Here is a 48,599-nt window from a genome sequence, read left to right as displayed (position 1 = left end):
GATGTGCTAATCGTCTTCATGGTGTTGCTTCCTTTCAGGTTCAATGCCCTGAGCTTAATGCTCAGGGGAAGCAACGCCACCCAATCCTCAGTTCTTTTTCAACAGAGAACGGGACATCCCCATCGACGGCAGGCCGAGCGCATCGCGCTGGGCGCACATGGCAACGGTTTTCAGTTCCGGCCGGTTTTCGGCGAGCCAGTCAACGCCGGTCACATTGTAAATCGGATGCACTTCGCACGGCGCGATCAGATAGGGCGTATCCGGCGAAAGGTCGCTGGGCAGCAGGGTCGAGGTCAGGATCCGTCTGCTGGTGACAAAATCCTGGATCGGCAGGAAGGTATCGCCGCCAAGCATCATCAGCAGCTTGACATTATCCTCCAGAACGAGCTTGCGGGCGCCGGCGACCGCCCTTTCCCCGTCATAACCGCAGTCATACGGAATAATTTCAAGCTTGTGCCTCCGGCCGTTGATGAGGATGCCGCCGGCCTCGTTGATCCAGGAAGCCCAGATCTGGCAGCCATTGTAGCCGGGAAGGCCCCAGGAGCTGACGTCACCGGTCAGGGGTGCCAGGAAGCCGACCTTGACCGACTGTTCCGCATCCGTCCCTAGATTCGGCATGGAGACGGAGACGGCCATGCGTGAAGCAAAACTCGCTGAAGACATGACCGCAATTTATCGCATCAATCGAAGGAATGTACATACACCGCCGCTTCCGGCATGACGGCCTGGGCCTTGGAATGCGGATGGTCGCGATGGAAGGGGGCGCCTGTTCCGCATCCTGCAGCGGCACTACCCACAGTTCATGGACATGCTGAAGTTTCAGGTCACATCGCGCCGGGAATTCGAACGGCTGAAGGCGAGCAACCCGGAAATTCTGACCGACCTGGAGCGCGCAGCGCGTTTTATCTACCTGCAAAAGACAGCCTTCGACGGCAAGGTGTCCGGCCGGAATTTCGGCGTCAACAAACACGGCGGCGCGCGTTTCAACCTAACGCGCCTGGCACCCCTCCTGGAGGACATTCACGAACGGCTTTCCGGTGTCGTGATTGAGTGCCTGGACTGGAAGGAATTCATACGTCGCTGGGACCGGCCGGGCATGCTCGTCTATCTCGATCCGCCCTATTGGGGGAATGAAAGCGACTATGGTTGTGGCGTGTTCGGTCGGGAGGATTTTGCGCAGATGGCCGAGATCCTTGCACGTATCAAGGTCACTGTATTTTGTCGATCAACGACCGGCCGGAGGTGCGGGAGATGTTTTCAGACTTCCAGATGGTGTCGGTTGACTGCAGCTACTCGGTCAAAGGGGGAAAGGGGAAGGCGGTGCGCGAGCTGATTATTTGGTGTTGAGGCCGCTGATCCCACAATCATTTCAGTGTTTCCGGCAACTTAAGGAAGGGGCTAAAAACTATCTTGAATGAATTTGCTTCCAGCTGTTCAAAAAACCATTGCTGGATTGTGGTTTGATTATCAATACACTCGCGCAGCCGATTTTGTTCGTCCTCATTGAGATCAGCCCTATTTCGCAGTGGCTCACTCAGGTTTTCATAATAGTTGTATTCGTTGCTTTTTTTGAACAGTTCCTCGGCATATTCCAGCACACGATCTGGAAAAAGAAATGCGGCGTTGCGTACTTCAAATCGCATTTCGGATGCTTCATCTATTGAGGGCCGTCCGTTTCGCGAGACCAAGTTCAGGTACTTTTCAACGGCAAAATACACTGCCATTCTCTTCTCAAATATCGCCAGTCGATAGTTGGCTTGACTGGCTCGTTTTTGAAATCGGTGCGCGCGCCCCTGCATCCAGGCCATTATCGCTGTGAATGTTGCTATTGTGACTGTCGCTGTTGTCATCACCGGATCTTCGCGGAAATGCATCCAAACTGATTTATCAGATGGTGCGATTAAGTCGGCAACACTCTGAAAGAGCCAAATTACGTTTATCGGAAATATGTTGGTGTCAAATAGCATGTTGAAATGGCCTGTTATCTAAGGATTTGGTCAATTGAAAATCGTGATTCGGTTTGCCTCGACCGCAAGCCGAACGCGGATCATTAATAGCGAAACGTGTTGACTAACAAAACTTCGAGGATGATGGACGTGGTCGACTGTCCCCACTGTAGGGTGGCGTATACCGAATTGAGCCGCATTTGTTTCGGCACTTCCGGCACCGCAGCCGGCTCGTAATAGCCATCTCATTGATAAAAACGAACTTCGCGCCAAACCTGCGTATTAGCTTATCGAGATCGAGCTCGGCCGAGGCGCCACAGCGGTGCCAAGTGCAATGCGCCTGGACCCGCCAGCCCTCGCGCTTCAGATCGCCGAGAGTTCTAATTGTGGAGCTGGACACGGTGCGACCTTTGTTTCTGTCGCACATGTCGGCAAGTCTCTTACGCTCGATTATTGTCACTGAAATGGGATCACTGAATGTATCGAACCATCCTGGATAACCTGGTCGTCATCGAGCGGTAGCCGAACCGTTCCTCTGGTCGACTTCCGCCGGCAGGATGCTCAAATATTTGTGGTACTCGGCCCACGTTCCGGTGGGGATGAAGCGGTTTCGAAGGGGCTATGACGCGCTTTGGGTAACACTAGGATGAATTCACCCAGGCGACGGTCCAGGCATACTGGTGACCCAATCGGCAAATTGGGCTATTAAAACCTCCACGCGAGATACGTAGGGGACTTGATCCATGGTTGCCGAAGGTGATGTTGCAGCGTCTGCTCCAGCTAAGGCCAAGACGCAGGACACCTGCTTTGTTATGATGCCATTTGGTGGCTACTATGACATGCGGTTCGAGGACATCTACAAACCGGCGGTCGAAGCAGCGAACCTGACACCCCTTCGGGCTGACGATATTTTCATGTCATCCCAAATCATGAGTGACATTTGGAGCGGCATCCAGAAATCGGGGCCGCTCCTCGCGGATCTGACAGAACAAAATCCAAACGTATTTTACGAACTCGGATTAGCGCACGCCTTGGGAAAACCGGTCGTGTTGGTCGCCAACAACATTAAGGACGTGCCTTTCGATTTGAGGCCTTATCGCGTCTTCACTTTTGACAACAACAAACCGGGTTGGGACGTAAAGCTGCGTGAGGACATCACCGCCTGCTTGAAGGAAACAGCCGCGAACCCGATTGACGCGGTGCCGGACATGTTTAGGGAAATTGTTCCTAGTCAAGCCCCGGAACAAGGTGAGCTAGCCGCAAAGATTGACCATATCGAAACAACGCTCAGGACACTGCAATCCTCCGTTGCAACAATGGAATCGGCGTTTGTTAGACCAGTCTCCTCATTCAGATACATTGATACGTCTCCAGTTCTTACCGGCCTTCCCGGCCTTTTTGATGAACCAGGCGACAATGACGCAGACTTCTCCAAAGCCCCACTATCCTCGTTGAGGGGTAGCACATCCGAAAAGGACACGTGAAAAAGCGGCGCTGCTCTAAAACCCGGTGTCAAAAATCCAAAACCACGCGGCGCGCTACATTCGCAAGACTACAGGTAAATGGTGGGCCCGGAGGGACTCGAACCCCCAACCAAGCGGTTATGAGCCGCCGGCTCTAACCAATTGAGCTACAGGCCCCACCCGGCGCAAACCGTTGCCCGGCTTGCGCGAACCGGACCCGCTTAAACCATATTGAAAGCCGCGACAAGACATTGCCGCAATGGCTTCATATGACTGGGCCGCCCGATCACACATATTTTGAGGTTTCCCATGATTTCGCGCCGCAATCTTGCCTTCGCCCCTGCCCTCGTCCTTGCCCTTGCCGTCCTGCCGCTGCCGGCGCTGGCGGCGGAATCCGACGCGCCAAAACCCGGCATCGTCTCGGTCACCGGCGAGGGAACGGCCCGCCTCGCCCCCGACATGGCGGTGCTGACGCTCACCGTCATGCGCCAGGAAAAGACGGCGCGCGAAGCGCTCGACGCCAACAATTCGGCAATGGCCGCGGTGCTTGCGTCCATGCGCTCCGACGGTGTCGAGGAACGCGACCTGCAGACCTCCGGCTTTACCATCGACCCGCAATATTTCTATCCGGACCGCAAGGACAACGAGCCAGCGCAGCCGGTGATCACCGGCTACCGGGTGATGAACACGCTCACCGTGCGCATCCGCGATCTCGACAATCTCGGAACGATCCTCGACAAGTCGGTCGACCTCGGCGTCAACCAGGGCGGTCAAATCCTCTTTACCAATGACGACCCGTCTGCGGCGATTACCGAGGCGCGGACGCAAGCGATGAAGGATGCGGTTTCCAAGGCGACGACGCTGGTCGAGGCCGCCGGCGCCACCCTCGGCCGCATCACCGATATCAGCGAGCAGCAGTTCCGGCCGCAGCCTTTGCCCGTGGCGCGCGCCGAAAGGGCACTGCAGGCGACCGCCGACGCGGCGGTGCCTGTGGCCACGGGCGAGAATGCTTACAAGGTCAATGTGAACGTCAGTTTCGAGATCGACCAGTAGACAGAAAAATCCCCGGCGGTGGCCTGTTCTTGCAGGCCGGTGCCGGGGAAGACCGCTGGCTTATGGGTGGGCGACTGCCAGCGGAATGCGCTTAGCGGTAGGCGATGACCGGGCAGTGGCGGCGGTTGGCGAAGACCACCTTGGTCTTGTAGCCGTAGCGCCAGCCGCGGACGACGACGCGGTTCGGGTTGCGGCGCACGATGCGCGGATTCTTGACACCCATGCGCCAGGCTTTGTTGACGGCGCGGCGCGGCTTGCAGACACCGCGGTGCGGGCGCGGCGGCGGGCCCCAGTAAGGTCCGGGTCCGTAACCGGGCGTTCCGAAATAGATGCCGAAATCGATATTGCCGGCTTCGGCGTGGCTCGGGGTGGCGGTGTTGGCTCCGACAGCGATCAGCGCTGTCAGCGCGGCGGCTTTGGCGATATTTGCGAACATTGTGCTCTCCATTCCATCGGTTTGTCGATCGCTGTGTTTGGCGATGATTAAACTTTAGTAATGTGAGCCTGAACGCTGCCGTAACCGGTCGTTCATCTAGCGTTCATGGAAGCGATTGTTTTTGAATATGTATATTTTTCAGACAGTTATAGCCGAATTTTTTTGCACTATAGATTTTTGGCTCCTTATCGTTTCACCCTTCAGCGACTAGTGGACTAGAAGAACTCGGCACCTCCGCAGCCCAAGTCGTTTTGTCAGCGTTGCCGCCTTCAGCGCTTCGACCAAACGGTCACTTAGAAAAATTGCATTTCGAACTCTGGGATCAATCCAGAGATCAACACCAAGAAGAGCATTGTGTGTTAAAGCCAGGTCGTCGTCCTTGGGAGCAAGACTCATCTTCCAAAGATCTTTGTCCGGATAAATTTTGCGCGCGCGCGGTGAAGCATCCGGCTCGAAACACGCTTTCTGCTCACCGAAGGCCAGGCAAAAATATGTTCCCTCAATGGGCGTTACCCGGTCGTGCTGAAAGAGTTCGGTTGGATAAAGCCTGGTGCTTCCGAGGCCGAATTGCTGCAGAACGTCCGCAAGCTCTTGGGAAACCGTCCAAAATCCACCAGCAGTAAAAATGTACGGTAAATTTTCTTCCCACCTGTCGGGATAACTCACCCACATTTTCAAGGGATAGCGATCTCGCTCTACAGCAACTCCCTTTTCGGCCAAGCGGATCGTTTCGACCGCCTTTTCCTTGTCGGCTTCCAAAACATCCATGATGAATGGCTTGATCAGCGTCGAATCCATCATGGCCCGGCTGACCCAAACGGTTGGTTCTGTCACAGTAAATCCTCACAGGATGACGATGATGTCAACAAAACTGGAGGTTGCAGCGAATACGCAAACATTGCGTTAAGGGAAGATTGTCAGCCGCCCGCCAGCGTGCGGGTCCAGAACTGCATCGGCTTGCGGGTCTCTTCCGCGTCGCCGATGTCGCGCCAGGGAAAGTCGCAGACGAGGCCGTCCATCTTTTCGTAGCCGCGATTCTTCCAGAACCGGTCGAGCGGCACGTAGTCCGCCGGGCGCATCGGATGATTCTCCGGCCGGATCACGCCGCAGAAAACGACACGGCTGAAACCTTCCGCGCGCGCCGCCTTTTCGCGCTCCTCGAAGAAGCGCACGCCGACGCCGCGCCCCCGGTATTCGGGAAGCAGCACGGATTCGCCGAAATAGAAGAAGTCCTCGGCCCTCAGTCCCTTCTTTTCGAACGGCTCGGCGAAATCGTCGAAATGATCTTCGAGCGGCGCCGCCGTCGCCGCCCCGACGAGCCGGTCACCGTCATAGGCGCCGATGATGACGGCGCCTTTCGAGGCTGCGAATTTGGAAAGGTATTTGCGCTCGTAGTCGCGGTCGCCCTCGTAAAGATAAGGCCACTCGTGAAAGACCGTAATGCGCAGGCCCGCCAGATCGTCAAGCGCCGCCTCCAGCGCCGCGCCCGTCAGCGTGCGGAAGGCGATCTCAGCCATCTTTTTCCACCTGCGCGATCCAGTCGTTGAGATTGTAACAGGTCGTCACCCGCGAAATCCGCCCGTCCTCGACCTCGAAAAAGATGCCGGCCGGCAGGCTGTAGGACTGGCCGCTCGCCGGCGGCAGGCCCTCGGCGGTTTTGAGGTACGTGCCGCGCACGGTGAACTCCGCCGCCGCGCGGGTCCCGTCGGCCGAGACCATGATGGCGATGTCGCCCAGCGTTTCCGAATAGTGTTCGGCCATCATCGCATTGAACCAGCGGAACTTCTCGCGCCCGATCTCGCGGCCGCCCTGGTTGATGTCGTGGATGACGTCTTCCGAAAGCAGCGCCAGCATGGCCTCGCTGTCGCTGGCGTTGAAGGCGTCGAGATAGCTCCGGATCAGGTTTTCAGTGGCTGTTTGCGGCACGCTTCTTCCTCACGTAATTGTTTAACCGGCTAGGCTCTGACTGTCAGAATTCCGCCGCAACGCGTTGTTGCGGCGGAAGAAATCAGGCTGGCGATTGCGTGGCGAATTCATCGCCGAACACCGTCACGGGATCGCCCGCTGCCCATTGCGGATATTTGTCCATGATTGCCTGGAACCGGTCGGATTGCTCGAATGCTTCCAGCCAGGCCTTGAGCGTCGGCCAGTCCTCGCCGTCGAACCAGGCGCGATCGGTATTGGCGAACTGGCGCACGAAGGGCAGGATCGCCATGTCGGCGAGGCTCGGCCGGCCACCGAAGAGCCAGCCGCTCTCAGCAAGGCGGTCTTCCAATGCAACGAGTTCCGCCGCCGCCTTGCCGCGCTCTTCGAGCCGGTCGCGGTCCGGGTGACGGGTGTCGTACTTGTAGCGGTCGAGGCTCTGCTTGAACGGCCCGTCGATATGTTCGATCAGCGCCAGCATGTCATCGAGCGCGCCGGCCTCCGGCGCAAGCCAGCCCTCCGGGTCGTTCATGCAAAGCGCCCACAACATGATGTCGAGGCTCTCGTCGATCACGCCCCCATCGGCCGCGACCAGCGTCGGCACCGTCGCCGACGGCGAGGCGGCGAGGAATTCCGGCGCCTTGTCGCGCAGCACCACCTCGCGCAACTCGACCGGAGTGCCGCTTGCGCGCAGCGCCATCCGCGCCCGCATCGCGTAGGGGCAGCGGCGAAAACTGTAGAGGATCGGCAGCGGCGTCATCGGGTCCTGTCTTTTTCCGTCACTCCGGCAGATATTTATCGCACCATTTTTCGGCAACAACACCCTCTTCGATCATCGCATCGATTTCGCCGGCGCTGTAGCCGAGACCCGAGAGGATGGCGCGCCCGTCGGCGCCCGGTTTCGGCATTGGCTCTGGAACCGTGATCGCCGCCCTTTCCGGGCGGATCGCGTTCGGCGCGACAAGGTCGACCACGCGACCGCTTGGGTGCTTGTCATGACGGATGAAGTCGAAAGTGCCGGCGTTCAATTCCAAGAGCCCGCTGCTCTCTTCGACCAGATGCGCGTCGCGCACCTCGTGCATCTGGTCGAGCGTGTGGCAGCCGATATCGCCGGCGCGGAGCGCCGCAATCCAGTGCGCGACGGGCCGGGCGGAAAACACGCCCTCCAGATAGGCTTCGCGCGCATCCGGCGCAACGGATTCGATGGCGCCGAGCCCTTCCACCGTCGCCAGCGCCTCGAGATCGTCCTCGAACGCAGCGAGGAAGAACCAGCCGTCGGATGCCGTGTAGGCGCGATAGAGCGGCCCCGCGCCTTTCACGGAACGCCCGCTCGGCTCATCAAAGGGTGCGCGCCCCTCGAAATCGAACATGAACGGCGCCTGGATGAGCTGGCCGGCGGCGCAGAGCGAGGCGCGGGCCACGTCGCCCCTGCCCGTCCGCTCGCGCCGGTAGAGCGCGGCCGCCGCGGCGAGCGCGCCGCAGAAACCGCCGAGCACGTCGATCGTGCCGAAATGCGCGTGTTCCTCCGGCGTGTCGAGGGAACCGCCGAAGCGCGCCATGACGCCGGTCACCGCCTGGGCAAGATCGTCATAGCCGGGAAAATCGCTGTGCGGCCCGCGCTGCGGCCCGCCGTAGCAGTCGAGCTGGCAGAAAATCACGTCCGGGTGCCGCGCCCGCAGGTTTTCTGGATCGAGACCGAGCCCGGCAAGCTGCCTGTCGGTGGCGTTGACGGTAACGATGTCGGCCCAATCGACGAGGCGGCCCAGCGCCCGCCGGCCCTTGTTCGTTTTGAGGTCCATCAGGAGGCTTTGCTTGCCGCGCCCGGCATGCATGCCGAAGATGATGGCGTTCCACGGGTCCATGGTCGGCCGGACCGGGTCGATCGAGATCACCTTCGCGCCGAACCGCGCGAGCGTCGACGCGATGGTCGGCCCTGCAATGACATTGGTGAGGTCGAGGATCTTGATGCCGTCCAGCCAGCCGCCGCTGCCGGAAGCCGCCGGGGCACCGGCTTTCGGCTCGGCTGCGATCTCTCCCGGCTCGGCAACACGGCGCGGGGGCTTTTCCGACGCGGCGTCTGCGTCGCTCGCCAGCCAGGCGAGGTTGCCGAGCTGGCGCATGCGGCCGTAATCCGGATCGTCGACATCGATCAACAGGCGTGCGCGCACCGGATGTTCGGCATGCAGCCATTCCCGCGTCGTGCGCTGGACAGCGGCAGGCGCGCCGTTTTCGCCGAAGATCTTCTCCCACTCGAAAGAGGGCCGGGAAAGGAACGCTTCCTTCATCAGTGACGACACGCGATCCGCCCAGGCCTGCGACAGCGGGTAGCTCGACAGCGAGCATCCGTCCTCGCCCGGCCAGTCCGCCACATCGTCATAGGCATAGTGGCGCGGCAGGCCCTCTTCGATCAGCCGGTCCCACAGGCCAAGGATCTTCAGCACCCGCTCGGGATGGGCGGTATGCGAGGCACTGACCACGTAGATCTGCCGACCGTCGGCGCAGGCATAGTTGCGGTAGAACGGGTCGAGCAGTTCCTGTAGCTCGGCATAGGTGGCATTCATGGCAAGGCCGTTCGCCCGCCGCCGGTCGATCTCCTTTTCCCGGTTCGACTTGTAGCGTTCAGGATAGGCCTCGACCTGTTGCGAATTATAGGCAAGCCCCTCCATCAGAGCCGATGCCAGCGGCACCTCGATGACGTCGCCGCCGCCGCCCTTTTCGCGGTTGTAGAGCGCCAGCACGACGGATGCGGCGCCCAGCACCGAGGCGTAGGCGGAGGCGAGCGGCAGGGGCGAGAAACTGGGCTCGATCGCCATCAGCACCCGGTTGAGGCCCATGTCTGAATATTGCCCGCAGGCCGCCGCGACGACCGCTTCCCAGGCCCTGATCCCGGCCCGCTCCGCGTCGCTTGACGCAAAGCCCGGCAGCGACAGGTAAACCAGGTCGGATCGGTCGGACCGGACCGTGCCGGCGCCCAGCCCCAGCTGCGCCATGACACCCGGCCGGAAATTCTCGATCACCACGTCGGCCGAGGCGATCAGCCGCCGGGCCTCGGAAAGACCCGCTCCGGTTTTCAGGTCCAGCGTGATGCAGGTCTTGCCGCGATTGAGCATGGCGGCCGCCGGCGATTTCCAGCGCGGCCCGCCGGGCGGGTCGATATGGATGACCTCCGCACCGAGATCGGCGAGCATCATGGCCGCGGCGGGACCGGCCACATACTGGCCGAAATCGATGACCCTGACGCCTGAAAGCGGCCGGCCGTCCCTGTCGCGCTGTTCCGCCATCGTCGCTCACTCCCCGCATGTTGCGGGCAACGTTAGCGTCAAATGACAGGCCGCGACGTTCCCATCGCGACATCCGTGCAGCGTTGGCGCCGGTTCTATTCGGAAATGTGGAAGACCACCTTGCGGCTGTGCGGCCGGCGCCGGTGCTCGAAGAGGTAGATCCCCTGCCAGGTGCCGAGCAGCATCGCCGACCCGGCGACCGGGATCGACAAGCTGACCTGCGTGAGGGCCGCCTTGATATGCGCCGGCATGTCGTCCGGCCCCTCTTTGGTGTGCCTCAGCCAGTCCATGTTCTCCGGCACGAGACGGGCGAAGAATTCATGAAGGTCGCGCTGCACGTCGGGATCGGCATTTTCCTGGATCAGCATGGAGCAGGACGTGTGGCGCACGAAGACCGTCAGCACCCCGGTGTCGATGCCGGCACCGGATACAAAGCGAGCGGCCTCTTGGGTGAACTCGTAGAGCCCCTGGCCGTTGGTCTCAATGACGATTTCGCTCTGCATGGCTTTGCAAAAAAGGCGGCCAACCGGCCGCCTTGTCTTTAGCTGTCGAGGAAGCTGCGCAGCTTGCGCGAGCGGCTCGGATGCTTGAGCTTGCGCAGCGCCTTCGCCTCGATCTGGCGGATACGCTCTCGGGTGACCGAGAATTGCTGGCCGACTTCCTCCAGCGTGTGGTCGGTGTTCATGCCGATGCCGAAGCGCATGCGCAGGACGCGCTCCTCGCGCGGCGTCAGCGAGGCGAGAACCCGCGTCGTCGTCTCACGCAGGTTGGCCTGGATCGCCGCGTCGATCGGCAGGATGGCGTTCTTGTCCTCGATGAAATCGCCGAGATGCGAATCCTCCTCGTCGCCGACCGGCGTTTCGAGGCTGATCGGCTCCTTGGCGATCTTCAGAACCTTGCGCACCTTCTCCAGCGGCATGGCGAGCTTTTCGGAAAGCTCTTCCGGCGTCGGCTCGCGGCCGATCTCGTGCAGCATCTGTCGCGAGGTGCGCACGATCTTGTTGATCGTTTCGATCATGTGCACCGGGATGCGGATGGTGCGGGCCTGGTCGGCGATCGAGCGGGTGATCGCCTGCCGGATCCACCAGGTGGCGTAGGTGGAGAACTTGTAGCCGCGGCGGTATTCGAACTTGTCCACCGCCTTCATCAGGCCGATATTGCCTTCCTGGATGAGATCCAGGAACTGCAGGCCGCGATTGGTGTATTTCTTGGCGATCGAGATCACCAGGCGCAGGTTCGCCTCGACCATTTCCTTCTTGGCGACGCGCGCCTCGCGTTCGCCCTTCTGGACCATGTGGACGATGCGGCGGAACTCGGAGATCGAAATGCCCGTCTCGGTGGCGAGGTTCTGGATCTCGCCGCGGATCGCCTTGATCGTCTCTTTCTCGACTTTCGAGAACTCCTTCCAGCCCTTGGCTGTCAGATTCGAGATCGACTTCATCCAGTTGGGATCGAGCTCGGCGCCCTGGTACTGCTGCAGGAAGTCCTCGCGCTTGACGCCGTGGGATTCGGCGAGCCGCAGAAGCCGGCCCTCGTTCTGCACCAGGCGCTTGTTGATGTCGTAGAGCTGCTCGACCAGCGCGTCGATGCGGTTCTGGTTGAGCGCCAGCGACTTCACCGCAGCGATCAGGTCTTCCTTGAGCTGCTTGTAGCGGCGCTCCTGCGCCGGCGACAGCGTGCCGGTCGCCGCAAGGCGCGCCTCGACCTGCTGGTCCTGCAGCTTGCGCAGTTTCTTGTAGGTGTCGGCAATGACGTCGAAGGTCTCCATCACCTGCGGGCGGAGTTCGGCCTCCATCGCCGCCAGCGACAGGTTGGACTCGTCATCATCCTCGTCGTCGTCTTCCTCGGTGCTGACGCCCTCGCCGCCGACATCCGTAATGTCATCGGAGGCCTTGGCCTTCTTGGCCTTTTCCTTTTCTTCCGCCGCCTTGCGGTCGGCCTCGATCTTCTCGGGCGACTGGAACTGCGGCGCCGCCTTGGCTTCCGGTCCCGAATAGGTGGTCTCCAGGTCGATGATCTCGCGCAGGAGCGTCTCGCCTTCGTTCAGCTCGTCACGCCAGATGATGATCGCCTGGAAGGTCAGCGGACTCTCGCACAGACCGGCGATCATCGTCTCCCGGCCGGCCTCGATGCGCTTGGCGATGGCGATCTCGCCCTCGCGCGACAAGAGCTCGACGGAACCCATCTCGCGCAGATACATGCGCACCGGATCGTCGGTCCGGTCCGTGGGCTCCTTCTTGCGCGTCGTCGTGACGGCCGTGCCGCCCGTTGTCGCGACTTCCGTTCCGGTGGATTCGCTTTCGTTGGATGCGGCCGCTTCCTCGGCCTCTTCTTCTTCCTCGACAACGTTGATGCCCATGTCGGAGAGCATGGCCATCGTGTCTTCAATCTGTTCGGACGTTACTTCTTCGGAAGGCAGGACGGCGTTGAGCGCGTCCATCGTTACATAGCCGCGCTTCTTGGCGGCCTTGATCATTTTCTTGACAGCGTTGTCTGAAAGGTCGAGGAGCGGTCCGTCGCCGGTTGTTTCGCGTTCTGCCTCGGCGTCTTCGTTTTCCTTGACTTTGGTTGCCATATATCCCGTCACTTTCCTAAGCACATCACCAAAAACCGGTAGAGCCAGCCGATCGGGGCTCAACCGTCATATCCGAATCAGCTATGAACCGAGTATAGGAGTGATGTTTAATTCCCGATTAACCATGGATGGTGACTTCACCCTGCACATGAGCCACGCCTGTCTCACCCGACCCGCTTTATCTGCGCCAGTGGACAACATCCCAATTTGCTTGACCAAAGAAACTTCTCGCCACAAGAGGTGATTCCGTTAATTTTTCCATCCGTCAAGCTCAACGGGCCAAAAAACCGGATTTTTAAGGCAAATTCACCAAAAAATACGGTATTTAACCGAACATGACGCCTTACGGGCGGAAACAAAAGCACCAGCCCGAAGCGCTGTGCGCTCTCTCGACTGGGTTCATCGTGGCAGTTCCATCTGATTTCAGGAGCAGGCCCGAAGCACCTGTCCGCAATCTGCCTGGCCGAATATTTAGGGGCCAAAGCAATCATTACAAGGGCGTCGCGGAATCGGCCGCTCTATTTGCCCGCAGTTCCCCGGACCCGTCCGGAGAGCACGCCGAATCCCTCGACGATCGCCTCCTGCCGTTCCAGCCGGTTGTACTCCGACTGCACGGACTGCAGCGACTGCATCAGTCGCGGCACGGCCTCGCCGTCGCCGCTTTCCGTGGCCTCGGCAATGTCACGCTCCAGTTCGCTTTTCTGCTGCCTGAGGGCACGCGTGCGCTTGTAGAGCGCAAGCGCCTGAATAAAGCCCTCCCGCGCATCCTCCAGCGCCGCCTCCTCCGAGGCGGTCCAGTCCCTGGTATAGCGTATCTGCTGTTTCAGCCGCGCGATGAAGTCCTCGTGGCCGCCGCCGACAAGATGCGCGCCTGCCGCCTCGCGGTCCGGGTTGGCGCCGCCGGCGCACAGGTCCAGGAGTTGCTCGAGTATGTTGGCCAGTTGCCGGTTCTCGAACTCGATGGCACTGACCTCGTCGAACTCGGCGATCAGCAGTTCGGGATGGTTGATCAGCGTCAGTGCCAGCACGCTTTCCCTTGGTGTCGGCAGCTCCGACTGGCCGCGCACCATCGTCGAGCGCGCCAGCAGATTGGTCATGGCGACGCGGCGATCCGCCTTCGGCCCGCGGCCGCCGGCCTGTCCCTGCCGCCGGCCGTCGCGCTGGAACCCGCGTCCCGCGCCGGCGCCAGCGCCGCCCGCCGGCCGGTTGCTTTCCAGAAACGCGGCAAGCCGGTCGCGCATATCCTGGACGTAGTGACGGCGCACGGTCTCGTCGCCGATCGCCGCGGTGACCTTGCCGAAGGCCGATTCCAGCGCCGCCCGCTTTTCGGGCGTGTCGAAAATGCCCGACGCGGTCTCGCGCATCCACACCATGTCGGCCAGCGGGCGCGCCGCCTTGAGCACCGCGTCGAACGGCGTCCGGCCCTCCTCGCGCACCAGGTCGTCGGGATCCTTGCCCTGCGGGAGCATGGCGAACCGTACGGACCGGCCGGGGCGCAGTCCCGCGAGCGCCAGGTCGACGGCGCGGTAGGCGGCGCGCGTGCCCGCCTCGTCGCCGTCGAAACACAGCACCGGCTCCGGGGTCGCCCGCCATAACAGTTCGAGCTGATCTTCGGTCAGCGCCGTTCCGAGCGGCGCCACGGCGTTTTCGATGCCGGCCTGGTGCAACGCGATCACGTCCATATAGCCCTCGACGGCGATGACCGTGCCGGCCCCATCAGCGCCCTGAACGGCGCGCCGGGCCCGCGCCAGGTTGTAGAGCACCCGGCCCTTGTGAAAGAGCTCCGTCTCATTCGAATTGATGTATTTGGCCGGAATATCGGAGGACATGGCCCGCCCGCCAAAGGCGATCACCTTCTCGCGCGCGCTCAGGATCGGAAACATGATGCGGTCGCGGAACCGGTCGTACGAAACGGCGATGTCCGGGCCGTGCACGACCAGGCCGCAGGCTTCGATCTGCTGTTTCTCGGCACCTCTGGAGGCCAGGTATTCCTTCAGGACATTGCGACCGTCGGGGGCGTAACCGAGGCGGAACGTCGCGATCGTGCGCCCAGAGAGGCCGCGGTCGCGCAGGTAGGCGCGCGCCTTGGCGCCGTCCGCCGCCTGCAGCCGGTCCTGGTAGAAACCGGCCGCCATCTCCACGACGTCTATGAGGCTCGCCCGCTCCTTTTCCCGCTGGGCGGCCCGCGGATCGGGAGCCGGCATGGCGATCCCCGCCACGTCCGCGACGTAGCGCACCGCCTCCGGAAAGGAGAGCCCGTCGAGCTCGGTCAGAAACCGGAAATGGTCGCCCGACACGCCGCAGCCGAAACAGTGGTAGCGGCCCTTGCGGTCCTCGCAATGAAAGCTCGGCGTCTTTTCGCCGTGGAACGGGCAGCAGGCCCACCAGTCGCCGCGCGAAATGTTGGTCTTGCGCTTGTCCCACGAGACGCGCTTGCCGATGATGTCCGAAATCGGCACACGATCGCGCAGCTCGTCAAGGAAGGAACTTTCAAACCGCATCAGTGTGTGCTCCCGCACCGGCGGACGACGGGACCGCGGTGCGCAATGTCCAAACCATGCCTGGCGGCCCGTGCATCCTGCTCCGACCGACTCGGCTCATCCGTTGTACAACGCCAGCGGTCCGGCCGCACCATCCGTTGAACTTCGTGCCCGCTATTCACAGTCCGCCGGACCCGCCGCTAGATCCATCCCTTGCGAATGGATTTGGCCACGGCCTGCGTGCGGTTGACCGCATCGAGCTTCTTCGTCGCGCTGATGAGATAGTGATTGACCGTATGTTCCGACAGCGAAAGGATGGTCGATATCTCGCTGCTGGTCTTTCCCGCAGCAGTCCACCGCAAGCATTCCAGCTCCCGGTCGGAAAGGGGCGGCGCATCGGCTTCGCGATGCTGGGTCAACTGGCTGAGCCGGTCATAGATATGGATGCTGATCATGCTCAGCTCGAGCAGTTCCCGGTTTTCGAAGGGCTCGCGGTCGCCGGCAAAACCGACCGATCCCCGCATGCTCCTGGAATCGTGGACGGGAAAATTCACGCCCCGCACGAAACCCTTCTTGTAAAAGGCATCCCGTGCCGAGGCCAGTACATCGGATATCTTGGTCGTCAGCACATCGTCGACATGCCAGGTAACCGGCGTCACCTGACGTTTGAGCGCCGATATGACCGGACTCAGATTGATCAGGTCGAGCCGGTCATAGGCCTTGATCATGTCCGGCGGCCAGTTGTTTATGATGCTGTGGTTGGTGAAGCTTCCGGTCGTGTCGCCGGGCAGAACCAGCACGGAAAAATAGTGCAGCCCGAAACGCTCCGTCGTTTTGCGGAGATACTTGAAGACATCGAAGGATGTATTCAGTTCGCTGACATCCGAGTGGATATCATCGGTGAACAGTTCAGAGGACATGATGTTCTAGACGACAGTCTACCGTTCTTCTTGCTTTTCGACCGCGACCTCCGTCGCACGCTGGCTCAAATTATCAACCGCCCAAGCCAACACTCCCAAATTCAAACCGATTGCCTCACATGGCAGTCCGCCCATTTCCGTACGCTGCACGATCCCCCACGGATCACATAACGCATCATGGAGCAAGCTCTGCTTCCCGGCAATTGCCTAAAAAATGCGCAGGAACCGATTATTTTCAATCACGCGTGGTAATTAGCCGGAGAACACACTGACAATTAACGTGTTTTGCAAATTCAACTGGCTTGAGAGGTCCGAACCGGCGGCGAATCAGCGACCGCACCGGCGCCCGGCGGCAACGGTGCGGTCACCTGCAGATCCGACTGGTATTTGTCCGGTTGCGCACGCGGGAACCGATGGCTCCTGCCGGCCCTAATCGTGATGCAGCAGATCCTTCACGACGCCGGAGGCTTTCGAGAAGTCCATCTGTCCTGAAAACTTGCTCTTCAGCGCATTCATGCATTTGCCCATGTCGCGCAGGCCACTCGCACCGGTCTCTTCGACCACCGCCTTGCAGGCCTTTCGCACATCGTCGTCGGACAATTGCTGCGGCAGAAACGAGCGAATGACATCGACTTCCTCGCGTTCCTGCTGCGCCAGTTCAAGCCTCGCGGCCTCCTCGTAGATCCGCGCGGATTCCTCGCGCTGCTTAATCATCTTGCCGAGGATCTGCATGATATCGTCGTCGCTGACGGGGTCCTTGCCGGCTCCCCGGTTGGCGATATCACGATCTTTCACGGCCGCTTGAATAAGCCGGATGGTCGATACTCGGCGTGTGTCTTTTGCTTTAAGCGCTTCCCGAAGAGAGGAAGCAAACTTCTCACGCATTACAGTTGCTCCTGCATTTTGCGGCGAAACATATTCGGTTCGCATCGCCATTGCAAACAAAACTCAACGGTATAACTGTTTGATTTTGCTATACTTTAAAATTCGAAACCCCCGAGGCCCATCGCATTGACGCGTTAACGGGCCTCGTTTATGTTCCCACATCTGCATGGACATTCAAATACAGATTGAGCATCCGGGTCCAAATTTCTGGGTGTTGTTGATCGCTAACGTGGTGTGGGCGAGTGCTTTCGTCAAGTACAGTCCCGATGAACGGCCCTAGCCGGCCGAAGAAGAAGTAGATGATGAGCAATTCACCGGCCTGGACAAAGCCCGTTCCCACCGCCCTCCTGGTTCTTTCGGACGGCACTGTAATCGAAGGTCACGGCCTTGGCGCGACCGGCGCGGTCGAGGCGGAGGTGTGTTTCAATACGGCGCTGACGGGCTACCAGGAGATCCTGACCGATCCGTCCTATGCCGGGCAGATCGTGACCTTCACCTTTCCCCATATCGGCAATATCGGCGCCAATGGCGAAGACATCGAGGACCTTGACCCGGCGGCGCGCAACGGCGCCGTCGGCGCCATCTTCAAGGCGGACATTACCGACCCGTCGAACTTTCGCGCGAGCGAGCATCTCGACGCCTGGCTCAAGGCGCGCGGGATCATCGCCATGTGCGGCATCGACACCCGCGCGCTGACGGTCTGGATCCGCGAAAACGGCATGCCCAATGCGGTGATCGCCCACGATCCGGACGGAAACTTCGATACCGATGCGCTGAAGGCGCGCGCCAAGGCCTGGCATGGGCTTGTCGGCCTCGATCTGGCGATCGAATCGACCAGCGGCCAGTCCTCCCGGTGGGATGAAAAGCCCTGGGTGTGGAATGAAGGTTTCGGCCGCAGCCAGGCCGGCGACAACGATATCCACATCGTCGCCGTCGATTTTGGCGTCAAGCGGAACATCCTCAGGCTGTTTTCCGGCCTCGATTGCCGGGTCACCGTGGTTCCGGCGACCGCGTCTGCCGAGGACATCCTGGCACTCGATCCCGACGGCATCTTTCTGTCGAACGGTCCAGGCGATCCGGCCGCCACCGGCGCCTACGCGGTCGCGACCATCCGGTCGTTGATAGACAGCGGAATTCCTGTCTTCGGGATCTGCCTCGGCCACCAGATTCTGGCGCTGGCGCTCGGCGCGCGCACCGTCAAGATGCATCAGGGCCATCACGGCGCGAACCACCCGGTCAAGGACCACACGACCGGCAAGGTCGAAATCGTCTCGATGAACCACGGCTTTGCCGTCGACGGGGAATCGCTGCCGGCGGAAGTCGAGGAAACCCATGTCTCTCTGTTCGACGGCTCCAATTGCGGGCTGCAGGTGAAGGGCAAGCCGGTGTTTTCGGTTCAGCATCATCCGGAAGCCTCGCCGGGGCCGCAGGATTCCCATTACCTGTTCCGCCGCTTCATCAATCTCATCCGCGAGCGGCGCGGCGAAGAAGCGCTTGCCGAATAGGGGCTAGACCTCGCCCTCGAACGTGTCGCAATCGGCGGTGCGGCCGCTCTCGAAGCCGCGCGAGAACCATTTCTTGCGCTGTTCCGAAGTGCCGTGGTTGAAACTGTCCGGCACGACATAGCCTTGCGCGCGCCGCTGCAGCGTATCGTCGCCGATCTGATGCGCGGCGTTGAGCGCTTCCTCCAGGTCGCCCGATTCCAGAAGGCCCTTTTGCGCCGTGTAGTGCGCCCATATGCCTGCGAAGCAGTCCGCCTGCAGTTCGACCCGCACGGACATCCGGTTTTCCTCCGTCCGGCTCAGGCCCCCGCGGATCCGGTTAAATTCGGGCAGCACGCCGATCAGGTTCTGCACGTGGTGGCCGACCTCGTGGGCAATGACATAGGCTTGAGCGAAATCGCCGGCGGCCCCGAACCGGTTTGCAAGCTCGTCGTAGAACGCAAGGTCGATATAGATTTTCTGATCGCCCGGGCAGTAAAAGGGGCCGGATGCAACACTGGCCAGACCGCATGCCGAACTGACCCGTCCCTCGAAAAGCACCAGCGTCGGTTCGTTGTAGCGAACCCCGCTCGCGCTGAACAAGCCGCCCCATGTATCCTCGGTCTCGGCGAGCACCGTGGCGACGAACTGGGTCATCTCGTCCTGCCGCTGCGGCGAAAGCTGTTCGCCGCCGCCCGGATCGATCCGCTCGATGGACGGTGAAAGCCCGCCCTCGCTCAGAAGGATGGCCGGATCGATGCCCATATATTTGAGGACGATATAGCCGATAACCAGCAATACGATTGCCGAAATCCCGCCGCCGGACTTGCCGCCGATGCGGCGCGGTCGCGTCGAAATCCGGGTTCCTCGACCCCGTCCGAAGGAGCGCCCGCGACGATCTTCGATATTGCTGCTTTGACGTCGCCCCTTCCATCGCATGCGGCTGCTCCTGTTCTTTGCCAGGCGGCCGGTGGATTAACCGTGGCGGCAACTTGCTTACGCAGCCTCTAGCGTATTTGAATGTCTGTCATAAATATACGATAAAACACCGCAAGTTGCGGCAGTTTTGAAGTGAAACGGCAGTGGAATTACAACATTGAAATCGGAAGACTTCAGGCGATGGCGCAAAGCACTGGGGTTGAATCAGAAAGACGCCGCAAAGGCGTTGGGACTGAAGAAAAGGGTCATCCAGTACTACGAAAAGGGTAAGCGCGACGGCCGCGCGGTTGAGATTCCCCTTTCCGTTGCCCTTGCCTGCTATGCGATCGCCAACGGTGTGCACAGCTATGACGCCTCGGAATTGACCACCGAGGCCTGACCTCTCGCGGCTGCCCGGCGGGCGGACCTGCCCGGCAGCCGAAAATGGCATGAAAACAGCCTTCAACGGGGTTTCCCTGTACAAGCCTTTGCCCTATAAGGCCGCCTTAGCCCAGAAAAGAACGCCGCATAGAATCCCTTTTTTCAAGGGCTTCAGCTATGCCTGTCTGCCGGAAACGCCGATATGCCAAAACGCACCGATATCAAGTCGATCCTCATCATCGGTGCCGGACCGATTGTCATCGGTCAGGCCTGCGAGTTCGACTACTCCGGCACCCAAGCCTGCAAGGCGCTGAAGGAGGAAGGCTATCGGGTCATCCTGGTCAATTCCAATCCGGCGACGATCATGACCGACCCAGGCCTGGCGGACGCCACCTATGTCGAGCCGATCACGCCGGAAGTCGTCGCCAAGATCATCGCCAAGGAACGCCCCGACGCGCTGCTGCCGACCATGGGCGGCCAGACGGCGCTGAACACGGCGCTGTCGCTGCGCCGCATGGGGGTCCTCGAACGTTATGATGTCGAGATGATCGGCGCCAAGCCGGAGGCGATCGACAAGGCCGAGGACCGGGCGCTGTTCCGGGAGGCCATGGCCGCCATCGGACTCGAGACGCCGCGCTCGATGCTGGCCAATGCGACGGATGTGAAGAAACTGGACCGCCGGGCTCACGATGCCAAGCGCGACGAGCTCAAGGCGCAACACAGCGGCGAAGCGCTGGACACCGCACTCGATGCGCTGGAGACGGAGTGGCAGCTTGGCGAGACCGACCGCAAGCAGCGCTATATCGCCCATGCCCTCGGCGTCGCCGCCCAGGCGCTCGACCATGTCGGCCTGCCGGCGATCATCCGGCCGTCCTTCACGCTCGGCGGCACCGGCGGCGGCATTGCCTTCAACCGCTCCGAATATTTCGAGATCGTCGAAGCGGGTCTCGACGCCTCTCCAACCACCGAGGTGCTGGTCGAGGAATCGGTGCTCGGCTGGAAGGAATACGAGATGGAGGTGGTGCGCGACAGGGCGGACAATTGCATCATCATCTGCTCCATCGAGAATGTCGATCCGATGGGTGTGCACACCGGCGATTCGATCACCGTGGCACCGGCGCTGACGCTGACCGACAAGGAATACCAGATCATGCGCAACGCTTCGATCGCGGTGCTGCGCGAGATCGGGGTCGAGACCGGCGGGTCCAACGTCCAGTTCGCGGTCAATCCGGAAGACGGGCGGCTGGTCGTCATCGAGATGAATCCGCGCGTGTCCCGCTCCTCGGCGCTGGCGTCCAAGGCCACCGGCTTTCCGATCGCCAAGGTCGCCGCCAAGCTGGCCGTCGGCTACACGCTCGATGAGTTGGAGAACGACATTACCGGCGGCGCGACGCCCGCCTCGTTCGAGCCGTCCATCGACTACGTCGTGACCAAGATCCCGCGCTTTGCATTCGAGAAGTTTGCCGGCGCCGAACCGCTGCTGACCACCTCGATGAAATCGGTGGGCGAGGTCATGGCCATCGGCCGGACATTCGCCGAATCCCTGCAAAAGGCCCTGCGCGGTCTGGAGACCGGGCTGACCGGCCTTGACGAGATCGATATCCCCGGACTTGGCGAGGGCGACGACAAGAACGCCATCAAGGCGGCACTCGGCACGCCGACGCCGGACCGGTTGCGCATGGTGGCGCAGGCGCTGCGGCTGGGAACCAGCGAAGAGGCCGTTCACGCAAGCTGCAAGATCGATCCCTGGTTCATCGCCCAGTTAAAGGCGATCGTTGACATGGAGGACCGTGTCCGCGAGCACGACCTGCCCGAGGATGCCGACAACCTTCGAATGCTAAAATCCATGGGATTCTCGGACGCCCGGCTTGCCGGCCTCACCGGCCGGCGCGAGCGCGAGGTCGCCGACTTGCGTGCGGCGCTCGGGGTGCATCCGGTGTTCAAGCGCATCGACACCTGCGCTGCCGAATTCGCCTCACCCACGGCCTATATGTATTCGACCTACGAACAGCCCTTCGCCGGAGCGCTGCGATCGGAGGCCGAGGTCTCGGACCGCAAGAAGGTGGTGATCCTCGGCGGCGGACCGAACCGCATCGGTCAGGGCATCGAGTTCGACTACTGTTGCTGCCACGCGGCCTTCGCGCTCGACGATGCCGGTTATGAATCCATCATGATCAACTGCAATCCGGAAACGGTGTCGACCGACTATGACACCTCGGACCGGCTTTATTTCGAGCCGCTCACCGCCGAGGACGTGCTGGAGATCCTGCGCACCGAACAGCAGAACGGAACGCTGCACGGCGTCATCGTCCAGTTCGGCGGACAGACGCCGCTGAAGCTCGCCAATGCGCTCGGCCGCGCCGGCATTCCGATCCTCGGCACCGATCCCGACGCGATCGACCTTGCCGAGGACCGCGACCGGTTTCAGAAACTGCTCAAGAAGCTCGATCTGCGCCAGCCCAAGAACGGCATCGCCCATTCGGTCGAGCAGGCAAGGCTGGTGGCCACGGAAATCGGCTTTCCGCTTGTCGTACGCCCCTCCTATGTGCTGGGCGGACGCGCCATGCAGATCATCCGTGAAGAGAACAGCCTGTCCAATTATCTGCTCGGGACGGTGCCCGAACTCGTTCCGGAAGACATCAAGGCGCGCTATCCGAACGACAAGACCGGACAGATCAACACGCTGCTCGGCACCAATCCGCTGCTCTTCGACAGCTACCTGGCCAATGCGATCGAGGTCGACGTCGATTGCCTGTGCGACGGCGAGAACGTTTTCGTGTCGGGCATCATGGAACATATCGAGGAAGCCGGCATCCATTCCGGCGACAGCGCCTGCTCGCTGCCCGTCTATTCGCTGACGAGCGAACTGGTCGACGAGCTCGAGCGCCAGACAAGCGAACTGGCGCGGGCGCTCAATGTCGGCGGACTGATGAATGTCCAGTTCGCCATCAAGAACGGCGACATATACGTCTTGGAGGTCAATCCGCGCGCCTCGCGCACGGTCCCCTTCGTCGCCAAGACCATCGGTGCGCCGATCGCCAAGATCGCGGCCCGCATCATGGCCGGCGAGACGCTGGACGAGGCGATCGCGGCCTATGGCGACAAACCCGATCCGCGCCGCCTGCAACACATTGCGGTCAAGGAGGCCGTCTTCCCGTTCGCCCGGTTCCCGGGCGTCGATACGCTGCTCGGCCCGGAAATGAAATCGACCGGCGAGGTCATCGGCCTCGACACGGACTACGCGCTGGCCTTCGCCAAGTCACAGCTCGGCGCCGGCGTCGAACTGCCGCGCGACGGAACCGTGTTCATCTCGGTTCGCGACGATGACAAGGAACGCGTGCTGCCGGCGGCAAGGATGCTTCGTGACAGCGGGTTCGGCATCATGGCGACCAGCGGCACCGCGCGCTTCCTGCAGGAAAACGGCATCGAGGCATCGCGCATCAACAAGGTCCTGGAAGGTCGCCCGCACGTCGAGGACGCGATTCGCAACCGCGAGATCCAGCTGGTCATCAACACGACGGCCGGCGCCAAGGCGATGTCGGACTCCAAGTCGCTTCGCCGCGCCGCGCTGATGCAGAAGGTCCCCTACTACACCACGATGTCGGGAGCCCTGGCGGCCGCGAAGGCGATTGCCGCGCTGACCGCCGGCAATCTCGAGGTCAAACCGCTACAGGATTATTTTGCGGCCTAATCAGGATCGCTCGGTGTCAGTGCCGCGCCGGTGCTGAACTCGGCCAGTTTCGTGGTCCAGTACCAGCACAGACCGACGGTTCCGGTCGCCGCGCAGCAGAAGGCGGCAAAACTTGTTACCTGGCAAAACAGGTAAAGGCCCAGCAACATAAGGTATTTCAGGATCATCGCAGTCGCGCTGGCGACGACGATCGTGCCGATCGGCACGCCGATAGCCCAGCCGCCAATACCCCGGGGAAGATAGATGCCGCGCTCGCGGTCGCCGAACAAAGGCCCGTAGAGCGCCAGGAACCCGATCAGGCCCGCAGCCAGTTGAAGCACGGCCCAGAAGTAGCTGATCCCGCCAGCCGCGGTGAGACGCACCCAGGTCAGAACCAGGGCAAATAGGGGCGCGCTGAGCAACTCGCCGATGTTGCGGCGATCGTTCACCGGCGGCGGCGGATTGGACTCCAAATGCTCTGCGGCACGCCGCCTTAAATCCTCCTGCACCTCTAACTGCCGCTGTATCCCCGCCTCCCAGCCGGCGCATTCCCGTTCGAATTTTTCCTGGATTTCCCGTTGTTCGGCAACGCATTGATCATAAGTCGGTGACCCGAGTTGATCGAGACAGTACCTGCGGCTCAGGCTTAGATTGCTGCACAAGCCATCCCTTGTGTCTGCCGCTTCCTCCAGTACCGGATCTACCATTCTTTGCGGCTTGACCTGTTCGGAAAGCGGTAACAGCCTGCATTGGACGGTGCCGTCCTGTTCGGTTTGCTCCGGTTTGTCTTCGGCGCTTGCCGGCTGTATTTCCGGCGCCTCGATGACCGGCGCCCTCCCGGTCGATGCAAGGACCCAAATATCGCCGAAATAGTTTGTCGCAAGCGCCAAGGGGGCCATGGTGCTCACCGAATTGAACCAGCCCTGCTGCAGGCGCAGCGCGGCTTCGAAGGTCGATTCGGACGTCAGGAATTCGAACGTCCGGCCGATCCCCAGCGAAACGGCGAACGCCAGGAAAAAGAAAAACGCCTTGCGCACGAGCGAACGTTTGCGTGGCGGACTTGCCGGCTGATCTGACATCCCCTCCCAGCTCCGGTTTCAGCGCGCCCCGGCGGAACCGTCGCTCCGCTTGCTCATAGCGCGTCCGATTGTCGCACTCTATCAACGAACGCCGATTTGCGAAAATCGGCATCCAACGATGCGGCCGGGTCCAAAACATGAGACACTGCGGAAAAGTCGCCTGCAAAGGGGATATCAGCGAATGTATGAAGGGTTTCCGGGCGGATTGAAATTCTCCGCCGTCAATTGGGAAAAGAGCGACGCCTCACCGTTGCCGGGCGACGAAGGAACGTTCACACCGCAAGGCTTTCTGCTTGAAGAGCCGACGATCGCCTTTCCCTGGCGCGACAGTGCGCCGGACCGGTTCTACGGCGCCGAGGAGCCGTCGGCCAACCCCATTTTGAATGCGCCCCTGCAGGAGGCAAGCGGAGGCACGATCTATTTCGAGACCACCGATACGGACAGCATCGAAGCCGTTTTTTCAGCCATGGGCGTGCGGCCGGAATCAAAGGATTACATAGTCTTCGCCGCCAGTTCTCCGAACCCGGTCGAAAGCCGTTACGTCGACCAGATTAAATTCGTGTCACACGGCGCTCTGCGGTCGTTGTTCAAAGTCGACGATGACAGAATTCCGCCCGAACAGACATTGACGTTGCGGCAAGCGCTGACCGAATTCGTCATTGAACAGGACGCCAAATGGAACGAACCGGGCAGGCCATTCAGCTCGCGGCTGAGCGGAGCGGCGGGCGGGGACGGCGACTGGGCAAAGGAGGCGTTGGCTTTCGGCTTTCACGTGGAAAACAGCTTCTGGGAGATATACAGGATCTGGAGCCGGGCCTGGCTGGTCACCAAGTAAACGCCGCCCGCCTGTCACCGGCAACACGTCAACGATGCGCGCGATGGCGAACCCGACGCTGCGGGCTTCAGATTAACTGACCGACGAAAAAACTGGCAAATTTGCTCGGTTTGCTGCTATGTTTGCGCGATTGAGTTGTTGAGCGGTTCCGAACCCTCCGGTTCGGGAGCCGTTTTCTTTTGCGCTTTTGCACCACCTCCCAGGTGCGAAAGATGCCAAAAAGAAGGAGAAGGACATGGTTGAAAAAGTCCCCATGACCCAAAGCGGCTTTGGCAAGTTGACCGAGGAATTGCGTTGGCGCCAGCAGGAAGAACGGCCGCGCATCATCGAGGCGATCGCGGAAGCGCGCGCGCATGGCGACCTGTCGGAAAACGCCGAATATCATGCCGCCAAGGAGGCCCAGAGCCACAACGAGGGCCGCATTGCCGAACTGGAGGACCTGACGGCCCGTGCCGAGGTCATCGATCTGGCGAAACTGTCCGGCGATACGGTGAAGTTCGGCGCCACGGTCAAGCTCGTCGACGAGGACACGGACGAGGAAAAGACCTACCAGATCGTCGGCGACCAGGAAGCCGACGTCCGCGAGGGGCGCATTTCGCTGTCCTCTCCGATCGCCCGCGCGCTGATCAGCAAGCAGGTGGGCGACAGCATCGAGGTCAACGCCCCCGGCGGAGCGAAAGCCTACGAGATCCTCGAAGTTCGCTGGGGCTGACCGTTAAAATTCCTGTTAAAGCGGATGCCCGGCACTCTGTACCGCGATAGCGTTCGCGGCGCGCGCCGCGGGGTTTGACGACCATGTCCGATCGACCGGAACTGTTTGTGACCAACCTGCACCGGAACTTCACCGGTGTTTCGGCGACGGCCGCCGCCGTCGCCCGCAGGCAGGCCGCCCGTTACAGCATGCAGATCGTCGGCCGGCCGCTCGCCGGATGCCCCGACCCGGTCTCGATCCGGCGGGCCGTCATACTGTCACGCACGCCGGGTGAAGATCGCCCGTTCGTCCTTTGGCATGTTCGCCGCAACAACGAGATGCGTGCCGCCCTGTGGGCGCGCGACGCACTCAAGCTGCCGGTCCGCATCGTGTTTACGTCCGCGGCCCAGCGCCGCCATTCGGCCTTGCCGCGTTGGCTGATCTCCCGCATGGACGCCGTGATCGCGACGACCGAGGAAGCGGCCGCGCTGGTTCCCAACGTCCGTGCTGTCGTCCACCATGGCGTGGATACCGAGCGTTTCTGCCCCGCCAATGATCGCGACGCGGCCTGGCAGGACATCGGCTATCCCGGCCGCTTCGGCATCGCCACCATCGGGCGCATCCGACCGGAAAAGGGCACGGACGTGTTCGTCAATGCAATGATCGCGCTGCTGCCGGAATTTCCCGACGCCTGCGCGCTCGTTATCGGCAAGGCGACCCCGCAGCATCGCGGTTTTGTCGGCGAACTGCAGGCGCGCGTCGAGGCAGCCGGCCTTTCGCAACGCATCCTCTTCACCGGTGAAATCCCGGAGGACCGGATGCCGCGGCTGGTCAGCAGCCTCTCGCTGCTGGTCGCCTCGCCGCGCTACGAGGGATACGGCATGACGCCGCTCGAGGCGATGGCCAGCGGCGTGCCGATCGTCGCCAGCGACACCGGTTTCTTCGCGTCTTTCATCGGCGACGACCGGGCCGGAACGCTGGTTGCCACACCGGACGCCGCCAAAATCGCCGCGGCAGCGCGCGGTCTCCTCGACAATCCCATGGAACTCGCCCTCAAGGCCGGCAATGCACGCCACCGCGCCGAAGACCTCTTCGGTATCGAGAGCGAAGTCGAAGGCATCCACAAAGTCTACCAGGCCCTCTGGGAATCGGGCTAGCGACTCAGGTCGATCGGCCCTTCATTCTTGACCTGCCGGATGGTCAGCATCGTGCGGACGGTCTCGACATTGTCGGCGGCGGTCAGTTCGTCGATAACGAAATCCTGAAACGTCGCGAGATCGGTCGCAACGCAATGCAGCAGAAAATCCGATTCGCCCGAGACCATCCACGACTGGCGCACGATCGGCCATCTCAGGGTCTTCTCGGCGAAGGCCCGCAGATTGACCTCCGACTGCAGTGTCAGGCCGATCATGCAGAAGGCGACGAGATCGTATCCCAGCGACGGCGCATTGAGGATGGCGCGGTAGCCCTCGATGACCCCCGCTTCCTCGAGCTTGCGCAGGCGCCGCAGACACGGCGGCGCGGAAATGCCGACCCGCTCGGACAATTCGACATTCGTCATGCGTCCGTCGTCCTGCAGCTCGCGCAGTATTTTAAGATCGATGGTGTCCAGTTCCGCGCGCATGGCCATGGCATTGCCTCTTATGTTTCTTTGTGCCGGCTCGGCACGATATGACCAGATATTGCGCATATACGCAAGAATATTTCGTAAACGGGAACGCAGGAGCGCCCCCGCTTCACGGTGCGTCACCGAAAATGACAGCTGTGTGAAAGCCGCGCCGTCCCCTTGAAACGCCGGTACCCGAATTCGTACATTCGGCAAACGACACTGCGGCCCTTGCGCATCGGGTATCCGAACGCCTATCTAGGCCGACACGACAGGAGCAACAGGGAAAACCGACTATGACGATTCGCCATGCACGTGTCCTGATCATCGGCTCGGGACCTGCCGGATACACAGCGGCCATCTACGCGGCGCGCGCCATGCTCGAACCGGTGCTGATCGCCGGTCTGGAACAGGGCGGCCAGCTCACGATCACGACGGATGTCGAGAACTATCCGGGCTACGCCGAGACCGTGCAGGGTCCGTGGATGATGGAGCAGATGCTCAAACAGGCGGAAAATGTCGGCGCCGATATCGTCAACGATCTGGTGACGGAGGTGAATCTCGACGTTCGCCCGTTCCATATCAAGACCGATTCAGGCCAGGAATACACCTGTGATTCTTTAATCATCGCCACCGGCGCACAGGCCAAGTGGCTGGGCATCGAATCGGAGCAGACCTTCATGGGCTTCGGTGTCTCGGCCTGCGCCACCTGCGACGGCTTCTTCTATCGCAACAAGAAGGTTGTGGTCATCGGCGGCGGAAACACCGCCGTCGAGGAAGCGCTGTACCTGTCCAACCTTGCCGAACGGGTCACGCTGGTGCACCGCCGCGACGAATTGCGGGCCGAGAAGATCCTGCAGAAACGGCTGATGGCCAAGGAAAACATCGACATCGTCTGGGACAGCCAGCTCGAGGAAATCACCGGCGAGACCACGACGCCGCCTTCGGTGACCGGGGTGCGGCTCAAGAACGTCAAGACCGGCGAGATCACCGAACACGCGACCGACGGCGTGTTCATAGCAATCGGACACGCGCCGTCCGTTTCCCTGTTTGAAGGCAAGCTCAAGCAGAAGTCCAACGGCTATCTGTGGACGGCGTCCGATTCGACGGCGACGGATGTCGATGGCGTATACGCCGCCGGCGACGTCACCGACGACATCTACCGCCAGGCGGTGACCGCCGCCGGAATGGGATGCATGGCGGCGCTCGAGGCCGAGAAGTTCCTGGCGGAACTTGAACCGATGGCCGACGCCGCGGAATAACGGGACCGTTGCGAGGGGAACACCGACATGCCGCTCGATTGGGATAAACTGCGCATTTTTCACGCCGCCGCCGAGGCCGGGTCCTTTACGCACGCGGCCGAAAAGCTGCATCTGTCCCAGTCCGCGATCTCCCGCCAGGTCAGCGCGCTGGAGCAGGATATCGGCGTTCCGCTTTTCCACCGTCACGCCCGCGGCCTGATCCTCACTGAACAGGGCGAACTGCTTTACCGCACCGCGCATGACGTGCTGCTCAAGCTCGAAGCCGTGCGCGTGCGGCTCTCCGAAACGACTGAAAATCCAAGTGGCAAGTTGCGGGTCACGACGACAGTGGGTCTCGGCTCCGGCTGGCTGACCGACCGCATGCAGGAGTTCATGGAGCTGTACCCGGATATCGAGGTGCAGCTGCTTCTCGACAACGAGGAACTCGATGTCAGCATGCGGCACGCCGACTGCGCCATCCGCCTGCGCCAGCCGCAGCAGCCGGACCTCATCCAGCGCAAGCTGTTCACCGTGCACATGCATGTCTACGCATCGCCCGCCTATCTCAACCGCTATGGCAAGCCCGAGCACGTGAGCGACTTCGACACCCACCGCATCATCACCTTCGGCGAGCCCGCGCCGAATTACCTGCTCGACGTCAACTGGCTGGAAGTGGCCGGCCGGCCGGCGAGCAATCCGCGATCGCCGCATCTGCAGATCAACAACATGCCGTCGATCAAGCGGGCGGCACAGCTCGGCATCGGCATTGCCATGCTGCCCGACTACATGGTCGGCCACGATGCCGGCCTTGTGCAGCTCGACATTGATTCGGACGTGCCCTCCTTCTCCGGGTTCTTCTGCTACCCGGAGGAGCTGCGCGGCTCGGCCAAGCTCAGGGCCTTCCGCGATTTCCTTATCTCCAAGGCGCGCAACTGGAAGTACTGAGGCCCGCGCGTCCCGGCGGCAAGTAGCAATAACGCCCTGCAACGGGCAGAATTTCCATCCGCACAAATATCAATTGCGAAGCAACGAGACTGTTGCTAGATGAATCGCGATGGTTTCCGGGGACACATGCGTGTCGCCGGAATGTAAAAGGGAACACGGTCAGGTGTAGCCATCAGGCGCCAATTCCGTGACTGCCCCCGCAACTGTAGGCGGAGAGCGACGCTGACAAGCCACTGGCAATAGCCGGGAAGGACAGCCGAGCAGAGACCCGCAAGTCAGGAAACCTGCCATCACGAGATCAACCAAGCCGGGCGGGGTGCCCCGGACGGAGGCTTCGATGACACGTCAATTCGTGATCAACAGAACGAACACCTGCTTTCCGTTATCCGGCTCGGACGGAGGCAGCGATGGCAGTATCTTGCGACTTTACGCGACACCCTGAAGACGGGCTCATCTCATTTACCGGTCCCGGCCGCCTGCCGTTGGCAGTCGCCTGATGCATGCCGCGGTTCCCGTGCTGGAGGTGTCGAACCTTTGCCACAGCGCACGCAATGGCGACCTGCTGATCGACGATGTTTCCTTCGCCGTGCCGCGCGGAAGCATCCTGGCGATCGCCGGCCCGAACGGCGCCGGCAAATCCACGCTGCTGCAGCTGATCTCGGGCCTTGGTGAACTCGCGCCCGGTCAGGTTCGGCTCAACGGCAGCGATCTGTCGAAGATGCGGCCGCGCGAACGCGCCAAAGACATTGCGTTCGTCGGTCAGCTCGAAAGTCCCGACGGCAGGCTGCGGCTCGAAGACTATGTGGCGCTGGGCCGCCTGCCCCTGCGCAGCGAACTGCCGGAAAAGGACCACCGCGCCGCCGTAACGAAAGCCCTGCAGGCGACGCAACTTGAGCGGTTCCGGGACGCACCGCTCGGCCGTCTTTCGGGCGGCGAAAGGCAAAGGGCCCATATTGCGCGTGCGATCGCGCAAGATCCCAAGCTGCTGTTCCTGGATGAACCCACCAACCACCTCGATCCCGATGCCAAGGGCAAAATCCTGTCGCTGATCGTGGGGCTCGGCATCACGGTCGTGCTGATCGTCCACGAGATCGCCCTGATTCCGGAATTCGCCACCCAGGTTGCCGTCCTCGAACAGGCCCGTTTGCGGGCATTCGGACCGGCGCAGGACGTGCTGACGCCGTCCCTGATACGGGACGTGTTCGCGGTGGACCTCATCCGCGTGCGGCATCCGAGCGAGGCACGGACATTGTCGGTCGTCGATATCCCGATCTCTCGAAACGCAAACCACTGAACCAGAGGAAAACTATATGAAGTCAGTCATTCTTTCGTGTGCCGCGCTGTGCATCGCCCTGCCCGCGATGGCAGATCCGGTCACCGTCGAGAACTGCGGTGCTTCGCTCACTTTCGAGACGACACCCGAGAGGATCGTCGTGCACGATATGAACATGACCGACATGGCCTTTGCGCTCGGGCTGCAGGATCGTATCGTCGGCCTGACGGGCATTACCGGCTGGTACAAGACGAGCCCGGATTTTGACGACCTGCGCGGCGACATTCCGGAGCTCGCTCCGAAGTATCCGACGGTGGAGAATCTTGTCTCGGCCGATCCCGACCTGTTCTTCGCCGGCTGGTATTACGGCATGAAACCGGGCGGCGAGGTGACGCCCGACACGCTGGCGCCTTTCGGGATCAAGACGCTGGTGCTGACCGAGAGCTGCGTCCACCTCGACAAGAACCGCCCGGAAGCCAGCATGGAACTCCTTTTCGGGGACATGTTGCGCCTCGGACGCATCATGCATGTCGAAGATCGGGCGAAGAAGCTGGTATCTGATTGGCGGCAGGAGCTTTCCGACATAAAGACCACGGTCGGCAAAGCCGGCGGCAAGCGCGTATTTCTTCTCGACGGTCCGGCGGACGCGCCGTTCACGGCCGGCCGCTTTGCCATCCCCGATGCGATGATCGCGGCGGCCGGCGGCAAAAACGTCACCCACGACATGGACACGAGCTGGGGCCGCTCGTCGTGGGAGGCCGTTGCGGCGGCCGATCCCGAATTCCTGATCCTGCTGGACTATCAGACCGGCAACGGCGCGGCCGATACCTTCGCCTTTCTCCAGGCCCATCCGGTCATGTCTCAGACGCAAGCGGTCAAGAACGGCCGCTGGATCGGGCTGCGCTACGAGGAACTGACCCCGGGACCGGCAAACATCGCCGCAATACGCAAGATAGCCGAAGCCCTGCATCCCGAGCGGTTCTGAGGTGAACCGCTTCGCGCTCTGCATTCTGATCGGGGCGATCGTACAGATCGCCCTGCTTCTTTTGTCTGTCGCCTACGGTTCGGCCGACATCTCCTTACCGGAAGTCTCGCGCTCGATCCTTCGCGGCTTCGGCCTGCTTGACGGCGAACCGTCCGCGATGGATCGCATTGTCTTCGACTTGCGGCTGCCGCGCGCGCTGTTTTCGCTTTTGATCGGTGCCGGGCTCGGCGTCGTCGGGGTCGTTTTGCAAACCGCAACGCGCAATGACCTGGCCGACCCGTTTCTGTTCGGCCTTTCCTCGGGCGCCGCGACCGGCGCCGTCTTCGTCATAACCGTTACCGGCGACGTGCTCGGCTTTTGGACATTGCCGCTTGCGGCCTTCAGCGGCGGCATGCTGGCGACGGCCATTGTGCTCGGACTTGTCGCGCGCCTGCGCACATCGGCGCCGGAAAAGCTCATCCTGGCCGGGCTTGCCGTTTCGTTCCTGTTCTCGGCGCTGACGAATTTTCTTGTTTTCTCGGGAGATCAGCGGGCCGCCCATTCGGTCATATTCTGGATGCTGGGCGGTCTCGGCCTGGCGCGCTGGAGCACCCTGCCCCTTGTGCTTCTGGGCGCCGCGGCAATCGTCGCATTCACCATTTTGTCGCATCGAAAACTCGATGCGCTTCTGGCCGGCGACGCGACCGCCAACAGCCTTGGCGTCCCGGTTTCCGCATTGCGGCGCAATGCGTTCATTGCCGCCGCCTTCGCAACCGCCATTTTCGTTTCCGTTTCCGGTGTGATCGGCTTTATCGGCCTGATGGTGCCGCATATTGCAAGGGCGCTGGTCGGTGCACTGCACCTGCGCCTGTCGGTTGTCGCGGCCATTATCGGCGGCGCGCTTCTGACCGCCTCCGATCTGCTGGCGCGGGTGCTGCTCGCCCCTCAGGAACTGCCGGTCGGCGTCATCACCACATCGCTGGGTGCTGTGTTCGTGTTCGCCTTGCTGATGACGGAAAGGCCGCGTTAGACGCGGGCTTGCTCACATGGGCCGCGCCGCGCCCGGTTCCTATAGCGTCGCGGCGCGGTTATCTTCGAAATCAGTTCCGTTTTCCATGGAGTCTGATATTGACAAACAGCCTCGCAGCACCTGTCCCCGGCGGGACGGCATCCGGGTCGACGGACGAGACACCGGACACAAATGACGCCGCCAACAAATTCGCCGAAGCCGCGCTTGAGCGTCACAAGCGCGAGGGCGTCGAGCTCGCCGTCAGGGCGCGTTGGATCGCCATGGCGGCGATCGCCATCATGCTTCCCTTCATCAATTTCGATCTTGAGGTTTTGTACTACGGCGCCTTCCTGGTCGTCTTCAGCCTGATCGGGTGGGTGCACCTTCGCGTTGCCCGGGTCGGCCGTTCGGGCGCGGAACTGCTTCTGATTTTCTGCGACCTGGCCTTGATGACGATTGTGTTTGTCGTACCGAATCCGTTTTCCGACAACGAATGGCCGCTGGCAATGCAGTATCGCTTCGAGGGATTTCTGTATTTTTATGTCCTGCTCGCGGGCGGAGCGCTCGCCTATTCCTGGCGGACCGTGCGCTGGATGGGGACCCTGACCGTGGCTCTGTGGCTTCTTGCGTTCGCAATCGCCTGGTTCGTCTCAAGCGATAACATTGCCCTGACAGAAGCGGCCATCGCGGCATTTCAGCCGGACCTCGAACTGGCGTCGTTCCTCAACCCGAACAACTTTCTGGCCTATATCAGGCTTCAGGAAGTCGTCGTGTTCATGATCGTCGCGATCACCTTGTCCCTTGTCGTGCGCCGTTACGGGGACCTTTTGATGGGCCACGCGGCACTCGAGCGCGAGCGGGCCAATCTGGCCCGCTATTTCTCGCCCAATGTGGTCGAGGAACTGTCAAACAACGACGAACCGCTCAAACAGATCCGAACGCAGGACGTGGCCGTCCTCTTCGTCGACATCGTCGGCTTCACGACCTATGCCGCCGACAGGAGTTCCGAGGAAGTCATCGTGACCCTGCGCCAGTTCCACCAGCGCATGGAGCAGGAGGTGTTCCGCCACAACGGCACACTCGACAAATATCTCGGCGACGGGCTGATGGCGACATTCGGAACGCCCTTTGCAAGCGACCGGGACGCGTTCAACGCGCTGCGCTGCGCGCGCGCCATGATCGCCTCGGTTGCCGAATGGAACAAGGCGCGCGAGAACGCCGGCGAGCAGCCGATCCGGGCCAGCTTCGGGCTCCATTACGGACCGGCGGTTCTCGGGGACATCGGCGCGAACCGCCTCGAATTCGCCGTGATTGGGAACACGGTCAACGTGGCCAGCCGCGTCGAGGCGCTGACGCGCGGACTGTCGGTCAGGCTCGCCGCCACCGACGAACTGCTCGAACGCGTGCGAAGCGAGGTCGACGGCGAAGATCAGGCGGTGTCCGGCCTGGTGCCCCACAACGACGTGGAAATCCGCGGTCTGGATCGGAATATCACGGTCTGGACGCTTGCTTAGGAAAATTCAAACCACGCGCCCTCATCCGTGAAAGGCCTTGAATCCGGGCGTTTGCGCAGCCTTGCAGAAATTGCATAGCTGCCATGCACAGCTCTGCCTTGCAATTCGCACGTTAAGTAAACATATCAGCAGGAGCCGGCGAGCACGGATGGACTATTCCTCCCAGTACCATCTTCGCCGGCTGTGTTCCCCTCTGGAGGTTTCGTTTTTAAACCTTCCGATTCTACGGGCCTGAGAGCAATCTCGAGGCCCGTTTTTTTTACATGTAGAGCTTCTCGCCCTTCAGGTCCTTATAAAGATGCGCGACCTGGTCGCCGTAGCCGTTGAACATCTGCGTCTGGACATAAAGCCCCGTGTGCAGGACGCGCTCCTGCTTCTGGCTCCAGCGCGGGTGCGGCACACCTGGATTGACATTCGCCCAGAACCCGTACTCCGCGGGTCCGACTTCTTCCCAGAAACTGACCGGGCGTGTGTCGGTGAAGGTGATGCGTTTGATGGATTTGATCGACTTGAAACCGTATTTCCAAGGCAGCGCGAGACGGATCGGCGCGCCGAACTGTTTGGCCAGCGGCTTGCCGTATGCACCGGTTACCAGGAACGCCAGGTCGTTGCCCGCTTCCTCGATCGTCACGCCCTCGACATAGGGCCACGGATACCAGCGCTGTTTCTGGCCGGTCGCGACGCCCGGATCGAGGAAAGTCTCGAACCGCACATATTTGGCCGACGACAGGGGTTTGGCGAGCGCAACGAGGTCGGCCAGCGCAAATCCGGTCCACGGCACTGTCATCGACCACGCCTCGACGCAGCGGTGCCGGTACAGCCTTTCCTCGAGCGGTATCTTGCGCACCAGGTCCTCGAAGCCGATGGTCATCGGTTGCTCGACAAGCCCGTCGATTTCCATGTCCCACGGGCTGGTTTTCAGCGCCTGGGCGGCCCTCCAGATCTGCTTGTGCGATCCGAATTCGTAAAAATTGTTGTACATGGAATTGACGTCTTCCGGCGTCAGTTCCCGGTCGATCGTGTAGGCCTCGTTGCGTTCGGCCGGATAAAGATTAGCGGTCGGATCCGCCGCCGCCAAACCCCGGCCGGGCCGCAGCGCCGCTGCCGCCGCAAGTCCGAGGCCGGCCATGCCGAAGCCCTTGACGAGCTGCCGCCGGCTTAAAAACACCTCTTCGGGCGTGGCAAGGCTTTCGCTGATTGCCCAGTCTTTTCGATGAATGATATGCGCCAATTCTCGTCCTCCGCAACGGCTCAGGCAGGTTCCCCGCTGCACGGTCCGTTCGGCCGCAGATCATAATCCGCCGAGCCGGATGCACAATTCATACGTCTTCACAATCTGGTGTGCCGGCCCGGTTGTAGCCAAAAGAAAACCGGCCCTTCGGCCGGCTTTCATTGTTGATCGGTCTGGCCTGCCTTGCGGGCCGTGTTGGAGGCTACATTTCCATCGCCTCTGCGACCTCGATACTGCCGCCGCCTTCGAGGATCGGGCAGCCCTTCGCCATCTCGACCGCGGCGTCGATATTGTCGGCACTGACGATCGAATAGCCGGACAGCGGATTGGCCCCGCCGCCATCGCTAACGCCGCCCGACGACACCGTTTTGGACGCGCCGACCGGTGCACCGCCGTCAACGACGGCCGCGCCGAGCGCTTCGAACCATGCATTCCATGCGGCCATCACCTTGGCGCCCTCTTCGGGCGATTCCGGAGGCTTGCCGCCATGATAGGCGTATACGAAATTCGGCATGCCATTTCCTCCCATCGTGCGCTTATATTAACAGAGCAGTTATTTAACATAAAAGTTATATAAATGGGCTGTCAATGCATCATCCCCGCGATCGCGGCGCCGCCTTACGTACAGGCGGCACAGAACCGCTGGATCCTGCGGCAGGCCTCCTCGAGCAGCGCTTCCGACGTGGCATAGGAGATGCGGAAATTCGGCCCGAGGCCGAATGCCGACCCGTGCACGACCGCAACGCCCTCGGTCTCGAGCAACTCGGTAACGAAATCCTCATCCGTCTCGATTGTCTTACCGGAGGGCGCCGTCTTGCCGATCAGTCCGGCACAGGACGGATAGACGTAGAATGCCCCCTCGGGCGTCGGGCAGGAAATGCCGGCCGCCTGGTTGAGCATCGACACGACGAGATCGCGCCGTCCCTCGAAGATCTTCTTGTTCCTTTCGATGAAGTCCTGCGGGCCGTTGAGGGCCTCTACGGCTGCCCATTGTGCGATCGAGTTCGTGCCGGATGTCTGCTGGCCCTGGATCATGTCCATCGCCTTGACGAGTTCGATCGGCCCGCCCGCGTAACCGATCCGCCAGCCCGTCATCGCATAGGCCTTGGAGACGCCGTTCATCGTCAGCGTGCGCCCGTAGAGCTCCGGTTCGACCTGCGCCGGCGTCGTGAACGCGAAGTCGCCATAGGTGAGATGCTCGTACATGTCGTCGGTCAGGATCCACACATGCGGATGGCGCAGCAGGACTTCGGTGATCGACCGCAACTCGTCCTCGGCATAGGCGGCGCCGGAGGGGTTCGAGGGCGAGTTGAAGATAAGCCACTTCGTCTTCGGCGTGATCGCTTGCTCGAGCGCTTCCGCCGTCAGTTTGAAGCCGTCCTCCAGCCGCGTTTCGGCGTAAACCGGCGTGCCCCCGCAAATGGCCACCATCTCCGGATAGCTCACCCAGAAGGGCGTCGGGATGATGACCTCGTCACCCGCATTGAGCGTCGCCATCATTGCATTGAAGAGGATCTGCTTGCCGCCGGTTCCGACGATCACCTGCTCGGGCGCATAGTCGAGGCCGTTTTCGCGCTTGAACTTCTCCGAAATCGCCTTTCGCAGCTCGGGGATGCCGGACACGGGCGTATACTTCGTCTCGCCGCGTCTGATGGCCTCGATCGCCGCGTCCTTGATGTTGTCGGGCGTGTCGAAATCCGGTTCGCCGGCACCCAGACCGATGACGTCTCGGCCCTTCGCTTTCAGTTCGCGGGCCTTTTGCGAGACTGCAATGGTTGCGGACGGCTTCACGCGTGACAGCGCATCGGCAAGAAATGCCATTTCGGAAACTCCAGTTATGAAATTAGGACGCGACCAGGACACGTTCCGGATCGTGTATAATCCTATGTCGAATCACGGCGAGAAGTTCAAGCCGGCCGGGACCGCATTTTGCGGCCCGGTGTATCAGGAGATGACCTCTGGGAGCGGAAATGGCCGGGAAGACGGAAAGCGGCCGCATCCTGCCGGAAGCCGACGGCACGTGCAGCGGTTCCTTCGGGCCGTTCGTTCTGAAGACCGCGCTGCAACCCATCCTCGGCCGCGACGGTTCGGGCTTGCTGGCCCTGCGCGGCATGGAAGGCCTTCTGCGCCTTTTCCTGAACGGCCGGCCCTTTGGCCCGGCAGAGTTCTTTTCACGCGTCGGCAAGGCGGAGCGTATCGCGATCGACGCGCTGTGCCGGCAAATGCACCTGATCAACGCATCCGCTGAACCGACGGAAAATGTTTTGCTGTTTCTCAATTTCGATCCCGGCATCTACGAGAGCAACCGTCAGGTCGCCGCGCAGGTCGGCCGCCTGAAAGCCGATGTCGGTGCCAGTGGCCATGCCAGCCGCCATATCGTTTGCGAGATGACCGAGCAGCCCGCCCTGTCTCCGAACCGCGTGCGCTATCTGGTCGAGAGCCTGAGGGAATACGGTTTCAGGATCGCCGTTGATGATTTCGGTGCCCAGTCGTCCGACGCGCGACGGGTTGAACTGATCCGCCCGGATTTCATCAAGCTCGATGCCAAATGGGTGGCGCGGCTGATGGACAGCCAAAGCGGCTTTACCGCGCTAAAGGATGCGGTTTCCCGCTTCCGTCGAGACGGCGCGACCGTCGTCATCGAAGGGCTTGAGAAGGATTTCCAGGTGGAACTCGCCTGGGGGGCCGGCGCCGACCTGGTCCAGGGCTACGCGCTTGCCCGCCCGCAGCTCGCGCCGACGGATTTTTCGCAGCTTTTCCGGCGCGGCGCCGCCTGACGGCAATCTTCGCTGCGGACCGCTGCCACCTTACAGCGAATTAATGCCTGCCACACTTTAAACACGACAAATGTCCGTGTCTGCCTAAATTCCGTCGCCCTGGCGTCCATTTCGGCCTGTTTCATCGTCCCACCGGCTGGACCGGCACCGGCACGCCGCGGGCACCGCTGTCACCCACCCCACGACCGGCGGCAATGCCCGCGGCGTGCCACCAGGACCGAGATGCGGATCGGAGGGCAGATCATGGAACTCGACGCCGACTATCTGGACCGGAATCGTGAAACCAAGCGTGCGCGCTGGAGGTTCAATCTGGCCGCGCTTGCCGTTTTCGCCTCCATTGTCATGCTCGGCGATCTCGTCGTAGAGGCAAAACCGCTCGACCGGCCGCTCCAGGCGCAATGTATCCAAGCGGAGGGCAAGGCCGAGGCTGCCCCGGTCTTTAACTCATCTGGTCAGGCCCTATGTTCTCGCCCACAATAGTCTCAATCGAGATAGGACGAGGCAGAACATGACACGCAAACCCGGTCTGGCCATTGCCGTTGCGACCGCTCTTTTCCTGACGGCGCCGGCCGGCGCCACGGACGCCTACAACACCGACAAGGTCGCCATCAATGTCGACACGGTTGCGACCGGTCTCGAACACCCCTGGGGCGTGGCGGTGCTGCCCGACGGCACCTATCTGGTGACCGAGCGGCCTGGCCGCATGCGGCTCGTCAAGGATGGCAAGGTCTCCGCACCGATTTCCGGGCTGCCGAAGATCGCCACCGGGGGCCAGGGCGGCCTGCTGGATGTGGCGCTTTCCGGTGATTTCGATACCAGCGGCGTTATCTATTTCACCTATTCCGAGCCCGGCCGGGGCGGCGCGGGCACGGCCCTGGCACGGGCAAACCTGGTGCGCAACGGATCGCAGGCGCGTCTCGACGATGTCACCGTCCTGTTTTCCATGGATCGCAAGTCACGCGGCGGCCGGCATTTCGGTTCACGCATCGCCGTGGCCGATGACGGCAGCCTGTTTTTCACGATCGGCGATCGCGGCGACGGCGACCGGGCCCAGGACCCGATGGACCATGCCGGTGCCGTGCTGCGCATCAATCCCGACGGCTCGATCCCGTCGGATAATCCCTATGCGAACGCGGATAATGCGCTGCCGGAACTCTGGTCCAAGGGGCACCGCAACGCGCAGGGCATCGATTTCGACACCAAGACCAACGTCCTCTACACCGTAGAGCACGGCGCCCGGGGCGGCGACGAGATCAACCGTCCCGAACCCGGCCTCAATTTCGGCTGGCCGGTCATATCCTACGGCCGGCACTACTCCGGCGCCAAGATCGGCATCGGCACCGAGGCCAGCGGCTACCAGCAACCGATCTACTACTGGGACCCGTCCATTGCGCCCGGCGCTTTGGCCGTTTATCGCGGCGCCATGTTCCCCGAATGGGACGGCGACTTCCTCGTGACGGCTCTGAAGGACCAGATGCTCGTGCGTATTGACCGCGATGCGGCGGGAAACATTGTCGGCGAGGAACGGCTGTTGCAGGACCGCTACGGACGCATGCGCGACGTGATCGCCGCACCCGACGGCGCGCTGCTGGTCCTGACAGATGATTCGGATGGCGTTATCCTGCGCATTTCGCGCCAGTAATCGGGGTTGTCATTGAAGTATCTGTTTGTCGCGCTCGCGATTGTCGCGGCCATCATCCTTTGTGCCGCGCTTGTGTTCCTTGTCTACGGTCGCGAGAGGAGCTGGCTGCTTGTCGCTGGTTCGCCCGATCGCGGTCGGCTCGACCTTGTCGAGATAAGGCGCAGCCCGACCGCCAACGACGCCCTTGCCTGCACAGGGGGCCTGCGCGGGAACTGCGACCTCGAGTTGCCGGCCCTTGATGCGCCGCCGCAGGCCATCGCCGACAAATTGGCCGGCCGCATCGAGGCGGTTGATCCGCTCGCGCGCCGCGTCGACAACGGCGACGATCCCACGCACCTGCGCTACGTGACCTATTCGCCGACAATGCGGTTCCCGGATCTTATCAGCATCGAGCTGGTCTCCATGGACGACGGTCGCACCGGCGTGATCGCCTATGCGCGCGCCCAGCTCGGCCGCCTCGATTTCGGTGCCAACCTGGAGCGTCTGAAGCTCTACCTGAAGGACGTCTAGCGCCGGCCCCGGCGCCGTTTGCCGCCCGCCTCTTGCCGCCGCGAAAATGCGCTGATAGAGCAGGTCTCCGGATCCGGACGTCCGCGTCCGGACTGTTTCGAGCAAGGTCAATACCGATGAATCGCGCAAAGGCAAATTTGCTGCTGTTGCTGGCAGGGGCTGTCTGGGGCATGGGCTTCGTTGCCCAGAGCACGGCCATGGACGCCATTGGCCCCATGCTCTTCGTCAGTCTGCGCTTCGCGCTGGCGACCCTTTCGGTGCTGCCCTTCGCGCTGCGCGAATCCAGATATGCGACGGCTCCCTTGTCCCGCTCGGACTGGACGGGTTTTGTCTGGATCGGAATTGTGCTCCTGGTCGGCATGGCATTCCAGCAGGTCGGCCTGTTGACCACCACGGTCACCAATGCCGGTTTTCTGACCGGCCTCTACGTCGTCATCGTCCCGTTTCTCATGGTCGGCGTGCTGCGCCAGCAGCCGCACCCGATTGTCTGGCCCGCGGCCCTGCTGGCCTTCGCCGGCATCTGGCTGTTGAGCGGCGGCAGCATCGTTTCGATGAGCCGCGGCGACGTTCTGGTGATCATCGGTGCCTTCTTCTGGGCCTGTCAGGTTCTGCTCGTCGGCCTCTACGGCACGCGAACCGGACGGCCGCTGACCCTGTCGGCGGTGCAGTTCGCGGTTTGCGCGGCGCTCGGATTTGTCGCCGCGGTCGCCACCGAACCGATCGAATTCCGGGCGATCCTCGATGCCGCTCCTGAGATCGTCTATTCCGGCGTGTTCTCCAGCGGTCTTGCATTCACGCTGCAGGCCGTCGGCCAGCGATACACGACCTCGGCGCAGGCCGCGATATTCCTGTCTTCGGAAGCACTTTTCGCCGCCCTTTTTGGCGCGATATTCCTGGCGGAACGCATTGCCGGTATCGGTTACCTGGGATGTATTTTTATATTTGCGGCAATACTTGCCGTCGAAATCATACCCGCAACCACAGGTAGGCGCGCCGGAAAGGCGAAAGCGTCGTGACGTCTGCCCGCCCGATACGCGTCCATATCGACCGGTCCCGTTAACGCGGGCTTTACCTTGATATTATTCAACCTTTGGCAACCGGGACCTGTTCGAAGCGCCGCTGCCCCGGGGGATGCCCGGTTTCATTCTGTGAGTTGCAATACGAAACCGTCACAAAACTTTTTCTTGCTTATTTCTTCAGGCTGGCCCACTGTGTCGCCCGTTCGGGCAATTTGCGAACACGGGAAAACCTACTGATAGCGATGCGGACCGGAGACGCATAATAATCCGGGTGGTCGAAACACGTGCTGAATGAGCATCAGGGATCACGATAACAGGGACCTTTCCGCAATTTTCGAGAACTGCCTGCCGCACCCGTTTGACGGGTGAAACCGAGGACGCGCGGGCGTGACGCCGGCGGACAACAGAGGACCTGACAGAATGGCCGAAACTGGCACTGTAAAGTTTTTCAATACCGATAAGGGCTTCGGCTTCATCAAGCCGGATACCGGTGAATCTGATATTTTCGTACACATTTCGGCCTTGAAGGATTCGGGCCTGGAGACACTGATGGAGAACCAGAAGGTGAGCTTCGAGACCGAACCGGATCGTCGCGGCAAGGGACCCAAGGCCGTTAATCTGACGATCGTCGAGTAATTGGCCGGAAGTCAGCGTTGCCCGGTCGGCGGCCGGGCAACCCGAAGCATACACATACATTAATTTTATTTAATAACTCAACGACTTCCATTCAGTTTGCGTTCATAGACCAAAGCATAGTTTCCGATCCAGACAGAGGGATCTTCTGCCCTCGATCAACGTGATACAGGATCGGATACGATGAACATCTTGACCAAAACTGCAATCGCAACCGCGGCCGTCGTTGCAACGGCGCTCGTTCCCGTCAGCGGCGCCATGGCTGCCCCGAAGCCTGGCCCCGAAAGCGGCCGGCACCACGTCCACAAAGGCGGCCCCGGCTACTACAAGAAAGGCCCGAGGGTGCACTATCCGCGCGGCTATTACAAAAAGCCGCCGGTCGTCGTCCACAAGGGCAAGAACAACGCTGCGGCGATGGGTCTGCTCGGCTTTGCCGCGGGCGCCATCATCGGCGGCGCGCTGGCCAACGGCTCATAAAGGAAGGCATACGCATTCGGCCGGGCGCCCGGAGCAATCCGCGGCGCCCTTTTTTGCATTCTACCGCCTCTTGCAGTCCGTTCAGCTTGCGTTCAGGCAGGGTTTCCTAGCTTGAGACCCAGCGTTACGAACACAACCCAATCGCAAGCCACCGAGAGGAACATGGAAGATGGGAAAGCAAGTTAAAGTACTCGTCGCCGCACTTGCCGTCGCAGCAGTCGCAGCCGCTCCGCTGTCGCAGGCCCATGCGCACGATCGCGGCCGCCCGCACCATCACGGTGGTTGGAACGGCCACAAACACAAGCATCACAAACGCCACCGGGGACCCGTTGTCATCCAGAAGAACAACGACGACGCGTTGCTGCTCGGCGTTCTCGGCCTTGCCGCCGGTGCCATCATCGCCGGAGCGATACTGAGCGAGCCGCCGAATCCCGCGCCGCGGCCGAACTACTACCCGCAGCCGGATTATTATCCGCAGGCGCCCAACGATTACTCGCACTCGCCGAACTACTATCCGCCGGCGCCATCGTCGGTGAACACGTCCGGAACCATCGAGCCGTGGACCGACGAATGGTACAGGTACTGCGCCCAGCGCTACCGCTCATTCGATCCGGCAACGGGTACGTTCCGCGGCTATGACGGCTACGACCACTTCTGCGTCGCGCGCTGATGCGGATCGGGGTCAGATCCCCTTGAGAAACGGGTTGGTGAGACGCTCCTCGCCGATCCGTCCGCCGGGTCCGTGGCCGCAAATGAAGCCCACTTCGTCACCCAATGGCAGCACCTTGTCGCGGATCGAATCCAGCAATTGCTGATGATTGCCGCCCGGCAGGTCGGTGCGTCCGATCGAGCCGCGGAAGAGCACGTCGCCGACATGGGCGAAACCGGCATTGCGGTTGAAGAAAATCACATGGCCGGGCGCGTGTCCCGGGCAGTGAAAGACCTCGAACACGTGATCTTCGAAGGAAACCGTTTCCCCCTCCTCCAGCCACTTGTCCGGCATGACGTTGCGCACCGCGCCGTCGAGGCCGAACATCGCTGCCTGGTCCTCTAGCCCCTGCAGCAGCTTCAGGTCATCCCTGTGCGGCCCGACGATCTCGACCCCGAGCGCATCCTTCAGGTCCATTGCGCCACCGGCATGATCGATGTGACCGTGCGTCAGCCAGATCGCATCGATTCCGATCCCGTTCTTTTCCAGAACGTCCGTGATCGCGGCGACATCGCCGCCCGGATCGACGACCACGCCGCGTTTGGTATCGCTGTCGAACAGGATGGTGCAATTCTGCTGAAAGTCGGTGACCGGAACGATGCCGGCCTGGATCTGACCCATGATGTTTTTCCGAAACTAGAGGAGCCGCACCGGCTATGTGCCACGCCCGGCGCCGGATTGGCAAACAAAAGGGCGCGCGCCTGTGACCGACGCGCGCCCGTCAATGCTCTGAGGCGACGTTGATTCAGGCTGCCTCGCGCACCGGCTGGACGGCCTTCATGTAGTCGTTCACCAGGTTCGTCGTGATTTCTCCGACGGAAAACCGGTAGGGGCCGATCTCGGACACGGGCGTGACCTCGGCAGCGGTGCCGGTCAGGAAGCACTCCTCGAAGTCTTCCATCTCCTCCGGCATGATCGCCCGCTCGACGATCTCGTAGCCGCGTTTCCGGGCGAGATCGATGACCGTGCGCCGCGTGATGCCGTCGAGGAAACAGTCCGGTGTCGGCGTGTGGATAACGCCGTCCTTGACGAAGAATATGTTGGCGCCCGTGGCTTCGGCCACGCGGCCGCGCCAGTCGAGCATCAGCGAATCCGCGTAGCCCTTGCTCTCGGCCTCGTGCTTGGACAGCGTGCAGATCATGTAAAGGCCCGCCGCCTTGGATTCGCTCGGGATCGTCCTGGGATCCGGGCGGCGGTACTTGGCCATGTCGAGACGGATGCCCTTGAGCCGTTCCTCCGGCTTGAAGTAGGACGGCCACTGCCAGATGGCGATGGCGAGGTTGATCCGGTTGTGCTGCGCCGACACGCCCATCATCTCGCTGCCCCGCCATGCGACCGGCCGCACATAGGCGTCCTCGAAACCCTGGCGTTTCAGCAGCTCGTTGCAGGCGTCGTCGATTTCCTCGACGCTGTAGGGAATTTCAAACCCCAGCAGTTTGGCCGACTTGTGCAACCGCTCGGTATGCTCGCGCAGCTTGAAGATCACACCGCCATAAGCCCGCTCGCCTTCGAACACGGAGCTCGCATAGTGCAGGCCGTGCGACAGCACGTGCAGCTTCGCATCCTGCCACGGAACAAACTCACCATTGTACCAAATCTCGCCCTCAAGCTGATCGAAGGGGACCGATGCCATTGCGTTACCTCCAGCGCGTCGCGCTTCATTCGAGTTGTATTCGCCGGATATGAGAAAAGCCCGATAAATTCCGGAAATTGAGCGCCGGGCGGTAAACCGCGGTCAAAACGCCAATACCGTGTCAATTAGGGGGTTTTACATCCTTGACGCGGATTGAGGCTATCAATAGCATCAATTTATGTCAACAAGGCTGACATATTTGAAAGGGAATATCGCAATGGCGTCCGAAAGGGCACGAAAAATACCCGATTCCGACACGATCACGGGCCCCATGTCGGAAAGCGATGGCATCGATTTCGACATCATCGAGATGCTGTACTTCGCCTATCGCGATTTCACCTCCGATCCCGATGCCATACTGGCACGTTTCGGTTTCGGCCGGGCGCACCACCGGGTCGTCCATTTCGTCAACCGGCAGCCCGGAATGACGGTCGCGGACCTGCTCGACACCCTCAGGATTACCAAGCAGAGCCTTGCCAGGGTCCTGAAACAGTTGATCGATTCCGGCTACATACACCAGGTTGAAGGCCCCAACGATCGCCGGCAAAGGCGGCTTTATCCGACCAGCAAGGGCCGGGAATTGGCGCTGGAGCTGGCGCGGCCACAGTCTCGCCGCATAACCGAAGCACTAAGGGGTATCGATTCCGAGGGGCAAAAACTGATCAGGCAGTTCCTTCAGGGAATGGTTAATCGGGATTGATGCGTAAGGGCTTTTGGAGAATTGCATAAGGAGGCGGCATGCCGGCAGAAATGCTATCCGACAATGCTGCGCATCTGCTCGTCGTTGATGATGATACGCGCATTCGCGACCTGCTGAACCGTTACTTGAGCGATCAGGGCTTCCGGGTGACGACCGCCGCCGACGCCGCCGAGGCCCGGCGCAAGCTCAACGGTCTGGAATTCGACCTTCTGGTGGTCGACGTCATGATGCCGGGCGAAACCGGTGTCGCGCTGACCAAATGGCTGCGCGAGCTGCGCGACGTTCCCATCCTGATGCTGACGGCGCTTGCCGAGATAAACAGCCGCCTCGAGGGACTTGAGGCCGGTGCCGACGACTATCTTTCCAAGCCCTTCGATCCGCGCGAGCTTGTCCTGCGCATCAACAACATCCTCAAACGCGGCGGACCGCTGGAAATCCCGCAGATCGAGCAGATCGTGTTCGGGCCCTACACATTCGGGCTCGCCCGGCGCGAGCTCAAGAAGGGCGCGGAGGTGGTGCGGCTGACCGACCGCGAGCAGGAAATCATGGTGCAGTTCGCGCAGCGCCCTGGCGAGACGATACCGAGGCACGAACTGGTCGGCCAGGACATCGACATCGGCGAGCGCACGATCGACGTCCAGATCAACCGGCTGCGGCGCAAGATCGAGGAAGATCCGGCCAATCCAATGTGGCTGCAAACGGTGCGCGGCATCGGCTACCGACTGAGCGTCGAATAGCGCCGGCCCGTTGCGAACGGAACTTCTTCGCCGCGACGTTTTTACCTGACCGGACAGGGATTTATCCTGCAATTGACGGGTCGAATTCCCGTTTCCCTGCTATAAGATGGTCGCACGCGGACCGCCGGGTGCCCTTCGGGGTGCCTCGATGGCCGTGAACGGGAATGCCAGATGACGACCATTGACTCCATAAGGCGTGAGCACGAGCGGTATCCGCCGAAGGGCTACCGGCGCTTTACGCGCTGGTTCACGCGCCGTATCCCGACAGGGCTCTACGGCCGCACGCTGCTGATCATCATCCTGCCGATGGTCATCCTGCAGTCGGTGATCGCGTTCGTCTTCATGGAGCGCCACTGGCAGACGGTGACCCAGCGCCTGTCGACAGCCGTCACCAGGGACATCGCCGCCATTATAGACGTCATCGAGACCTACCCCCAGGACGCAAACTACGACGAAATCACCCGCATGGCGCGCGACCGCCTGGAGCTGAACATCGCCATCGAGCCGGACGGTACATTGCCGCCGCCGCGTTCCAAGCCCTTCTTCTCGATCCTGGACTCGATCCTCAGCGAGGAGATCACCCGCCAGATCCGGCGTCCGTTCTGGATCGACACGGTCGGCGATTCCAACCTTGTCGAGATCCGCATCCTGCTGGACGACAAGGTGCTGCGCGTCTTTGCGCGCCGCAGCCAGGCTTACGCCTCCAACACGCACATATTCCTTTTATGGATGGTCGGAACGTCCCTGGTGCTCCTGATCATCGCGATCCTTTTCCTGCGCGGCCAGATCCGGCCGATCCTCAGCCTCGCCGATGCCGCCGAGAGTTTCGGCAAGGGCCAGAGGATGCCGGAGGATTTCCGCCCGCGCGGTGCCGACGAGATCCGGCGCGCCGGACTCGCCTTCATCCGGATGCGCGAACGCATCGAGCGGCAGATCGAGCAGCGCACGGCCATGCTGACCGGTGTCAGCCACGATCTCCGCACGATTCTGACGCGCTTCCGGCTGCAGCTCGCCCTTGTTGGAGACGAGGCCGAGACCACCCGCCTCAACGACGATATCGACGACATGCAGTCGATGCTTGAGGGATACCTCTCCTTTGCGCGCGGCGAAGCCCAGGAAGATGTCGGAGAACTCGATCTCAACAAGCTTTTCGACAAGCTGAACGAGCACGCGCAGGTGCACGGGCGCAACCTGACCTGCAAGCTCAACGGACTGCCGCTCATCAAGGTCCGGCCGAACGCCTTCTCGCGCCTCGTCATCAACCTTGTGTCCAATGCCTGCCGGCATGCGCAGACCGTCGCAGTCGAGGCGACGGTGCGGACCGGATGGCTGACGATAACGATCGACGACGACGGCCCCGGCATTGCGCCCGAACTGCGCGAAGATGTCTTCAAGCCGTTCTTCCGTCTCGACGAATCCCGCAACCAGGACAAGGGCGGCACTGGCCTCGGCCTTTCCATCGCGCTCGACATCGCCCGCAGCCACGGCGGCGACATCTCGCTTGCCGACAGCCCGATGGGCGGTCTGCGAGCGGTCGTGCGGGTACCGGCCTAGTACAGCCTTCCGCCGTCAGGCACTTTCTTGTCGATAGCGGCGAGCACCACCTCCCCCTCATCGTCGGGAAAGCCGAGCACCAGCACCTCGGACATGACCGGTCCGATCTGCCGCGGCGGGAAATTGACCACCGCCATCACCTGGCGGCCGACCAGCTCCTGCGGCGCGTAGTGCTTCGTTATCTGCGCCGACGACTTGCGCACGCCTAGGTCCGGCCCGAAATCGACCTTCAGCTTGATCGCCGGTTTTCGCGCTTCCGGAAAAGGCTCGGCCTCGACAATGGTGCCGACGCGAATATCGACCTTCTCGAAGTCCGACCATGCGATTTGGTCAGCCATGTTTCACCCGTGTTCCGCCAGTTCATGGGCGCGTTTCTTTGCCGCCGCGATTGCCTCGTCGAACAGCGCC

At 61.5% G+C, this 48,599-nt stretch carries 48 protein-coding genes, 1 tRNA gene, 1 pseudogene and 1 riboswitch (1 of these 51 cut by a window edge); of the genes and pseudogenes, 26 read left to right on the top strand and 24 right to left on the bottom strand.

Translation table 11 applies throughout. The annotated features are described in order from the left end of the window. Positions 1-87: 87 nt before the first annotated feature. Positions 88-663: an ABC transporter substrate-binding protein gene (locus E4M07_RS20775; protein WP_136660306.1), complete on the bottom strand. Its 576-nt coding sequence runs from the start codon at positions 661-663 to the stop codon at positions 88-90. A gap of 103 nt (positions 664-766) precedes the next feature. On the opposite strand from E4M07_RS20775, the pseudogene E4M07_RS20770 reads away from it, so the two are divergent. Further along, positions 767-1,347, top strand: a pseudogene (locus tag E4M07_RS20770) (DNA adenine methylase); the annotation flags it as partial. 17 nt (positions 1,348-1,364) lie between these two features. Here E4M07_RS20770 and E4M07_RS20765 read toward each other — a convergent pair. Beyond that, complete coding sequence (locus E4M07_RS20765; RefSeq protein ID WP_136660305.1) at positions 1,365-1,967, bottom strand: hypothetical protein; 603 nt, start codon at positions 1,965-1,967, stop codon at positions 1,365-1,367. A 722-nt stretch (positions 1,968-2,689) separates the two neighbouring features. Here E4M07_RS20765 and E4M07_RS20760 point away from each other — a divergent pair. Next, positions 2,690-3,430, top strand: coding sequence for a hypothetical protein (locus E4M07_RS20760; protein WP_136660304.1), 741 nt, complete (start codon positions 2,690-2,692; stop codon positions 3,428-3,430). Positions 3,431-3,509: 79 nt separating this feature from the next. Here E4M07_RS20760 and E4M07_RS20755 read toward each other — a convergent pair. Then, positions 3,510-3,586, bottom strand: a tRNA-Ile gene (locus E4M07_RS20755). Between the two features lie 132 nt (positions 3,587-3,718). Between E4M07_RS20755 and E4M07_RS20750 the strand changes: the two genes are divergently transcribed. Beyond that, complete coding sequence (locus tag E4M07_RS20750; protein WP_136660303.1) at positions 3,719-4,462, top strand: SIMPL domain-containing protein; 744 nt, start codon at positions 3,719-3,721, stop codon at positions 4,460-4,462. Between the two features lie 91 nt (positions 4,463-4,553). Here the strand turns inward: E4M07_RS20750 and E4M07_RS20745 are convergent, their stop codons facing one another. From E4M07_RS20745 to E4M07_RS20695, 11 genes are all read right to left on the bottom strand, one after another. Next, entirely contained in the window at positions 4,554-4,898 is a 345-nt protein-coding gene (locus E4M07_RS20745) for a hypothetical protein (RefSeq protein WP_136660302.1), read from the bottom strand. Positions 4,899-5,105: 207 nt separating this feature from the next. Then, a complete protein-coding gene (locus E4M07_RS20740; protein ID WP_136660301.1) occupies positions 5,106-5,732 on the bottom strand; it encodes a hypothetical protein in 627 nt (208 codons plus the stop codon). A gap of 83 nt (positions 5,733-5,815) precedes the next feature. Beyond that, positions 5,816-6,415, bottom strand: coding sequence for a GNAT family N-acetyltransferase (locus tag E4M07_RS20735; protein WP_136660300.1), 600 nt, complete (start codon positions 6,413-6,415; stop codon positions 5,816-5,818). Next, positions 6,408-6,824, bottom strand: coding sequence for a ketosteroid isomerase-related protein (locus E4M07_RS20730; RefSeq protein WP_136660299.1), 417 nt, complete (start codon positions 6,822-6,824; stop codon positions 6,408-6,410). Before E4M07_RS20730 ends, E4M07_RS20735 begins: the two co-directional genes overlap by 8 nt. A gap of 82 nt (positions 6,825-6,906) precedes the next feature. Next, positions 6,907-7,581 carry a glutathione S-transferase gene (locus E4M07_RS20725; RefSeq protein WP_136660298.1) on the bottom strand — a complete coding sequence of 225 codons (675 nt, stop codon included), beginning with the start codon at positions 7,579-7,581 and terminating at the stop codon, positions 6,907-6,909. 19 nt (positions 7,582-7,600) lie between these two features. After that, positions 7,601-10,102 carry a CoA transferase gene (locus E4M07_RS20720; protein ID WP_136660297.1) on the bottom strand — a complete coding sequence of 834 codons (2,502 nt, stop codon included), beginning with the start codon at positions 10,100-10,102 and terminating at the stop codon, positions 7,601-7,603. Between the two features lie 95 nt (positions 10,103-10,197). Next, a complete protein-coding gene (locus tag E4M07_RS20715; RefSeq protein WP_136660296.1) occupies positions 10,198-10,605 on the bottom strand; it encodes a secondary thiamine-phosphate synthase enzyme YjbQ in 408 nt (135 codons plus the stop codon). 38 nt (positions 10,606-10,643) lie between these two features. Beyond that, a complete protein-coding gene (rpoD, locus tag E4M07_RS20710) occupies positions 10,644-12,677 on the bottom strand; it encodes an RNA polymerase sigma factor RpoD (RefSeq protein WP_136660295.1) in 2,034 nt (677 codons plus the stop codon). Positions 12,678-13,195: 518 nt separating this feature from the next. Next, a complete protein-coding gene (gene dnaG, locus E4M07_RS20705) occupies positions 13,196-15,178 on the bottom strand; it encodes a DNA primase (protein ID WP_136660294.1) in 1,983 nt (660 codons plus the stop codon). A gap of 179 nt (positions 15,179-15,357) precedes the next feature. Continuing rightward, the gene (locus E4M07_RS20700) at positions 15,358-16,077 is read right to left on the bottom strand and encodes a LuxR family transcriptional regulator (protein ID WP_136660293.1); all 720 of its coding nucleotides are present in this window, start codon (positions 16,075-16,077) and stop codon (positions 15,358-15,360) included. 429 nt (positions 16,078-16,506) lie between these two features. After that, the gene (locus E4M07_RS20695) at positions 16,507-16,962 is read right to left on the bottom strand and encodes a GatB/YqeY domain-containing protein (protein ID WP_136660292.1); all 456 of its coding nucleotides are present in this window, start codon (positions 16,960-16,962) and stop codon (positions 16,507-16,509) included. A 302-nt stretch (positions 16,963-17,264) separates the two neighbouring features. Between E4M07_RS20695 and carA the strand changes: the two genes are divergently transcribed. Next, positions 17,265-18,467 (top strand): glutamine-hydrolyzing carbamoyl-phosphate synthase small subunit, encoded by a 1,203-nt coding sequence (carA, locus tag E4M07_RS20690; RefSeq protein WP_136660328.1) that lies wholly within the window; start codon positions 17,265-17,267, stop codon positions 18,465-18,467. Between the two features lie 3 nt (positions 18,468-18,470). Here the strand turns inward: carA and E4M07_RS20685 are convergent, their stop codons facing one another. After that, positions 18,471-19,382, bottom strand: a complete 912-nt coding sequence (locus E4M07_RS20685; protein WP_136660291.1) for a neutral zinc metallopeptidase — start codon at positions 19,380-19,382, stop codon at positions 18,471-18,473. Positions 19,383-19,539: 157 nt separating this feature from the next. On the opposite strand from E4M07_RS20685, the gene E4M07_RS20680 reads away from it, so the two are divergent. Both E4M07_RS20680 and carB read left to right on the top strand, forming a co-directional pair. Beyond that, complete coding sequence (locus E4M07_RS20680; protein WP_136660290.1) at positions 19,540-19,761, top strand: helix-turn-helix transcriptional regulator; 222 nt, start codon at positions 19,540-19,542, stop codon at positions 19,759-19,761. 183 nt (positions 19,762-19,944) lie between these two features. Next, complete coding sequence (gene carB / locus E4M07_RS20675) at positions 19,945-23,433, top strand: carbamoyl-phosphate synthase large subunit (protein WP_136660289.1); 3,489 nt, start codon at positions 19,945-19,947, stop codon at positions 23,431-23,433. Here carB and E4M07_RS20670 read toward each other — a convergent pair. After that, positions 23,430-24,491 (bottom strand): hypothetical protein, encoded by a 1,062-nt coding sequence (locus tag E4M07_RS20670; protein WP_136660288.1) that lies wholly within the window; start codon positions 24,489-24,491, stop codon positions 23,430-23,432. The genes carB and E4M07_RS20670 overlap by 4 nt on opposite strands. A gap of 181 nt (positions 24,492-24,672) precedes the next feature. On the opposite strand from E4M07_RS20670, the gene E4M07_RS20665 reads away from it, so the two are divergent. The 3 genes from E4M07_RS20665 to E4M07_RS20655 all read left to right on the top strand — a co-directional run bounded on the left by E4M07_RS20665 (position 24,673) and on the right by E4M07_RS20655 (position 27,174). Further along, positions 24,673-25,326 (top strand): hypothetical protein, encoded by a 654-nt coding sequence (locus E4M07_RS20665; protein WP_136660287.1) that lies wholly within the window; start codon positions 24,673-24,675, stop codon positions 25,324-25,326. Between the two features lie 235 nt (positions 25,327-25,561). Beyond that, on the top strand, positions 25,562-26,038 hold the full coding sequence (gene greA, locus E4M07_RS20660; protein ID WP_136660286.1) for a transcription elongation factor GreA: 477 nt from the start codon (positions 25,562-25,564) through the stop codon (positions 26,036-26,038). A gap of 83 nt (positions 26,039-26,121) precedes the next feature. After that, the gene (locus E4M07_RS20655) at positions 26,122-27,174 is read left to right on the top strand and encodes a glycosyltransferase family 4 protein (RefSeq protein ID WP_136660285.1); all 1,053 of its coding nucleotides are present in this window, start codon (positions 26,122-26,124) and stop codon (positions 27,172-27,174) included. Here the strand turns inward: E4M07_RS20655 and E4M07_RS20650 are convergent. Beyond that, positions 27,171-27,647, bottom strand: a complete 477-nt coding sequence (locus E4M07_RS20650; protein ID WP_136660284.1) for an Lrp/AsnC family transcriptional regulator — start codon at positions 27,645-27,647, stop codon at positions 27,171-27,173. The genes E4M07_RS20655 and E4M07_RS20650 overlap by 4 nt on opposite strands. Before the next feature lie 272 nt (positions 27,648-27,919). On the opposite strand from E4M07_RS20650, the gene trxB reads away from it, so the two are divergent. The 6 genes from trxB (at position 27,920) to E4M07_RS20620 (ending at position 34,569) form a co-directional block, all read left to right on the top strand. Beyond that, complete coding sequence (gene trxB / locus E4M07_RS20645) at positions 27,920-28,885, top strand: thioredoxin-disulfide reductase (RefSeq protein ID WP_136660283.1); 966 nt, start codon at positions 27,920-27,922, stop codon at positions 28,883-28,885. Between the two features lie 27 nt (positions 28,886-28,912). Then, a complete protein-coding gene (locus E4M07_RS20640; RefSeq protein WP_136660282.1) occupies positions 28,913-29,809 on the top strand; it encodes a LysR family transcriptional regulator in 897 nt (298 codons plus the stop codon). Positions 29,810-29,902: 93 nt separating this feature from the next. After that, a riboswitch (cobalamin riboswitch) is annotated at positions 29,903-30,116 on the top strand. A 189-nt stretch (positions 30,117-30,305) separates the two neighbouring features. Next, entirely contained in the window at positions 30,306-31,103 is a 798-nt protein-coding gene (locus E4M07_RS20635) for an ABC transporter ATP-binding protein (protein WP_136660281.1), read from the top strand. A 16-nt stretch (positions 31,104-31,119) separates the two neighbouring features. Then, positions 31,120-32,067 carry an ABC transporter substrate-binding protein gene (locus E4M07_RS20630; protein ID WP_136660280.1) on the top strand — a complete coding sequence of 316 codons (948 nt, stop codon included), beginning with the start codon at positions 31,120-31,122 and terminating at the stop codon, positions 32,065-32,067. A 1-nt stretch (position 32,068) separates the two neighbouring features. Continuing rightward, a complete protein-coding gene (locus E4M07_RS20625; RefSeq protein ID WP_136660279.1) occupies positions 32,069-33,076 on the top strand; it encodes an iron ABC transporter permease in 1,008 nt (335 codons plus the stop codon). A 98-nt stretch (positions 33,077-33,174) separates the two neighbouring features. Beyond that, positions 33,175-34,569, top strand: a complete 1,395-nt coding sequence (locus E4M07_RS20620) for an adenylate/guanylate cyclase domain-containing protein (RefSeq protein ID WP_206057328.1) — start codon at positions 33,175-33,177, stop codon at positions 34,567-34,569. Between the two features lie 259 nt (positions 34,570-34,828). Here E4M07_RS20620 and msrP read toward each other — a convergent pair whose 3' ends face one another. From msrP to E4M07_RS20605, 3 genes are all read right to left on the bottom strand, one after another. Continuing rightward, complete coding sequence (gene msrP / locus E4M07_RS20615; RefSeq protein ID WP_136660278.1) at positions 34,829-35,800, bottom strand: protein-methionine-sulfoxide reductase catalytic subunit MsrP; 972 nt, start codon at positions 35,798-35,800, stop codon at positions 34,829-34,831. Positions 35,801-36,002: 202 nt separating this feature from the next. Then, entirely contained in the window at positions 36,003-36,314 is a 312-nt protein-coding gene (locus tag E4M07_RS20610) for a YciI family protein (protein WP_136660277.1), read from the bottom strand. A 104-nt stretch (positions 36,315-36,418) separates the two neighbouring features. Next, positions 36,419-37,621, bottom strand: coding sequence for a pyridoxal phosphate-dependent aminotransferase (locus E4M07_RS20605; RefSeq protein ID WP_136660276.1), 1,203 nt, complete (start codon positions 37,619-37,621; stop codon positions 36,419-36,421). Between the two features lie 149 nt (positions 37,622-37,770). On the opposite strand from E4M07_RS20605, the gene E4M07_RS20600 reads away from it, so the two are divergent. From E4M07_RS20600 to E4M07_RS20565, 8 genes are all read left to right on the top strand, one after another. Beyond that, entirely contained in the window at positions 37,771-38,577 is an 807-nt protein-coding gene (locus tag E4M07_RS20600; protein WP_136660275.1) for an EAL domain-containing protein, read from the top strand. A 243-nt stretch (positions 38,578-38,820) separates the two neighbouring features. Then, positions 38,821-39,057, top strand: a complete 237-nt coding sequence (locus E4M07_RS20595; protein ID WP_136660274.1) for a hypothetical protein — start codon at positions 38,821-38,823, stop codon at positions 39,055-39,057. 28 nt (positions 39,058-39,085) lie between these two features. Next, positions 39,086-40,219, top strand: a complete 1,134-nt coding sequence (locus E4M07_RS20590; RefSeq protein WP_136660273.1) for a PQQ-dependent sugar dehydrogenase — start codon at positions 39,086-39,088, stop codon at positions 40,217-40,219. Positions 40,220-40,231: 12 nt separating this feature from the next. Then, positions 40,232-40,729 (top strand): DUF1499 domain-containing protein, encoded by a 498-nt coding sequence (locus E4M07_RS20585; protein WP_169054320.1) that lies wholly within the window; start codon positions 40,232-40,234, stop codon positions 40,727-40,729. A 116-nt stretch (positions 40,730-40,845) separates the two neighbouring features. Then, on the top strand, positions 40,846-41,745 hold the full coding sequence (locus tag E4M07_RS20580; protein ID WP_136660271.1) for a DMT family transporter: 900 nt from the start codon (positions 40,846-40,848) through the stop codon (positions 41,743-41,745). A 423-nt stretch (positions 41,746-42,168) separates the two neighbouring features. Next, a complete protein-coding gene (locus E4M07_RS20575; protein ID WP_136660270.1) occupies positions 42,169-42,384 on the top strand; it encodes a cold-shock protein in 216 nt (71 codons plus the stop codon). Between the two features lie 180 nt (positions 42,385-42,564). Next, entirely contained in the window at positions 42,565-42,858 is a 294-nt protein-coding gene (locus E4M07_RS20570) for a hypothetical protein (RefSeq protein ID WP_169054319.1), read from the top strand. A gap of 169 nt (positions 42,859-43,027) precedes the next feature. Continuing rightward, the gene (locus tag E4M07_RS20565) at positions 43,028-43,528 is read left to right on the top strand and encodes a BA14K family protein (RefSeq protein ID WP_136660268.1); all 501 of its coding nucleotides are present in this window, start codon (positions 43,028-43,030) and stop codon (positions 43,526-43,528) included. Positions 43,529-43,540: 12 nt separating this feature from the next. Here E4M07_RS20565 and E4M07_RS20560 read toward each other — a convergent pair whose 3' ends face one another. Both E4M07_RS20560 and E4M07_RS20555 read right to left on the bottom strand, forming a co-directional pair. Beyond that, on the bottom strand, positions 43,541-44,188 hold the full coding sequence (locus E4M07_RS20560; protein WP_136660267.1) for an MBL fold metallo-hydrolase: 648 nt from the start codon (positions 44,186-44,188) through the stop codon (positions 43,541-43,543). 124 nt (positions 44,189-44,312) lie between these two features. Then, positions 44,313-45,200 carry a branched-chain amino acid aminotransferase gene (locus E4M07_RS20555; RefSeq protein ID WP_136660266.1) on the bottom strand — a complete coding sequence of 296 codons (888 nt, stop codon included), beginning with the start codon at positions 45,198-45,200 and terminating at the stop codon, positions 44,313-44,315. A 217-nt stretch (positions 45,201-45,417) separates the two neighbouring features. On the opposite strand from E4M07_RS20555, the gene E4M07_RS20550 reads away from it, so the two are divergent. From E4M07_RS20550 to E4M07_RS20540, 3 genes are all read left to right on the top strand, one after another. Continuing rightward, complete coding sequence (locus E4M07_RS20550) at positions 45,418-45,900, top strand: MarR family transcriptional regulator (RefSeq protein ID WP_136660265.1); 483 nt, start codon at positions 45,418-45,420, stop codon at positions 45,898-45,900. 38 nt (positions 45,901-45,938) lie between these two features. After that, a complete protein-coding gene (locus E4M07_RS20545) occupies positions 45,939-46,637 on the top strand; it encodes a response regulator (protein WP_136660264.1) in 699 nt (232 codons plus the stop codon). A gap of 171 nt (positions 46,638-46,808) precedes the next feature. Then, positions 46,809-48,191, top strand: a complete 1,383-nt coding sequence (locus tag E4M07_RS20540) for an ATP-binding protein (RefSeq protein ID WP_136660263.1) — start codon at positions 46,809-46,811, stop codon at positions 48,189-48,191. On the opposite strand, the gene E4M07_RS20535 is transcribed toward E4M07_RS20540, so the two are convergent. Further along, positions 48,188-48,529 (bottom strand): tRNA-binding protein, encoded by a 342-nt coding sequence (locus E4M07_RS20535; protein WP_136660262.1) that lies wholly within the window; start codon positions 48,527-48,529, stop codon positions 48,188-48,190. The two genes, E4M07_RS20540 and E4M07_RS20535, sit on opposite strands and share 4 nt — an antisense overlap. A gap of 3 nt (positions 48,530-48,532) precedes the next feature. Beyond that, positions 48,533-48,599: the end of a pyrroline-5-carboxylate reductase gene (gene proC / locus E4M07_RS20530; RefSeq protein WP_136660261.1), read on the bottom strand. Its footprint extends 749 nt past the window's final position; the window shows 67 of its 816 coding nt (coding positions 750-816); its start codon lies off the right edge, out of view; its stop codon occupies positions 48,533-48,535.

This window comes from Nitratireductor sp. XY-223 (assembly GCF_004959855.1).
Classification (GTDB): Bacteria; Pseudomonadota; Alphaproteobacteria; order Rhizobiales; family Rhizobiaceae; genus Hoeflea_A.
The sequence above is the reverse complement of the archived record's forward strand: the minus strand, read 5'-3'. Positions and strand labels throughout refer to the sequence as shown.

Coding starts and splice junctions, on each gene's coding strand:
- E4M07_RS20715 (WP_136660296.1), bottom strand. CDS start 10,605: ATGCAGAGCGAAATCGTCATTGAGACCAACGGCCAGGGGCTCTACGAG.
- E4M07_RS20720 (WP_136660297.1), bottom strand. CDS start 10,102: ATGGCGGAACAGCGCGACAGGGACGGCCGGCCGCTTTCAGGCGTCAGG.
- E4M07_RS20545 (WP_136660264.1), top strand. CDS start 45,939: ATGCCGGCAGAAATGCTATCCGACAATGCTGCGCATCTGCTCGTCGTT.
- E4M07_RS20735 (WP_136660300.1), bottom strand. CDS start 6,415: ATGGCTGAGATCGCCTTCCGCACGCTGACGGGCGCGGCGCTGGAGGCG.
- E4M07_RS20650 (WP_136660284.1), bottom strand. CDS start 27,647: ATGGCCATGCGCGCGGAACTGGACACCATCGATCTTAAAATACTGCGC.
- E4M07_RS20725 (WP_136660298.1), bottom strand. CDS start 7,581: ATGACGCCGCTGCCGATCCTCTACAGTTTTCGCCGCTGCCCCTACGCG.
- E4M07_RS20760 (WP_136660304.1), top strand. CDS start 2,690: ATGGTTGCCGAAGGTGATGTTGCAGCGTCTGCTCCAGCTAAGGCCAAG.
- E4M07_RS20575 (WP_136660270.1), top strand. CDS start 42,169: ATGGCCGAAACTGGCACTGTAAAGTTTTTCAATACCGATAAGGGCTTC.
- E4M07_RS20670 (WP_136660288.1), bottom strand. CDS start 24,491: ATGTCAGATCAGCCGGCAAGTCCGCCACGCAAACGTTCGCTCGTGCGC.
- E4M07_RS20605 (WP_136660276.1), bottom strand. CDS start 37,621: ATGGCATTTCTTGCCGATGCGCTGTCACGCGTGAAGCCGTCCGCAACC.
- trxB (WP_136660283.1), top strand. CDS start 27,920: ATGACGATTCGCCATGCACGTGTCCTGATCATCGGCTCGGGACCTGCC.
- E4M07_RS20630 (WP_136660280.1), top strand. CDS start 31,120: ATGAAGTCAGTCATTCTTTCGTGTGCCGCGCTGTGCATCGCCCTGCCC.
- E4M07_RS20590 (WP_136660273.1), top strand. CDS start 39,086: ATGACACGCAAACCCGGTCTGGCCATTGCCGTTGCGACCGCTCTTTTC.
- E4M07_RS20765 (WP_136660305.1), bottom strand. CDS start 1,967: ATGCTATTTGACACCAACATATTTCCGATAAACGTAATTTGGCTCTTT.
- E4M07_RS20600 (WP_136660275.1), top strand. CDS start 37,771: ATGGCCGGGAAGACGGAAAGCGGCCGCATCCTGCCGGAAGCCGACGGC.
- greA (WP_136660286.1), top strand. CDS start 25,562: ATGGTTGAAAAAGTCCCCATGACCCAAAGCGGCTTTGGCAAGTTGACC.
- E4M07_RS20640 (WP_136660282.1), top strand. CDS start 28,913: ATGCCGCTCGATTGGGATAAACTGCGCATTTTTCACGCCGCCGCCGAG.
- E4M07_RS20745 (WP_136660302.1), bottom strand. CDS start 4,898: ATGTTCGCAAATATCGCCAAAGCCGCCGCGCTGACAGCGCTGATCGCT.
- E4M07_RS20580 (WP_136660271.1), top strand. CDS start 40,846: ATGAATCGCGCAAAGGCAAATTTGCTGCTGTTGCTGGCAGGGGCTGTC.
- E4M07_RS20695 (WP_136660292.1), bottom strand. CDS start 16,962: ATGCGTGAGAAGTTTGCTTCCTCTCTTCGGGAAGCGCTTAAAGCAAAA.
- E4M07_RS20685 (WP_136660291.1), bottom strand. CDS start 19,382: ATGCGATGGAAGGGGCGACGTCAAAGCAGCAATATCGAAGATCGTCGC.
- E4M07_RS20610 (WP_136660277.1), bottom strand. CDS start 36,314: ATGCCGAATTTCGTATACGCCTATCATGGCGGCAAGCCTCCGGAATCG.
- carA (WP_136660328.1), top strand. CDS start 17,265: ATGAGCAATTCACCGGCCTGGACAAAGCCCGTTCCCACCGCCCTCCTG.
- E4M07_RS20655 (WP_136660285.1), top strand. CDS start 26,122: ATGTCCGATCGACCGGAACTGTTTGTGACCAACCTGCACCGGAACTTC.
- E4M07_RS20570 (WP_169054319.1), top strand. CDS start 42,565: ATGAACATCTTGACCAAAACTGCAATCGCAACCGCGGCCGTCGTTGCA.
- E4M07_RS20775 (WP_136660306.1), bottom strand. CDS start 663: ATGTCTTCAGCGAGTTTTGCTTCACGCATGGCCGTCTCCGTCTCCATG.
- E4M07_RS20665 (WP_136660287.1), top strand. CDS start 24,673: ATGTATGAAGGGTTTCCGGGCGGATTGAAATTCTCCGCCGTCAATTGG.
- E4M07_RS20555 (WP_136660266.1), bottom strand. CDS start 45,200: ATGGCATCGGTCCCCTTCGATCAGCTTGAGGGCGAGATTTGGTACAAT.
- E4M07_RS20595 (WP_136660274.1), top strand. CDS start 38,821: ATGGAACTCGACGCCGACTATCTGGACCGGAATCGTGAAACCAAGCGT.
- E4M07_RS20550 (WP_136660265.1), top strand. CDS start 45,418: ATGGCGTCCGAAAGGGCACGAAAAATACCCGATTCCGACACGATCACG.
- E4M07_RS20700 (WP_136660293.1), bottom strand. CDS start 16,077: ATGTCCTCTGAACTGTTCACCGATGATATCCACTCGGATGTCAGCGAA.
- carB (WP_136660289.1), top strand. CDS start 19,945: ATGCCAAAACGCACCGATATCAAGTCGATCCTCATCATCGGTGCCGGA.
- E4M07_RS20535 (WP_136660262.1), bottom strand. CDS start 48,529: ATGGCTGACCAAATCGCATGGTCGGACTTCGAGAAGGTCGATATTCGC.
- E4M07_RS20560 (WP_136660267.1), bottom strand. CDS start 44,188: ATGGGTCAGATCCAGGCCGGCATCGTTCCGGTCACCGACTTTCAGCAG.
- E4M07_RS20565 (WP_136660268.1), top strand. CDS start 43,028: ATGGGAAAGCAAGTTAAAGTACTCGTCGCCGCACTTGCCGTCGCAGCA.
- dnaG (WP_136660294.1), bottom strand. CDS start 15,178: ATGCGGTTTGAAAGTTCCTTCCTTGACGAGCTGCGCGATCGTGTGCCG.
- E4M07_RS20750 (WP_136660303.1), top strand. CDS start 3,719: ATGATTTCGCGCCGCAATCTTGCCTTCGCCCCTGCCCTCGTCCTTGCC.
- E4M07_RS20540 (WP_136660263.1), top strand. CDS start 46,809: ATGACGACCATTGACTCCATAAGGCGTGAGCACGAGCGGTATCCGCCG.
- E4M07_RS20635 (WP_136660281.1), top strand. CDS start 30,306: ATGCATGCCGCGGTTCCCGTGCTGGAGGTGTCGAACCTTTGCCACAGC.
- rpoD (WP_136660295.1), bottom strand. CDS start 12,677: ATGGCAACCAAAGTCAAGGAAAACGAAGACGCCGAGGCAGAACGCGAA.